Below are 41188 nucleotides of genomic sequence, written 5' to 3' on the forward strand. Positions count from 1 at the left end.
AGCGGACGATCCGACGCCCGGGTGCCGCCGTCCGCGGTCAGGACCAGCTGGCCGGGCCGGGCAAATTGCTTGCGGCCCTGACGGACCTCGCGCGGCATGCCCTGCAGCGCCTCGAGGTCGCGTGCGACCAGGGTCACGGCCTCCTCTCCGCGCCCGACGACCGCTTCCACTGTATCTCCCAGCGCCAGCGGCAGCTCCAGGCGCGCCTCGCTGAACGGATACATCCATTGCGGCTGGCGCGGTTCGGAATTCTCCAGAGAGGATTCGATGCGCACCAGGGGGCTGTTGGCGTGAACATGGAGGCGCGTGGTGTGGCGATAGAAGCCGGGCAGTGGCGGGCTGCCGTCGCGCGGCAGGAAGTCGCCTTCCAGGCGCACGACCAGATGCAGCGGCCCTTGCTGCTCGATTTCCAGGTTCTCGACCCGGGCCCGGTAGTCACGGGCGGGGATGCTCGCGCGTTCCTCGCTGACATCACGGCTCCAGCCGTGGGTATTCCAGGACTTGCCGGTGAAATGCCGGAAACGGTCGACAGCCTGACCGGTGAGCACCAGTCCGCCGTCGGGGGCGGTGTCCAGCAGTGCCCTGCCACGATAGCGGATCCGTCCCGGAGAAACGCCCTGGCCGGGTTCCAGGTCCAGTTGCAGCAGCCCGTTGTCGATCGTCAGCCCCTTGGCGGTGCGGCTGACCCGGATGCCGGGCCGCAGGGGGGTACCGTCGCCGGCATTGTCGAGGAACAGCCGCTTGCGTTCGTGGGCCGCGATGTCGAGTTGACAGTCCAGCAGCAGCCAGCGCACCGAATCGTCGCGGGCCGCGTGGCGGCTCAGGACATGAAATTCGCAGGGAACCGCCCGGCCCTGTTCATCCGTAACCCGCAGACGGTCGGTCCTGTCCAGCACGCCGGGCGGGAAGGGCACGCCGCTGGTGAAGGGCCAGCGCTCCCGGTCGACTCCGGCGGTCTCGCGGACCTCCAGCGGCAGGCGGAAGTGCCGGCCGTCCCAGTCGTAGTCGGCGCGGTCGCGACGCAATGCGGCCTGCGTCGCCGTGACCGCCAGCAGCAGACAGACGAGCAAGGGGATACGGGCGCGCAGGGTCACGGAACTGCCCCCCGGATCAGCCTGGCCTGGATCAGCCGGTCGGCCCCCCTGCGTTGCTCGAACACCAGCAGCGCAGTCTTGCCGCGCCCCGCCAGGACGGGGTGTGATGGCAAGGCCTCGCCCTGGTGCAGGACCGGCCAGTCGCCGTCCACGAGCAGGCGACGGCCTTCCCGGTCGATAAAGTTGCCGATGATGCGCCGGGCATGAATCGATCCGGCGCGGCTGTCTCCGACTGCTGCGACCAGAAAACCTGCACCGAACGCAGTGGCGGCCACCGGTCCTTCCATGCCCAGCGCGGCCCGGAACAGGCTGAAGACCCGGCTCGGATCCCAGCCGGCGCCGAATTTGCGCGGCTCCGTGTTCGGATTCGGCAGGAAGGCGAGCCGATCAGCGGGAAGGATTGCACCGGACACATGGCTGTTGCCGCGGTTGATGATGCTGCGCCCGGTCAGGAGCACGCGGTCCCCGTTCCGCGCCAGGCCGCCTTCGTTCCTTGCCAGGCCGTTCGACGGCGCGGCGCTGACAGCCGTTGCCACCAGCCGGTCCCCGCGCAGTTCCAGCCGTGCCACGCGGCGGGTGATGCCGCCGCGATTCCCGGGCGCCCAGTTGGCCTCGTCGTGCCAGGTCAGGAACCAGGCGCCACCCTCCGGGTCGGTCTCGATCACCTCCGCGCGTCCCCCCGTGAGCACGAGGGCATCCTGCTGGCCCGCGCGCAGCGGCTGGCGCCCCGTGCCCCAGCCCGGTGTGTAGCCATGCCAGTCGGCGGCATCGGGTGCCTGATTGAGGACGGGGCCCAGAAACCGCACCTTGCCGGCAGGAGGCACCAGCGCCGCATGCAGCCGATAGAAACCGTGGTCATCGGTTTGCTGCCAGACCACCAGGAAACCGCGCCTTCCCGCCGTTGCCGCCACCGGGAGCGCGGCATTCGCAGAGCCGGTCGCCAGGACCAATCCGCACCCGGGATGCGGCTCGCCGCCGGCATCCAGCCGCGCGGCATAGACATCCCAGTCGTGCCCATTGCGGAAGTCCTGCCAGACCACCAGTCCCTGACGGCCGTTGCTCGCCAGCCGGGGGTGTTCCTGACTGCCGGCGGCATCGCACAGGGTCGTCACCGGCCGGCGCGGATTCGCGCTCGCATCCAGAACCTGGAGTTCGAGGCCGGCACCCGGGCCGCCCGCGTGATCCTGCCCCCTTTGCCAGACCACGACATAACCCTCATGCAGGGCAACGACGTCCGGGCTGTAATGCAACCCCCGGGGGGCGCCCAGGGTGACGGGTGCGGAGACGGACACCAGGGGAGGCGCCGCGCCGATGCCGGCCGGGAGCAACCCCAGCAGCAGGGACAGCAGCCGGACCTTCTGCATACTCATCGGGAGGGTGCTCTCGCTCGCTCAAGACGGTAGATTCGCGTGGGCAGCAGCCCGACACCGGCATGGTACTGGGTCATGCCGCGCCAGGGATAGAGAAGGCCGTAAAGGCCGCCGCGGCGGTCGTTGCCGAGGAGGTGGCAGTTCATGAACACGGTCAGCTTTCCATGTGGCCGGAGCTGGCCGTCGATGCCGGGCTCGAACAGTGCCGGACCGCGGCTGCGATTGGGGTGTACGCTGGCATGGTCCCAGCGCCCGTTTCGCATCAGAGTGGCGGTGAATGCCGCCATGTCGAACGGGATCCTGCGGATGTCGTATTCGTCGCCACCGGACAGGTAGAGCGCCGGGGCCTGCATGTCCATGGCCAGGCCGGAGGGCGTGTTGATGTAGGCCTGCAGGGGCGTGGTATCGCCGAGTTCGAGCGGCTTGCGCCGGCCGACCACCCTGCCGGCGACGTGGGTGGCGCGGCCGTCCTGCACACGAATCACGACGTCCGGGCTCCGGGACATGAAATAGACCCGGCCTGCTGCATCGGTGCCGCCATGCACAATATGCAGGGTTGGTGGTTTGCCCGGACGGTGCGCGGTGCTCTCCGGCCAGTCGGCGACCCGGGTGATGCGCGAGCCGTCGGGCGAAACCCGGTAGGCTGCGTGATAGCTGCCCACCCAAAGATACCCGCTGCCATCCACGGCAATGCCCACTGCCGAGGGCAGCAGGAAGTCCCGGGGCCGGGCGCTTTCGCCCAGGCGCAGCCGGGTGTTGCCCCCGCCGACCCAGCTCTCGGTGAACCAGCCCCGGTCGGTGCGATAAAGCCGTCGAATGCGGTTGTTGCCGTCGTCGAAGACGAATACCTGGTCGTCACCGCAGGTCATGTCGAAGGCGCCCAGGTAGCCACCGTGCCCCAGCCGGAATTCGGCCGATTCGCCTGGTCCTTCGTGATAGCCGGGGCGACCGCTGCCGGCGACGTGCCGGCGCAGGCCATCGGGCTGGATGATGTCGATCCAGTGCTCGCCGGCGATGAAACGGTTGCCTTGCCCATCCTCGCATACCACCAGCCCGCCACCACCGGAAGCCGCAGCCGGACCGGTTTCGGGGCCGCCTCCGAGGGGCTGGGTGAAAGGGGCGAGCACCCAGCGCTCGTCCGGCGGCTCGGGGGTCGCCGTGGCCAGCGGCAGCCAGAGCAGCGCACACAGCAGGAAGGCAGCGCGATCAGTGCTGTGCATGGGCCGCGGCGGGATCGACCCGCAGGGCGAGGATCCGTACCGGGTGCCGCCAGTTGCCGGTCACGAGCAGCACGGCATCCAGGCCGGGATCGTAGGTCATCATGAAATTCATCTCCTGCGGCGGCAGCTCGGCCCCGCGAAGCCGAATGTAGCGGTCGGCGTCCGGGTCATAGAGGAAGGTCAGGCTGCGCCTCGGCTTCTCGACCAGCTTGCGGCGGCCGTTGGGCTTCAGCACCGTGGCGTTGTCGTCGATGACCAGCACGTACAGACCGGCGCGGCTGGCGAAGGCGGCCGGGATGTGCTGGTCGTGGGGCGCGGCATCGCCGCCCGGGGTGCGGCGTTCCCAGCGGCCGTCGGTGGCCGGCGCCGACCCGGGGTGATAGATCCAGACCTCGTTGGTGAGCCGGGAGTGCCCGAACAGGGCGAACTGCCGACGGCGGTCGTCATGGACCAGGGTGGAATGGCCGATGGGCGGTGGCTTGTCGCCGACCTTGCGCCAGCCGCCGTGCTCCGGGTCGGGTTCCCACAGGCCGAAGCGGCCCAGCACCGCAATGGAGCGCGCACTGTCCCAGGCCGAAACCGCATTGAAGAGGCGCGGCGTATTCGCGGTCGGCGGATCGAACTGCCAGCGCAGAGTGCGCAGGTCGAAACGCCACACGGGATTGCTGCGGTAAGGGTGCTTCTTGCCCTTCGGATTGTGGCCCGGATCGGCAGCCACGATCAGCTGGTCGTGGACGGGGTCATAGACCAGCCCGTCGTAGGTGTGCATGGCCCAGGGCCGGGGCGCGCCGGGCTCGCCGGCCACCGGCACACCGTCGGCAGTGACGCGGTAACTGGCCGGCCTGGAAGGTGGGCCGTCCAGCCGGTGCCAGCGGCCGTCGGCGAGATCGCAGGCCCAGACGCTGTTGTCCCAGTGCCGGCCGTGGGTATCGGAACCGAATACCAGCAGGCGCCGGCGGCGGCTGTCGTAGGCCAGCCCCGCGTGCTGCGGGCGCTTGAAGCCGTTGGCCTCGGTCGGCAGCGGGGTCCAGCGATTGGCCGGCAACGGCTCTGCCGCACCGCTCGGCGCGGGAGTCACGGACATCAGCAGGAACAACAGCAGTGGACGCAACATCCCTCCGATCCCTTGTCTCGGCGCGCTCCATGCGAACGGCCGCAGTCTAGCACAGGGCGGTGATGCGCAAGCGGCTTGTGATGGTGCAAGCCTGCCGCTTATGCTGGCGGTCCCGCGTCGCGCATGCAGTGGAAGTTCCGCCCCATGTCAGAGCCCGAGTCCCGCCTCGTCGTCATCGCCGGCTCAGGCCGTTCCGGTACGACCTTCCTGGCCAAGCTCTTCGACAGCTCGCCGGAGGTACTCTACCGGCACGAGCCCGACTCCGTGCTGCGGCGGCCCGAGATTCCCTTCCATCCCGACGCGGGGGATGTCGAGGCCCATGCCGATGCCATGCGCGACTATCTCGGGGCGCTGATGGCCGCCAACCAGGCCCGCTGCGCGGCAACCACGCCGACCTTCCCGAAGTCGTTTCGCTCGCCGGCCGGAAACTGGCTGCATCGGGCCCTGGTCTATGGCAGCAAGCTGCCGCCATGGGGAAAGGATCCGGCGTTGCGCGTCCCGGATTGCCTGCGGATGCCGCCGCCGGTGACCGTCATCAAGACCGTCGATTCGCTGTGCCGGCTGCGGCTGATGGCGCGTGCCCGTCCCGATGCCCGTTTCCTGCACATTGTTCGGCATCCCTGCGCGGTGGCCGCTTCGGTGGCGGAAGGCCATCGCCTGGGACTGATGAAGGGGGGTGCCTTTCTGGATGCCGTGTTCGCCATGCCCGAGGCGGCGGGCTACCCCTTCGACAAGGCGGACATCGCAGCGCGTTCACCGGCGGAGCAGGTGGCCTTCAAGTGGATGGTGCAGAACGACAAGACCCATGCGGAGATGGCCGGTGGTGACAGCTACCGACTGGTGTCCTACGAGCGGTTGTGCGTGACTCTGCGCGCCGAGCTGACCGCCCTGTTCGCGCATGCCGGCGTGGCCGGGAACCCGCAGACGGATCGATTTCTCGATCGGCTGGAACAGACGCGCAGCGCAGGCAGGCGCTACTTCAGCGTGGTGCGCAACCCGCGCTCCGGGCTGTTCAAGTGGCGCCAGCGGTTGCCGGCGGGAACGGTCGCGGCCATAGAGGCCATGGTGCAGCACTCGGCGGTCGGGCGCCTGTGTCTGGCGGCCGCGGCAGAGGCCGAGCGGGCGGTTGACGCGTCCGCGGGCTGCTCGTGAGAATGGCCGCCATGAAGATGCGGTGGGTGGTGGCGATTCTGGCACTGCTGATGCTCTCGGTGCCGGTGCCTTCGGTGGTCCAGGCCGGCTACCCGGAAGCCATTGAGCGCGCTCGCCCCGCGGTCGTGGGTGTGGGTACACTGCAGCCCACCCGTCGGCCGCCGGCGCTGTTCCGGGGCACGGGCTTCGTGGTCGGCGACGGACGCACGGTGCTCACCAATGTGCACGTGCTGCCCGAAAGCCTCAATGAACGGAAGCGTGAGACTCTGGTGGTCTTCTCCGGCCGCGGAGCGGATTCGCGTATGCACGCCGCTCGGGTGCTGGCGCGCGATCCGGACCACGACGTGGCGGTGCTGGCCATCGAGGGCGGGCCGTTGCCGGTTCTGCCGCTGGGTGACTCGGAGCGGGTGCGGGAGGGCGACCTGTTTCTGATCACGGGCTTCCCCATCGGCACCGTGCTGGGCCTGTTCCCGGTGACCCACCGGGCCATGGTGTCGGCGATCTCGCCGATCGCGATTCCGGCCGGAAGCGCCCGCCAGCTCAACGGCCGCCGCCTCAAGCAGCTGCGCGACCCCTTTCCGGTATTCCAGCTCGACGCCGTGGCCTATCCCGGCAACAGCGGTTCCCCCTTGTACGATCCGGAAACCGGCCGGGTGGTGGGTATTCTCAACATGGTCTTCGTCAAGGAATCCAAGGAAAACATCCTCAGCCGGCCCAGCGGCATCGCCTATGCCATCCCCATACGGCATGCGCGCAGGTTGCTGGAGGGACTGCGCTGATGTCAGGAATTTTTACATACCTTGTCCGTCGGCAGTGCGTGCCCTTGAACGCAGGTGGTGCAACATGCGGATAAAACTGATAGTTTTGTCAACAGGCACGGCTTGTGCATCCCGAATGGGGAAAAGGACTCAGCGAAGCGCGGCGACCGGAAGGTCGTTCGCGGCGTTGTAAAATTCACGAACACCGCAGAGATCGGGAAACGACATGACGGACAAGAAGACACCGGAGCACCCGACCCAGGACCAGGCCGCGAGCACCGAGCGTGGTGCCGGCGGGACGACCCGTCGCCGCCTGATCAAGACAGCGGTCGTTGCGGCCCCTGTCATGCTGACCGTCGCCAGCCGGCCGGCACTGGCGGGATCCAAGTGCACCCTGTCCGGCATGATGTCCGGCAACATGTCCGGCCCGGAGGAAATCTGCGAAGGGTGCACGCCCGGCTACTGGCGCCAGCAGCAGCATTTCGGAAGCTGGACCAGCCCCTACAGCCCGACCGATCCCAAGACCCTGTGGACGGACGTGTTCCCGGCCTTCCCGGGCATGCCCGCTGACCTCACCCTGATCGATGCCCTCTGCCTGAAAGGCGGCAACTACAATGCCCTGGCGCGCCATGCCACGGCCGCCTTGCTCAACGGGGCCTACAACCGCGCCAACCCCGGTGGCCTGAACTTCGGTTATACGGACCAGGATATCATCGATCTCTATACCGCCGACTACCTCACCGATGTCGAGGGCCTCAAGAACGCCTTCGCCCAGCTCAACGAGCGTTTCTGCCCGCTGGGTAACGATCCGGGCGATGGCGGCGGTACCGGCCCCGGCTGCACCAAGACCACGGGGAAACCGACATATTAGAAACAACCGCGTTCGCCGGGCATCAATCATTCCGCCCGGCGGCGGCGTGCCTGATGCCGACCTGGTACATGCTTCGGGGGCAAGCTGGTGACATCGCGGCCACATTCCGCACTCGATCGTTTCGACCGCTGGACCGCACGCGATCTGCCCCTGCATATCTACCGTCATGACGAGGAATGGGTCTGCTTCCAGGCCCGTTCCGGTGACACCCATCTGTTCGATCTGCTGCCCGGGACCCTGCTGGAGCTGCTGCGCGAGGGCGCTTTCAGCAGCGGTGAACTGGCCCGCGAACTCAGGGCGCGCTTCGATTTCGAGGAAGGTTTCGATCTCGCCGAATACATCGACGAGGTGCTGTGGAAGTTCGAGCAGCATGCACTGATCCGGCCGGTCACATGAAGGTTCGCGACCTGTCCCCGGACGGATTGCGTGATCGGCTGGCCCATGGCGCCCTGGTGCTGCCCATCGGCCCCTTCCGGATCGCCGTCACCACCAGGCTGCCCGATGTCGCGGAGGCTATCGGACGCCTGTATGCCGATTATCCGCTGCTGCCTTCCGGTGAATTCGTGGACTTCCCGGTGGCCGTTGCTGCACCTGGCGGCGTGCGTCGCTGGCTGCGGCCGCAGGTTCAGTTTCTGTTCGATGGTCTCGCACCCTTTCGCCCCCTGCCACGCGCCCAGGCCTATCCGGCGCTGGAGTGGGGGTTGAACTGGTGCCTGGCCCAGCACACGGCCCGCTACCTGGTGCTGCATGCGGCGGTCATCGAGCGCGACGGCCAGGCGGTGATCCTCCCCGGACCGCCGGGGTCGGGCAAGAGCACCCTGTGTGCCGGCCTGGTCGAGCGCGGCTGGCGACTGCTGTCGGACGAGCTCACCCTGCTGCGGATGGACGATGGCCGTATCGATCCGGTGCCGCGCCCGGTGAGTCTCAAGAACGAATCCATCGAGGTCGTCCGGCGCTTCTCGCCGGAGGCGGTCATCGGCCCCGCCTGCGCCGATACCCTCAAGGGCACCGTGGCCCATCTGAAGCCGCGGCGCGAGGCCATCGATCGCATGGCCGAACCGGCGGAGGCCGCGCATGTGGTCGTGCCGGTGTACGCGGCGGGGCAGCCGGCGCGCTTCAGGCCCCGGTCGCGGGCGCACACCCTGCTGCACCTGATCGACAACGCCTTCAACTTCAATCTCCACGGGGTCGCCGGATTCGAGCGTGCCTGTGCGCTGATCGATGCGGTCAGCTGCCAGGAGTTCCACTACGGCCGTCTCGAAGACGCCCTGGTGGCCTTCGATCGCCTGTGCCAGGGCGAGGCGGAGGCGAGGGCGTCATGAGGGTGCAGCGCCCCTTGCTGCTGGAGGCGTTGCTGTCGCCGGAGAAGGCGGCCGCGCTGGAGCCCGCCGGCTGGGACCTGCTCGTTCGCCAGGCGCGGCGCGCAGGCCTGCTGGCACGACTGGCGAGCGTGCTGGAGGCGGCCGGCATCCCGGTGCCGCCCGAGCCTGCGGCTCATCTGCAGTGGGGCGAGGCGGCTGCGAGGCACCACGCCCAGGTCATCCGCTGGGAAGTGGATCGCATCCTGCTCGCACTCGCCGAGCTGGACATCCCGGTGCTGCTGCTCAAGGGCACGGCCTATCTCATGGCCGAGCTGCCTGTGGCCGAGGGCCGGGTGTTCTCCGACGTGGACATCCTGGTGCCCAGGGCGTCACTGGCCGCGGTCGAGCGCGCGCTGTTCTTCGCCGGCTATGTAAGCAACCACTCAGACCCCTACGATCAGCGTTATTACCGGACCTGGATGCACGAGTTGCCGCCGCTGGCGCATGCCAAACGGCGCACCCTGCTGGACGTTCATCACAACATCGTCCCGGACACGGCTCGGACACCGGTTGCCGTCGCTCCGCTGTGGCAGGAATCACTGCCGCTGGCATTGCCGGATGACACGGCGCATGGTGTGGATGTGCGCGTGCTCCAGCCGGCGGACATGGTGCTGCACAGCGCAGTACACCTGTTCAACGAGGGCGAGTTCGGGCATGGCCTGCGGGATCTGCTGGACATGGATGGCCTGCTGAGGCATTTCAGCGCGGAAGACAGTGACTTTTACGTCCGGCTCGGGGAGCGGGCGCGCGTGCTCGGCCTGGAACGACCGCTGTACTATGCCATGCGCTATCGGGAACGGCTGCTGGGCCGCGCGCCGCCGGCGTCCTTGCGTCTGGCGCTGGACAAGTCGGCACCCTTTGCCCTCGGGGTGCTCGACAGCCTGTTCGACAGGGCCCTGCTGCCCGAGCACGAGAGCTGCAGCGATGCCCGCAGTCCGCTGGCGCGCTGGCTGCTCTACGTGCGGGGGCACTATCTGCGCATGCCGCTGCACCTGCTCATCCCCCACCTGGCGCGCAAGGCGGTGCGCGGGGAGACCTGAGGGCCTGCCGGGGTCCTGGCCTCAGCCATAGGCCTCGCCGCGCGCCAGCTTCTTCTCCCATTCCAGCGAGGTACGCACGATCAGGTCCAGGTCATCGTATTTCGGCGCCCAGCCAAGCAGTGCGCGGGCCTTGTCGGCCCGGGCGATGAGAATGGGGGGATCACCGGGACGACGCGGTGCCTCCTCGACGGCAAGGGGGTGGCCGGCGACTCGTTCGACGGCCTCGATCACCTCGCGCACGCTGTAGCCATGGCCATAGCCGCAGTTGAGCGTCACCGACTCGCCGCCGCCGCGCAGGTGATCCAGTGCCTTGAGATGCGCCTCGGCAAGATCCTCGACATGGATATAGTCGCGCACGCCGGTACCATCCGGCGTGGGATAGTCGGTGCCGAACACGTACAGCTTCTCGCGCCGACCGGTGGCCACCTCACAGGCGACCTTGATCAGCAGGGTGGCGCGCGGCGTGGACTGGCCGATGCTGCCGTCGGGGCTGCAACCGGCGACATTGAAATAGCGCAAGGCCACATGGCGCAGCGGCGTGGCCCGGCTGAGGTCGCGCAGCATCCATTCGCTCATCAGCTTTGAGGCACCGTAGGCATTGATGGGCGCGGTCGGGCTCTGCTCGTCGCAGTAGTCGCCCTCGGGGATGCCGTAGACGGCGGCGGTGGAGGAAAAGATGAAATGCTTCACGCCCGCGTCCTGGCAGCAGGCCAGCAAGTTGCGGGTATGGCAGGTGTTGTTGCCGTAATACTTGAGCGGATTCTCCACTGACTCCGGGACCACGGTATGGGCCGCGAAATGCAGCACCGACTCGATCCCGTGCTCGGCCAGCAGTCGGGATACCAGTTCCGGGTCGCCTGTGTCGCCGATCACCAGTTCGGCGCCGGAAACCGCCTCCCTGAAACCCGTGGACAGGTTGTCCAGAACCACCACGCGCTCGCCGCGTGTCACCAGCTGCCGGACCACGTGGCTGCCGATGTAGCCGGCGCCGCCAGTGACCAGTATGCCCCCTGAAGACATGCCTCGATCCTCGTTGTGTCATGCAGTCGCGCTGCATCATAGCATGGGGGAGGATGTCCATGGCTTGCCTGCCTTGGTGCAACAGGCTGGCTTGGCTACAATGCCAGCGGGCCGGCAACCCGGGACCGGTCGCGGGGAGAGGTCATGCGTATCGGATGGATGTTGTTGATGCTGCTGCTGGCAGCGGCCAGCCAGGCGGGCGATCCGCCGCTGGCCCACCAGGGTCGGGTGCAGCCGCTGTCGGCCTGGATCGAGGCCTACGAGCGCTGTCTGGCGCGGCAGGAATATGTGCCGCCGCGTGGCGAGTACGAGAGCCGGGCCGAGTACGAGGCCCGGCTGGCCCGCCTGCACACGGGCTGCGCTGCCGAGGAAGTACTCGACGGGGTCGAGGTCGAGTTCCCCGTATTCCTGGAATACGATCCCGACGAGGAACGCTTCAGTTTTCAGTTTCCCGATGCCGACAGCTTCCGGGTCGACTATCGACCGCTGGTGCGTGATGACTTTCCGCAGCGGCTCGGCAAGCTGCTGGAGGACGAGTGGCACGTGGATGCGCCCACCCCGCGGGCGGTGGTGTACAAGGAATGCCGGCCGCGCAAGCTGCGCATCAACACCGCCTGGTTCGAGCGCGCCGTACCCTATCGCGCGGGACCCTGGCGCGGTTGTTCCACGGCCTACGAGCGTGGCGAGGAATACGGCTGGGAACGCGATCGCAGCGAGTTTCGGGTGGTCGACCTGACGCTTTACGCCTATACGCCCATTCCGCGGGCCCGCGTCCTGCGCGACCAGGAATCGCAGCTTTACTACCGCATACGTGGCCGGCTGACAGTCGACGATCGCGTGCTGCATGCGGAGCAGGCGGCCATCGTCAATCGCGCGCGCGGCGAGGTCCTGCTGCAGATTGGTGACTGATCGCCCCAGCCCGGGTCGCGATCCCTGGCTGCTGGCGGCCTGGCTGGCGCCCTTGCCCCTGTGGGGCATGGGCGTGTTTTGGCTGAATCCCGCTATCGATCCGCTGTGGCCGCTGCACCGGCCGCGGGAGCTGCTGTTCCTGGTGGTGTTCTATCCGGTGGTGGAGGAATGGCTGTTCCGTGGCCTGCTGCAGGGCTGGCTGCTGGAACGTCCGACACTCGCGCGTGCCTGGCATGGCTGGACGGGGGGCAACCTGATCACCGCGCTGATCTTTACCGCGCTTCACTTTCTCACGCATCCGCCGTTGGCGGCCGCGGCCGTGCTGGCACCCGCACTGGTATTCGGTTTCTTTCGTGACCGGTACGGGACGCTGCGCTGGCCGATGCTGCTGCACGGCTGGTACAACCTGGGTTATTTCTGGATCTTCGCCTCGGGCTGAAACGGCTCAGGCCTCGCTCGGTACCCCGCTGTGGATGCCATGGCGCCACCAGATGCGGCAGGCGCCTTCATCGGAGACCATGCAGGGGCCGATCGGGCTGCGCGGATTGCAGCCCTTGCCGTAGAGGCGACACTGGTCGGGGTAGATGCGGCCCAGCACCACCCGCGCGCAGTCGCAGCCCGGCGGCATTTCCCCGGTCCGGCGTCGTTCGGGTTTTTCCGCGAGCGCAAACTGCCGCCGCGCATCGTGGGCGGCGAAGGCCTCGCGCAGGACAAAGCCGGAGTCGGATATCACGCCGATGCCGCGCCAGTTGGCGTCGGTCACCCCGAGGGTTTGCGTCAGCAGGGCTCGGGCGGTGGGATTGCCCCCGGGACGGACCACCTCCGGATAGCAGTTGTCGAGAAAGCACTGTTGTTCGAGCCGCTGCCGCAGCACCGAGTGAATGGCGGCGAGCAGCGATTCCGGCCCGAATCCCGCGACCGCGGTGGGCAGGCCATGGCGCTCGGGCACGAACTGCCATTCCTCCGGCCCCATCACGGTGCTGACGTGCCCGGGCGCGATCAGGGCATCGAAGCCCGGTGTCTCGCTGTCGAGCAGCATGGCGACGGCGGGCCAGGTCAACCGGCCCGACAGCAGCAGGAACAGGTTCCCGGGCAGGCCTTCCGCGAGCAGGGCCGCCACCGGGGCCATGGTGGTCTCGAAGCCGGCGGCGAAGAAGATCACCGGGCGTTCGGGACGGGCAAGGGCGAGCCGTGCGGCCTCGGCCGGCGAGGCGATCGGGCGCACATCGGCGCCGGCGGCACGCGCCTGTTCCAGCGAACGGGGTTCGCCGCGCGGCACGTTCACCGGGACCCGCAGCATGTCGCCGAAGGCGACCAGGATGGCGTCGGTTTCCAGCGCCAGGCGGATGGCCCGGTAGACGTCCTCTTCCGGACAGACGCAGACCGGGCAGCCCGGCCCGGGGATCAGCTCGATGGCGGGGGGCAGGGCATCGCGCAGGCCGGCGAGGCTGATGGACCGCTCGTGACCGCCGCAGACGTTCATGATCCGCACCGGCCCCTGGTCGGGCAGGGCACGGATGCGCTGCAGCCAGTCGCGGGCCTCCTGGTCGTTCATGGCCCCGAAGGCCGTGCGTGCAATTGCGCGCCATCCGGCTGCATGCGCGGCTGCAGGCTGGCGCCCCGGGCACGGGCGTCGGCCAGTTCGGCCAGGCGCGCGTCCAGCCACGCCAGCCAGGCATCCAGCCCCTGGCCGTCGCGGGCCGAGAGCCGCAGCACCGGGGCCGCGTTGGCAAGGTTGCGCAGATGGGCCTCGGCGCGGGCGGGATCGAAGTCGTCGAGTATCGGCAGCAGGTCGGCCTTGCTGACCAGCATCAGGTCGGTGCCGCGAAACATCACCGGGTACTTGGCCGGCTTGTCGTCACCCTCGGTGGCCGAGAGCAGGGTGACGTTGAGGTGATGGCCCAGGTCGAAGCTGGCTGGACACACCAGGTTGCCGACGTTCTCGATGAACAGCAGGTCGATGTCCGCCAGCTCGAGTTCGTGCAGGGCCTGGTGCACCATGTGGGCGTCCAGGTGGCAGGCGGAGCCGGTGGCGATCTGCACCGCCGGCACGCCCTGGGCGCGAATGCGTTCGGCGTCGTTCTCGGTTTCCAGATCGCCCTCGATCACTGCCACTCGCAGACGGCCTCGCAGCGCGCGGATGGTCGCTTCCAGCAGCGCCGTCTTGCCGGAACCGGGCGCCGACATCAGGTTCACCGCGAGCACCCCATGGCGGTCGAAGTGCTCGCGATTGTGGGTCGCCTGATGGTCATTCTGCGCCAGCAGCCCGGACAGCACGTCCAGCGCCGAACCGGCCTCGGGCACGCGGGACAGGGGGGCGTCGGTCTCGACCAGGTGCCGGTTGCCGGGGGTCAGGTTGCAGCCGCAGGTATCACACATGACGAGTGCCTCTCAGTGCAGGGTATCGGGGGGATCGGGACAATCCAGGGCAACGCGTTCCAGCAGCAGTTCGTCACCGCTCAGCAGGCGGGTGCGCCAGTCGCCGCAGGATGCGCACACCAGCCGGTTGGGACCTGCCTCGGTCACCTGTCCGCAGCGATCACACTGGACCTGGATGGCGGGTTCGTGCAGCACCAGCTCCGCGGCCTCGGCCAGGGTACCCGCGCTGGCGACGGCAAAGGCCTGCGCCAGCAGCTGTGGCTCGACACCGGACAGCGGGCCGATCGCCACCTCGATGCGCAGCACGGCGCGTGCCGAGCGTTCCCGCGCCAGGGTTTCCACCTGGGCCACCAGGGCCTGGCATACCGACAGCTCATGCATCCGGCGCGTCCACGCGTTCCAGCATCTCGTCGTACAGGGTCCAGGCGCTGTGCGCCTCGGGTTCCGCGATTTTCTGAATGGCATAGCCCACATGCACCATCACGTAGTCGCCGGCGGCCAGCGGTTCGCCCTGCATCAGGAACAGGCTCACGTCGCGCTCCACGCCTTTCGCGCGGCAGCGTGCCTGAAAGCCGTCGATTTCAATGATCTGCATGGGAATACCGAGACACATCGTGGGCCTCTCGCGGTTGCCCGCCCTACAGTATAGGCCAAGGTCGGGTGTGACCGACGGGCGCCATCGGCGTTGGCTTGATACAGGTCAAGGCGGGTGCTTGACCCTTGCCTGCGACGGTCCATACTGAAATCATCCTGCAACGCTCATGGGGGAGAGTGGGCCGCATGTCAGGAGATCATGGTCGCGGGACCGGCAACAGTCTGTTCCTTGCCGGCAAGGAGTGGGGTGCAGGTCATCCGCCTGGGTGCGGCTCCGGAGCGGGTCGGCGAGGTTCTGCGCACCACTCGCGGGTGTTGTCTGTATTACCCGAGCGGTACATGTCCGTCACTGCGTGGATGAAGAAGGGGCGCAGATGACACTATGTCGACTCCCGGAGGCCGGCGCATGATGACATTGCTTCGCATGCTCTTTGTTGCCCTCGCACTGCTGGTGCCGGGGATGGCCCTGGCGCATGTGTCCGCGGCCGCGCCGTCCGGCCATCTGCTCGCCGGCCTGCTGCATCCCTGGACGGGTGTCGATCACCTGTTGGGGCTGATGACATTGGGTGCGCTGATCCGTTTCGCGGGTGGGGCCGCCGGCCGCTCGCTGCTGGCCATGGCGATGGCCGGCCTCGCCACCGGCATGCTGGCCGGCATCGGCGGGCTGCTGCTCCCGGCCAACGAGACGCTGCTGGCACTGTCGCTGCTGGCCAGCGGGCTCATTCTGCTCCTGGTCGCCGACCGGCCCCGGCGTGGGCTGGGGCTGCTGCTGATGGCCTGTTCGGCCCTGCATGGCTATGTGCATGCCGTCGAGTCCAGCGGCAGCGGCTTCCTGGCGGGGTTCGTGATCAGCAGTGTGACGCTGATCGGTCTCGGCCTGGTGGTTGCCGAGATCAGCATGACGCCGCGGCGTATGCCCGCACGTGTGCTTGGTGCCGGCACCGTGCTGGTTGCGCTGGGCGGCCTGCTGCATCTCTGATCCTGTCCTATGGTCGAACCCGCCGGCTTTCTGACGCGCGAGGGGCTGGAGCGCCTGATCGAGGTCCTGGCACGGCACCATCGGGTGTATGGGCCGCAGGTACGGGATGGCGCCATCGTCCTCGCTCCCCTGGCCCGAGACAGCCGGCTTCCCGTGGGCGTTGCTCTTGATGCGGGACCGGGCCGCGCCGAGCTTCGCCACACCGACAGCCCACGCCAGTTCGACTGGGTGGTTGGGCCGCAGGCGGTCAAGCCGCTGCTGTTCGCACCCATCCAGCCCTTGTGGGGATGGACGCGTGGGGAGGACGGCAGGCTGGCGTTCCGTCCGGTGACACCGGAAGCGGAATCGCTTGCCGTCATCGGGGTGCGGGCCTGCGATCTTGCCGCCCTGCGACTTACCGATGCGCACTTCGTCGAGGGGCCGGCCATCGATCCGCATTACTGTGCCGCACGGGAGGCGTTGTTTCTGGTGGCCGTCAACTGTGCCCGTCCAGCCGCGACCTGCTTCTGCGCCGCGACCGGAGACGGCCCGAGTGCCAATGCCGGGTTCGACCTGCTGCTCGATGAACTGGATGCCGGATTCCTGGTGACCATCGGCAGTGATCGTGGCGCCGAGCTGTTGGCCGACATCGATCTCTCCCCGGTGAGCGAGCAGCAGAGGAAGGAAGCCCGGTTACAGCGTCGACAGGCGGTCGCGGCGCAGACCCGCCGCCTACCAGACGCACCGCTCTCGGGGCTGGCCCGCCAGCGAACCTCGGCGCATTGGGAACGGGTGGCGGAGCGCTGCCTGGCCTGCGGCAACTGCACCGCCGTCTGTCCGACCTGCTTCTGCCACCGCCAGCGGGCCGAGAGCGATCTGGCGGGGCAGGGCGGAAAGACGGATCGGGTGTGGGATTCCTGCTTCAGCCCCGGTCACAGCCTGCTGGGCGGTCGCCCCTTGCGCGGCGATACCGCGGCCCGCTACCGGCAGTGGCTCACCCACAAGTTCTGCGACTGGGAAACCCAGTACGGGCGCAGCGGCTGTGTCGGCTGCGGGCGCTGCATCGCCTGGTGCCCGGTGGGCATCGACGTGACCGAGGAACTCGCCAGCCTGCTGGAGCAACCGTCATGAGCGCGCAGATGCTGGACAGCCGGCTGCCGTGGGTGGTCGAGGTCGTGCACCGGGTGCAGGAGTCGCCCACCATTTTCTCGCTCGCCCTGCGCTTCACCGATGGGGCAGCGCAGGCAGCCTACGGCTTCGATCCGGGCCAGTTCAACATGCTCGCATTGCCCGGCATCGGCGAGGTGCCCATTTCCATCGTCTCGGATCCTGCACACGAGGGCGAGATCCATCATGCCATCCGGGCCGTGGGGAGGGTCACCCATGCCCTGGCAGCACTGCGGCCGGGCGATCGGCTGGGACTGCGCGGGCCCTACGGCCGCGGCTGGCCGCTGGCCGAGGCGGAGGGTCGCGACCTGGTGATCGTCACCGGTGGGCTGGGCTGCGCACCGGTGGTGGCGGTGATCCACTACGTGATGCGCCGACGGGACCGCTTCGGACGGCTGTCGCTGGTGCAGGGCGTGAAACATGCCGATGATCTCATCTGGCGGGCGCAGTACGAGGCCTGGATGAAGATGCCGGACGTGGAAGTGCAGATCGCCGCGGATGCCGCCGGCCCTGACTGGCCCTGGCATGTGGGGCGGGTCACCGAGCTCATCGACCGCCTCAACTTCTGTCAGCGCCATAGCCTGGCCATGATGTGCGGCCCGGAGCCCATGATGCTGGCCGCGGCCGACAGCCTGCGTGAGCGCGGGATCGAAGAATCAGCCATATGGCTGAGCATGGAACGCAACATGCAGTGTGGCGTCGGACTGTGCGGCCATTGCCAGATAGGCCCGCATTTCGTCTGCCGCGACGGCCCGGTGTTCCGGCTCGACGAACTGGCCGGCCTGATCGGCGTGCGGGGACTCTGACATGAAGCTGCGCCTCGCCGTGCACAAGTTCAGTTCCTGCGACGGCTGCCAGCTGGCACTGCTGAACCTCGGCGAGCTGCTGCTGGAGCTTGCCGCGCAGCTCGAAATCGTCCACTTCGCCGAGGCCGGCATCGCCGACGAGACTGCGCCCGCCGATCTTGCCCTGGTCGAGGGTAGTCTGTCCACGCCGGAAGATATCGCGCGCATCCGCGCCATTCGTGACTGCAGCGGCTGGCTGGTGAGCATCGGGGCCTGCGCCACTGCCGGCGGCCTGCAGGCGCTGCGCAACGATGCCGGTGACGGGATGGAGTGGCCCGGCATGGTCTATGCCCATCCCGAATGGCTGTCGGACCTCGGCGGCGCGCGACCGATCGCCGACGAGGTACGGGTCGACTGGAGCCTGTGGGGCTGCCCGGTGGACCGGCTCCAGGTGCTGGCGCTGATCCGGGCGCGGCTGGCCGGCACCCGGCCGGTCGTCAACGACGAGAAGGTCTGCGCCAGCTGCAAGCGGCGCGGCCTCGCCTGCGTCATGGTCGCGAACGGTACGCCCTGCCTGGGGCCGGTCACCCGCGACGGGTGCGGCGCGCTCTGCCCGGGCACGGCACGCGGCTGCTATGGCTGCTACGGCCCGGCCGAGGACATCAATCGCCCGGCGCTCGATGCCCGTTTGCAGACTCTGGGCGACAGTGGCGAGCGTGTCCTGCGCCGCTACCGGCTGATGAACGCCGCGGCGCCGGGCTTCCGTTCCGATGAAGGGGAGGGTGGGTCATGAGTCGCCGGGACATCGAGGTCTCGCTGCCCGTGCTGACCCGGGTGGAAGGCGAGGGTGCCCTGGAGCTGGAGGTCGAGGGCGGGCGCATCCGCAGCCTGGCGCTGCGCATCTTCGAGCCGCCGCGCTATTTCGAGAAGTTCCTCGAGGGCCGCGATGCGCAGGAGGTGATCGACATCGTTGCCCGCATCTGCGGCATCTGCCCCGTGGCCTACCAGCTTACCGCGGCCGAGGCCCTGGAAGGCCTGGCTGAAGTCGTGCCACCCGACTGGGCGCGCGCCATGCGCCATGTCATGTATTGCGGCGAATGGCTGCAGAGCCATGCCCTGCATATCCACCTGCTGGCTCTGCCGGACCTGTTCGAGGTCGACTCGGTCGTGCAGCTGGCGGCGCTGCATCCGGAGCCGGTGCGCCGTGGCCTGCGGCTGCAGACCCTGGGCAATGACCTGATCGCCCTGTTCGGCGGCCGATCCGTGCATCCGGTCGGCATCCGCCCGGGCGGCCTGTTTCACGCCCCGGAGCCGGCCGCTGTCCGCGACATTCGCGAGCGGCTGGACGAGGCGCTCGAGGATGCGATGGCCCTGCTGGTCTGGCTGCGGGCGCAGCCGTTGCCCGGCAGCGCGCAGTCCTTCCCGTCTGTCGCGGTGGGCGGTGGCGAGGGCCATCCCTTCTTCGGCACGGAAATCCACGTCAGCGATGGCAGCCGCATCGCAGTGGCAGAGTTCGGGTCGATGTTCGAGGAGGTCCAGGTGCCGCACAGCACCGCCTTCCATGCCCTGTATCGCGGTCGGCCCTACCTGGTGGGGCCGCTGGCCCGCCTCAACCTGTTCGCCGATCGGCTGCCGGATTTTCTGATCCATGAACTGGCTCGACTCGACATCCGCTTCCCGAGCGGAAACCCCTTCCACAGCCTGCTGGCGCGGGCGGTGGAAATCATCCAGGTGATCCACATGGCGCGCGAACTGTTGAGCCATTACGCGCAGCCGCAGCGAAGCGCGGCGGACTGGTCACCCCGAGCAGGGGTCGCGGTGGCCGGTACCGAGGCGCCGCGGGGCCTGCTCTGGCATCGTTATGAACTGGACGCGTCGGGCGCGGTGCGCAGCGCACGCATCGTGCCGCCGACCAGCCAGAACCAGGCGCGGATCGAGGCCGATCTGCGCGCCTCGCTGGAGGCCCTTGGTCTCGATCGCAGCGATACCGAACTCAGAATGTTCGGGGAAAGGATCATCCGCAACTACGATCCTTGCATTTCCTGCGCCACCCACTTTCTGCGGTTCAGGGTGAAACGGGATCAGGCCGGCTGCGACGATTTGCCGAAGACCTGCTGAGTCAGGCGGTCGAAGTCGATGTACTGGTCGGTGTTGACGGGGATCGCGGAGCGGCGCTCGGTCTCGTCGAGCGGGTCGTTGCTGCGCTTCTGGTGTTCGTAGACCCGCACGGTGGCCTCGGAGGGGTCGCCGCCCGCGGCCAGCCGGCGGGCGATGCGCTCGCGCACCACCGGGTCCGGTGCCTCGACGTCGACGATCAGTGCCGGCACGCCCGCGACCCGGGCGAGGCGGAAGAAGCCCTCGCGCTGTTCGCGGTGCAGGAAGGTGGCGTCCACGATCACCGGGAAGCCGGCATCGACGATGCCGAAGGCCAGTGCCTGCAGCCGCTGGTAGGTCTGCTGCGTGACCTGCGGGCTGTAGGCCTCGGTCATGCCCGCGCCGGCCGTGCTGGCTTCGGGCGGCAGTCCGAGCAGGCGCTTGCGCTCGATGTCCGAGCGGATATGGATGGCGCCGCCGGCCTCGGCGAGGCGTTCCGCCAGCCAGCTCTTGCCGCTGCCCGACAGGCCATGAAGGATGACGATGGGCGTGCGCGCCGGCGCCTCGGTATAGGCCTGGGCGAGCCTGAGATAGCGCCGCAGCTCGGAAGCGGCAACCGCCTCGCCGGACTGCTGCAGGCGAATGGCGCTGACCTTGGCCCGCACCATGGCGCGATAGACCAGATAGTGACGCAGCAGCGACAGCCCCATGTAGTCGGCGCTGTGGAACAGGTGCTGGTTGAGAAAGCGCCAGGACAGCGCGTGCAGGCCGCGATAGGCGAGGTCCATGCAGACAAAGGCGACCTCGCTCATGGTGTCGATCCAGCGCAGGTCCTGCGAAAATTCGAGGCAGTCGAACAGCACCGGCCGGCCGTCGAGCAGGGCCATGTTGGCCAGATGCAGGTCGCCGTGGCATTCCCGCACCCAGCCCTCGCGGCGCCGCTGTTCGAATTCCTCGCGATGCTGTTCCAGGGTCTGGCGGCTCCAGGCCTCGAGCCGCGTCACCCGTTCGCGGCACTCCGCGTCGGGCAGGCGGTCGCGGAGCTGGCGGAAGTTCTCGAGCACCCGGGCCTCTATCCCCTCGGCGGTGCCGAACGGGCTGTCCGTTGGCGCTGCGGGCAGGGTGGCATGGAATTCGGCGACGCGCCTGCCCAGGGTGTCGATGAGTCCTGGCGTCAGTTCGCCCTGTTCGGCGAGATGGTCGAGGCGTGCCTGATCCGGGAACTGGCGCATCTTGACCGCATGTTCCAGCACGGGGCCGTCCCCCTGGATGCGGGGTGACTCGGGATTGCCGTTCACGGTCACGACATCGAGGTAAAGTTCCGGCGCCAGCCGCCGGTTGAGACGCAGTTCCTCCTTGCAGAAAAAGGCACGGCGCTCGGCGGTGCTGAAATCCAGGAAGCCGAGATCGACCGGCTTCTTCAGCTTGTAGGCATAGGGGCCGGTGAGCAGAATGCTGGAGATGTGGGTTTCGACGACCCGGATCTCCTGCACCGGATGCGGATAGCAGTGCGGCTGACGCAGCGCCGCAACCAATCGCTCGTGGCGTTCGAGATCATCCATTCCAGAGGGTCGCGTCCCCGGCGCGGACAGGGCGAGCGAAGACGGCGAACAGGGAATCTGTAGGCATGCGCCCATGCTAGCGGGCGGCCCTGCGAAGGTATTGATCGGGGTCAAGAAAGATGCCGATTGGGAAAATCCGGGCGCACCCCTTCGGTGTGTGCCCGCCCCGAAGCTGCCTCGAGGGCAGGGATGGGCTATGGTCGGGATGACATGAAGGCCTCCTCGATTCTCGGCGAATGCAGACTGGTCGCACTGGGTTCCGCCCACGGCAGTGACGGGGTCGGCTGGGCAGTCGCGCGTGCCCTGTACGGCGGCCAGCCACCGGAGGCCTGCCTGCTGAATACACCGGCCGAGCTGGCCCGCTGGCTGGAGGACGCGGAAGGGCTGGTGATCCTGGATGCGCTGTTCGACGAATCCGCAACGCCCGGAACGGTGCGGGAGGTATCGGCGCCCGAACTGGCGCAGGGCTTTGCCCTGGGCAGTCATGGCCCCGGGCTGGCAGAGATGCTGGGCCTGCGACGGGTGCTGAGTCCTGCAGGCGCGCCCTGGCGGGTTTACGGGGTCCGGGTGCCGTCGGCCCCCAGTGTGGATCAGCAGGTCATCGCAAGGGCAGAACGCATGCTGCGCGATCTGCTCGGGCAAGGGGCGTGACCCCATCGGCCGGGGTCACGGCGGGTCGCCCCAACCTGAGGTGTCTCTTTCGGTGCAGATTTGGGAGGCTCATGGAGATGAAGGTAAGCTTCGAACAAGTGGAGGATGCCTTTCTGGCTGTCGGCGGCGAGATGGACCGCGATCCCGATGTGCTTGCGTGGGTCGATCGCGAGACGGGTACGGTGCACTGCAGCTTCGGGCCGTGGGGCGATCCCGACCTGGATGAACAGCCGCCGGCCGATCTATATGACAACGAGCAGCGCTACGCCATCCTGCCCAGCCAGCGGGAACTGGGGCTGGGGAGTCGCCTGGCACTGGAGTTCGCCGACGAACAGCTGTCGGAGGAGGACGCCGACAGGGTTCACGACTATTTTCGCCGGCCCGGGGCCTACCGGCGCTTTGGCGAGTTGCTCCATGTCCGGGGTCTGACAGAGCAGTGGCATGCGTTCAGCAACGAGGCCACTCGGCGTGCCCTGCGCGACTGGTGCGAGGAAGTCGGCATCGAGCTCGACGACGAGTACCCGGTCCCGCACCAGGGGTGACTGCGACATCCGCTGTCATCAGTTCCGGCGCGTCGCGATTCCGAAGCGGGAGGGAAACACCGGCCACGCAGGGGCACCGAACGCACCGAGCCATCGGGTCCCGGCCGTGGATCGCTCTTCCGCGACCTCGGCGCCTTTGCGGCCTCTGCGGTCCCGACGCTGCCGCTTGATATGCGCGCCGGGTTTCGAGCGGTCAGGTTTCCCCGAGGGAGTCAGCAGATCCGCGGCAGCGGGTCGTCCTCCAGTTCCTCCAGCATGCGCCGGCCGCCCAGTGACGTGCGCAGCTCCACTCCGGGCCGGTCCTCGACCAGTTCGCCGACGATCGCCGCCTCGGCGCCTTGCGGCAGCGCCTGCCACAGGGACAGCACCCGCTCCGCGTCCTCGGACGCAACGGCAGCGACCACGCGGCCCTCGCAGGCCAGATACAGGGGGTCGTAGCCGAGCATCTCGCACACCGAGCGCACCGGATCCCGGACCGGGATGGCAGTCTCCTCCAGCCGTACCCGCAGGCCGGTTGCGCGGCTGATCTCGTGGCAGACGGTGGCCAGTCCGCCGCGGGTGGGATCGCGCATGAAGCGCAGCCCGGTTTCGGCACGGATGGCGCGGGTCAGCGGCAGCACGCTGGTGGCGTCGGAGGCGAGGTCGCCGCGCAGCCCGAAGGCCTCGCGGGCGAGCATGACGGCGATGCCGTGGTCGCCGACCGGCCCGCTGACCAGCAGGCGATCGCCGGCGCGGACGCTGCGAATGTCCAGCGCCGGGCCGGGGAGGGCGGTGCCGACCCCGGTAGTGGCGAGGTACAGGCCGCCACCCTCGCCGCGCCGCAGCACCTTGGTGTCGCCGGCAACCATCTGCACACCGCTCTCGGCCGCGGCGCGGCCGGCACTGGTGAGTAGGCGTTCCAGCACGGCGGTTTCCAGCCCTTCCTCGATGAACAGGTTGAGCGTGAGCCAGCGCGGCAGGGCGCCGGCCACCGCCAGGTCGTTGACCGTGCCGTGGATGGCCAGCGCGCCGATGTCGCCGCCCGGAAACTCCAGCGGTTGCACGGTGAAGCCGTCGGTGGTGATCAGCAGTGGCCCCTCGGCATCCGGCAGCCGGACGGCGTCGCTGTCGGTGTCGAGCCGGGGACTCCCGAGGCAGCGCACCACCAGGTCCTCGATCAGCTCGCGCATGAAGCGGCCGCCGTTGCCATGGGCGAGCGAGATATGGGTTGCCTGCATGGGGTTCTCCGTGATTTTCGCCAGTATGCCCGATCCGCCAGCCGTTCTCAGTCGGGCATCAGCTCTGCCAGTTGCCCGAAGCTGATGCCGGCGTCGTTGCAGGGGAGCTGTGCCGGCAGATGCGCCGTCCAGTCGCGTGCGCGGAGAGATCGCAGCGTGAGATCGACCAGGCGGCGGTTCTGGAACACGCCGCCGGTCAGGCCCACCGCCTCGACCGGCCGTTCGCCGGCGATCAACTCGACCGCATCAGCGATGGCCTGGGCCAGCGCGGCGTGGAAGGCGCCGGCACGCTCGGCCGGCGAGCGCCCGTCATCGAGCAGCAGCTCGAGCAGCGGCGACCAGTCCAGCTCGAACAGCCGGTCGGCGGCGCGGTGCAGCGGCAGGCGGGGGAAGTCGTCGCAGTCCTGCGCCAGCGCCTCCAGGCGCATGGGTCCCTGACCCTCGTGGCTGGCCACCTGGGTCAGGCCCAGCAGGCTGGCGGCGGCGTCGAACAGGCGTCCGGCGGCACCGCTCTGCGGACAGTTGAGGCCCTGTTGCCAGGCGGATCGCAGCAGGCCGGCGCCTTCCGGCTGCCAGTGTGGCTCGCGGCCCGTCTCCCAGCACAGGGCGGCGGCGCTGCGCCAGGGCTCGCGGCCGGCCCGCTCGCCGCCCGGCAGCCGGAAGGGGCGCAGCCGGAAGACCCGTTCCCAGTGACCGGGGCGCCCGTACAGGGCCTCGCCGCCCCAGAGGGTGCCGTCCTGTCCGTAGCCGGTGCCGTCCCAGGTGAACACCAGCCAGCGGCCGGCGATGTCCGGGTACTCTGCGGCCAGCGCGCTGGCATGGGCGGCGTGGTGGAACACGGCCTGCGTGGGCAGGCCGCAGTCGCGCGCCCAGCGGGTGCTGGCGTAGCCGGGGTGGGCGTCGTGGACGACGCGCGTGGCCTCGACCCCGTACAGGCGCTGCAGATCCGCGATCAGCGCCTCGAACAGCCGCTGACTGCCGGCGCTGCCCAGATCGGCGATATGGGGGGAGACAATGGCGCGCCGGCCCCAGCCCAGCGCGAGGGTCGCCTTCATGTGTGCGCCCACCGCAAGCGTCGGCGTGGCGAGGGGGCGGGGCAACCGCAGTTCCACCGGTGCCGCGCCGCGTCCGAGTCGCAGTGGACGCGGCCGGCCGCCTAGGGTGCGCCAGACACTGTCATCCGCCGGTCGCGCGATGGGGCGGTCATGGTGGAGGAAGGCATCGGCCACGCCCGCCAGGTCGCGTCGGGCGGCGTCCGGGTCGGTGATCACCGGTTCGCCGGAGAGATTGCCGGAGGTGGCCACTAGCGGTGCGCCGAAGCCGGCCGACAGCAGGGCATGCAGGGGGCTGTAGGGGAGCAGCACCCCGATCTCCGCGAGGCCGGGCGCAATGTCCTCGGGGAGCGGGGCATCGGCGCGCCGCCGGGCCAGCAGGATGGGCCGCTGGGGATCGAACAGCAGCCGGCGTTCGGCGTCATCCAGCACCACGCAGCGCTCGAGCCAGCCTCCGGCGTCGTCCTCCGGCAGCGGAAACAGCACCGCCAGCGGTTTGTCCGGGCGCGGCTTGCGGCTCCGCAGCCGGCCGATGGTGGCGGCGTCGCGGGCATCGCACAGCAGGTGGTAGCCGCCGATGCCCTTGACCGCAACGATGCCACCTTCGCGCAGGATATGCAGTGCCGCTGCCAGCGCGGCCTCGTTGTCGTCGGTCCGGGACTCGGGCGTTTCGAAGCGGAGCCGCGGACCGCAGACCGGGCAGGCCACGGGCTCGGCATGGAAGCGGCGGCTGCCGGGATCGGCATACTCCCGCGCGCAGTCGGCGCACAGCGCGAAGCTGCGCATGCTGGTGTTGGCGCGGTCCCAGGGCAGGGCATCGATCAGGGTGTAGCGCGGGCCGCACTGGGTACAGCTGTTGAAGGGGTAGCGGTAGCGGCGGTCGGCGGGATCGCGCAGCTCGCGCAGGCAGTCGTCGCAGGCGAAGAAGTCGGGAGGCACGTGGATCTCCGGTTCCGCGCTGCCGGCACTGGGGCGGATCTCGAAGTCCTCGAGGTGATGCAGCCGGCCGCTGCGACGCTCGCGAATCTCCGGCCGGGCCAGCGGCGGTGCGCGCTCGGACAGACGCTGCGCGAACAGCGCCAGCCGGTCGGCGGGTCCCTCCAGATGCAGCTCGACGTCGCCCAGCCGGTTGCAGACCCAGCCGGCCAGGCCCAGCTCCCGTGCCACCCGGTACAGGAAGGGACGGAAGCCGACACCCTGCACCCGGCCGCCGATGATCCAGTCTTCCGCTCCGGGTGTCATGCCCTGGCTCCCGTGGCGCGCGCTGCGCTGCAACTTCCGGTTGAACTTCCCATCACAAGTAACTGACTTAATGAGTCTTCGGATGATGACAGTGGTGCCGCGCCCCGGCAAGGCGGGGCCATCTGCTAGCATGGCCGCTTTCCGGCCCGATGCCCGTCCATGACCCCGCACGACGACACCCTCGACCAGCGCGCACTCGACACCCTGCAGCGAGTGTTCGGTTACGGCAGCTTCCGTCCCGGCCAGGCGGAGATCGTGCGGGCGCTGGCTGCCGGTCGCTCCGCCTTCGTGCTCATGCCCACCGGGGGCGGCAAGTCACTGTGCTACCAGCTTCCCGCGCTGTTGCGTCCCGGGACCGGCATCGTGGTGTCACCCCTGATCGCGCTGATGAAGGACCAGGTCGATGCCCTGCGCGCCAACGGTGTGGCGGCCGCCTGCTACAACTCGACGCTGGGTGAGGCCGAGGCGCGCGAGGTGCTGGCTCGGCTGCATGGTGGGGAACTGGATCTGCTCTATGTGGCACCGGAACGACTGATGACCGAAGGTTTCCTGCAGCGGCTGGATTCGCTCGACATCGCGCTGTTCGCCATCGACGAGGCCCACTGCGTATCCCAGTGGGGGCACGACTTCCGTCCCGAGTACGTGCAGCTGGGCGCGCTGCGCGAGCGCTTCCCGGAGGTGCCGCTGATCGCGCTGACCGCCACCGCCGATCCCCAGACCCGGCAGGACATCCTCGAGCGGCTGCGGCTCGGCGATGCCGAGACCTTTCACGGGGGTTTCGACCGCCCCAACATCCGCTACACGGTGCTGGAGAAACGCAAGCCCTTCGATCAGCTCACGCGCTTTCTCGAGGGCCGCCAGGGCCAGTCCGGCATCGTCTATGCCTTGAGCCGGCGCCGGGTCGAGGAGGTGGCCGAGCGCCTGGCTGCGCGCGGGCTGTCCGCCGAGGCCTATCATGCCGGCCTGCCGGCGGAACGCCGCGAACGGGTGCAGGAGGCCTTCCTGCGCGACGAGCTGCAGCTGGTGGTGGCTACGGTGGCCTTCGGCATGGGCATCGACAAGCCCGACGTGCGCTTCGTGGTGCACTATGACCTGCCGCGCAACATCGAGGGCTACTACCAGGAAACGGGCCGTGCCGGGCGCGACGGGCTGCCGGCCGAGGCCTTGCTGCTGTACGGCATGCAGGACGTGATGACGGCACGGCGGCTGATCGAGTCGGGCGAGAACCCCGAACAGCAGCGCATCGAGCTGCACAAGCTCAATGCCATGATCGGCATGGCCGAGTCGCTGAGCTGCCGGCGCCGGGTACTGCTCGGCTATTTCGGCCAGCCGCTGATGGAGGACTGCGGCAACTGCGATGTCTGCCTCGATCCGCCGGAACGCTTCGATGCCACCGAACCGGCGCGCAAGGCGCTGTCCTGCGTCTACCGCGTCGGCCAGCGCTTCGGCATGAAGCACGTCATCGACGTGCTGCGCGGACTGGACAACGAACGCATCCGCCGGCTCGGACACCATGAGCTGTCCACCTGGGGTATCGGTCGCGACCTGTCCGAGGAGGCCTGGACCAGCCTGCTCCGCCAGCTCATACACCACGGTTATCTGGTGCAGGACATCGCCAACTATTCGGTGCTGCGCCTGACCGATGCCGCCCGCCCGCTGCTGCGCGGCGAGGTGACGCTCGAACTTGCGAAGCCGCGGGTCAGGGCGGCAAAGCCGCGCAAGGCGGCACGGGGTCAGGTGCCCGAGGGCGTCGACGACGGCCTGTTCCAGGCCCTGCGCCAGCTGAGAAAGGAGCTGGCCGATGCCCAGGGCGTGCCGCCCTATGTGGTGTTCGGCGACGCCACCCTGATGCAGATGGCGGCGGTGCAGCCGGTGGACCCGCAGGCTCTGCTGGCGGTGAACGGTGTCGGCGAGACCAAGCTGGCACGCTACGGCGCGGCCTTCCTGAACCTGATCCGGAGCCACAAGGGGATGCCGCCCGCCCGGGGCACGGTCGAGGCGGATGCGGGTCAGACGGGAGATCGATGATCGCGCCGGTCCGACAGGCTGCTATGTTTCCGATGCCGGCAACGGCTTGAGCTGCTCGCCGCAGCGCGGGCAGCGATAGCGCACGCCGCGCTGGACCCGGTTGTGGCGCGTGGCGGACAGTGCGTGCTCGACGCCCTCGCAGCCACAGCGATAACCGAAACGCCGTTGCCGGCGGGCACGGATGCCATCCACCCGATAGCCGCCGCGCGCCTTCGGCTCCACACCGAAGAAATGCATCCAGGCGGCCCATTCCGGACCGTGCGGCCGTGCGCCCGGATGCAGGTGGAAGGTCAGGTGATGCGCCACCTCGTGCGCGACCGTTTCGCGCAGGTGCTGTTCCGGGTCCAGCGCAAAGACCTCCGGGTTGAAGCGAATGACACATCGGGGGCGCCCATGGTGCCACTCGCAGCGGTACTGGCCGGCGCCAAGACCGTGCAGATCGAAGCGCACCTCTGGTGTGGGCACGGAGCGGCCGTGTCGGTTGGCCGCGAGGGCCAGCAACCGTTGTACCCGTCTGGTGATTTCGGCGTGCCGGGCGGATCGAGACGCCCCCTCAGCATTCATTCGTCCAGTATAGCGTGCATGGCCTGCACCGTCGTCGGCAGCTTCGTTCACGACCGCCCCATAAGCGGAATCGGGCGTTTGCAGCAGTGACAAACGGGACGCCGGGCATATACTCTGAGGCGTTGCTGCAGACAGTTCGACGTGGAAGACTGCCAATGAATCATGCCGAGTGGAAGGAACGCGAGCGGAAGACCTGGTCCTCGGTCGCCGAGGGTTGGCGACGTCGTGATGAGCTGCTGAGAAAAGGGGCGGCGCCAGTGACCGAACGCATGCTGGAACTGGCCGCCATCGCGCCCGGGCACCGGGTGTTGGACATCGCGTCCGGCACGGGCGAACCGGCGATTTCCGCCGCCCGGCGAGTTGGCGAGACAGGTCGGGTGATCGGTACCGACCTGGTGGAGGCGATGCTCGTCTTTGCGCGCGAGAAGGCCGCGCAGGCCGGTCTGGACAACATTGAATTCCACTGTGCCGACGGTGAGGCGCTGGAAGTCGCCCCCGCCAGTTTTGACGCTGCCACCATTCGCTGGGGGCTGATGTTCATGCCGGATCCCGAAGCCTGCCTGAAGGGAGTGCATCGCGCGCTCAAGCCCGGTGGCCGGCTGGTGGTCGCCTGTTGGGCGGCACCGGAACGCAATCCCTTCGTCGACGTGGCCTTGCAGACCCTGGCCCGATACCGGGAGGTGCCCAGGCCGCCGGAGGGCGCGCCGGGTATTTTCGCTTTTGCCGATCCGCAACGGCTGCATGCCGTACTGGCCGCTGCGGGGTTCGCTGATGTCAGTATCGAACAGATGGAAATCGATGTCATTGAAGCAGAGGATGGCGCGGCGTACTGGGCTGTACTCGAGGACCTGGCCGGCCCGGTGAAGATGCTCGTCGACGAGTTGGACCAGGATACACGTGCCGCGTTCGTCCGTGACCTGATCGAAACCGTGGATGCCCTGCAGAGCGAAGAGGTATTGCGGATGCGGGGAACGACCTGGGTAGCTGCCTGCCTGCGGCCCTGATGTTCGGGAGACAGTGCCTTCCCGGGGTGAGCAGCCGATTCCCGTCGCCCGCGCGGGTCAAGGTGACCGGGACAGGACAGAGTGACGTGGAAGGCCTGGCCTGCGCTGGTACGGCTCGGGAAAATGGTGGGCGGTACTGGGATTGAACCAGTGACCCCTGCCGTGTGAAGGCAGTGCTCTCCCGCTGAGCTAACCGCCCGCTGGATCGGGGCAAGCGATTCTAGGCGAAGGGGCGGGACGGGTCAACGGCGGACCCGGCTGGCAGGGGAGGTGCTAGAATGCGCGCCTGTCCCGTCCAACCCGGCTTCGAGGAAGGCCCGTCCATGACCGTCCGCACCCGATTCGCGCCCAGTCCCACCGGCTATCTGCACATCGGCGGCGCCCGCACGGCGCTGTTTTCCTGGCTCTATGCCCGCAAGCATGGCGGGGATTTCATCCTCCGCATCGAGGATACCGATCTGGAGCGTTCGACGCCGGAGTCGGTGAATGCCATCCTCGAGGGCATGACCTGGCTGGGGCTGGAATACGACGAGGGCCCCTTCTACCAGACCCACCGTTTCAACCGTTACAAGGTCATCATCGACCAGCTGCTGGAAAGCGGCCACGCCTACAAGTGCTACTGCAGCAAGGAGCGGCTGGAGAAGCTGCGCGAGGAACAGATGGCGCGCAAGGAGAAGCCACGCTACGACGGTCATTGCCGTCCCGGCGCGGAACCGCCGTCGCCGGACGCGCCCTACGTCATCCGCTTCCGCAACCCGGAGGAGGGCGAGGTGGTGGTCGAGGACCTGATCCGGGGTCGGGTGGTGTTCCGCAACCAGGAACTGGACGACCTCATCATCCAGCGCAGCGACGGCTCGCCCACCTACAACCTCACCGTGGTCGTGGATGACGCGGACATGGACATCACCCATGTCATTCGGGGCGATGACCATCTCAACAACACACCTCGGCAGATCAACATCCTGCGCGCGCTGGGCGCCGAACCGCCGGTGTACGCCCATGTGCCCATGATCCTCGGGGCCGACGGCAAGCGGCTGTCCAAGCGGCACGGGGCGGTCAGCGTGATGCAGTACCGGGACGAGGGCTATCTGCCCGAGGCTCTGCTCAACTATCTGGTCCGTCTCGGCTGGTCGCACGGCGACCAGGAAGTGTTTTCGGTGGACGAGATGATCGAACTGTTCGACCTGCCGGACGTGAACAAGGCGGCCTCGACCTTCAACCCCGACAAGCTGCTGTGGCTGAACCAGCACTACATCAAGCACAGTGATCCGAAGCATGTGGCCCGGCACCTGAGCCACCACCTGGGCCGCCTTGGCGTGGACCCGGCACCCGAACCGCCACTGGAGGAGGTGGTAAAGGCCCAGCGCGAGCGCGCGAAGACGCTGGTGGAGATGGCCGAGAACAGTCGTTTCTTCTACTGCGACATCGACGGCTACGACGAAAAGGCCGCGCGCAAGAATCTCAACGCGGGCAGCCGGCCGGCCCTGGCGGAGTTGCGCGAGCGCCTCGCCGGACTCGCCGACTGGACCCCGGAGGCCATTCACGAGGTGGTCCAGGGTGTGGCCGAGGTGCTGGAGCTCAAACTGGGCAAGGTGGCGCAGCCCTTGCGCGTGGCCCTGGCCGGGGGGCCGGTGTCGCCACCGATCGACGTTACCGCCTGGCTGGTGGGGCGAGAGCGCACCCTGGCGCGCATCGACGCCGCGCTGGCCTACATCGATGCCCAGGCGACTTGAGAAGGGCCGCCTCCGTTCCCATATGCAAAGGGCCCGCCATGGGCCCTTTTGCTTTTCCGTCGGCCACGGGACGGAACGCTGATCTGCGTCAATGCAGTGATGTCCGCCCGGATCGACACTGAACCTGTCAAACAGCAAGGAGACGAGCATGTCGAAGATCTGGGTACTGACCGCTGATGCCAGCCGGGCACGGCTGTTCGAGGCAAAGACGCCCAAGGCGCCGCTGATTGAACTCGGCGACTTCGTCGAGCCGGAGGCACGGGCAAAGGGTACCGCCCTGCTCAGCGATCGTCCCGGGTCGGACGGCGGTGGCGGAGGTTACGGTCGGCACGTGCTCGATGACGATACACCTGTGCAGGAAGCTGCGGCGAAGGAATTCGCGCGTCTGCTTGCCGAGCGGCTGGACAAGGCCCGTGTCGACGGCCGTTTCGATCGGCTCGCCATTGCCGCTGCACCGAAGTTTCTGGGCATGCTGCGCGAAGCCATGCCCGACCCCCTGCGCGACAAGGTGGAAGAGGAGATTGACAAGGATCTGGTGGACCTGGATGCCGGCGAGCTGAGGGAAAAGATTTCCATCCTGCTCTGAGAGTCGGGGCTCAACCCTTGATGCAGATCAGCGGCCGCAGGCGGGCCACGCGGCGGGCCAGGCCCGCGGCCTCGGCGGCCTTGACCACGGCGGACACGTCCTTGTAGGCGCCAGGCGCCTCTTCCGCAATGCCGCGCCAGGACACGCTGCGAATCAGTGTGCCCTGGCGCTCCAGCTCCTCGGCCAGCTGCTCGCCACGCCAGCGGCGGGTGGCCTGGCGCCGGCTCATGGCCCGGCCGGCCCCATGGCAGGCAGAGGAAAAGCCGCGCGCCTCGTTGCCGGCCATGCCGGCGAGGATGTAGGACGCGGTGCCCATGGAGCCGCCAATGAGCACCGGCTGGCCGGTGGTATCGAAGGGCGATGCCAGCGCGGGATGGCCGGGGGGAAAGGCCCGGGTCGCGCCCTTGCGGTGCACGTACAGTTCGCGCATTTCGCCGTCGACCTCGTGGCGTTCGGCCTTGCAGGTGTTGTGCGAGACGTCGTAGAGCACATCCAGAGGCACTTCAGGAAACAGGCTGCGAAAGGCCCGCCGGGTGAGCTCGGTCAGGATCTGGCGATTGGCCAGGGCGCAGTTGATGCCGGCGCGCATCGCGCCCAGGTAGCGCTGCCCCAGTTCCGACTCGATGGGCGCGCAGGCCAGTTCCCGGTCCGGGAGGTGAATGCCATGGGCCGGCGCGGCCAGCGCCATCTCGCGCAGGAACTCGGTGCCGATCTGGTGACCGAGGCCGCGGGAGCCGCAGTGGATGCTGATGACCAGGTCGCCCTGGCGCAGGCCGAAGACATTGGCGGTCGGCGGGTCGAAAATCTCCGAGATCTCCTGCACCTCCAGGTAATGGTTGCCCGAACCCAGGGTGCCCATCTCGTCGCGCTGGCGGCGCTTGGCCAGTTCGGAGACGGCATCGGGATCGGCGCCGGCCATGCGCCCGTTTTCCTCGGTGCGTTCCAGATCCGCGGGATCCCCGTAGCCCTGCTGCACTGCCCAGCGCGCACCGCCGCGCAGCATGCGATCCATTTCATCGGCTGAGAGGCGCAGCCGGCCGGTGGATCCCACACCGGCGGGAATGCTGGTGAACAGGACGTCCGCCAGCCGGCGGCGGTGGGGCTCGAGTTCGCTGGCGGGCATGCCGGTGGTGAGGGTACGCACGCCACAGGAGATGTCGAAACCGACACCGCCGGCGGAAACCACGCCGCCCTGTGCCGGATCGAAGGCGGCGACCCCGCCGATGGGGAAGCCGTAGCCCCAGTGGGCATCGGGCATGGCATAGCTGGCCTCGACGATGCCCGGCAGGCAGGCGACATTGACCACCTGCTGGTAGACCTTCTCGTCCATGGCCTGCACCAGCTCGCGGTCGGCGTAGATGATGCCGGGCACGCGCATGTCGCCGCGCTGTGGTATGCGCCAGCAGGTATCGTCGATGCGTTCCAGGCTGCCGGGTTCCATGGTTGCGAGCCTCCTCAGACGTCCACCACGCACTGGGCGATCCAGGTCCCGTCGTCTTCCTGCGTGACCTTCAGTTCGGTGAAGGTCGCGCCCTTGATTTCCACCGCCGGGTGATGGCGCGCCGGGTCCACCGGCTCGCCGCCGGCGCGGCCGTTCAGCCGGTTGTCCTGGATATCGACCTCGAACGCGGAGAACAGCCGCTGGCTCGTGGCCATGTCGTAGATCAGGGCGTTGATCCAGTCGAGAAAAAGATAGTCCAGATCGGGCGCCTCGCAGCGGATGTCCACCCACTCGCACACCTGCACGGCATCCGGGTCGGTGACCACGGCGGTCAGTGCCCGGGCTGCCGCGGCGAAGGCTTCGGCCGGCGTGCGCCCGCGGCCGCGGATGCCGATGTCGGCGCCATGTTCGAAGTGCGCCCAGTCGGTCATGCCGGGTCAGTCGCGCTCGCCCGCAGGGCCGTGGGTGAGCGGCACGAACATCACCGGCAGCAGGGCGTGTTCCGTCAGCTGGCCATCCTCGCCCTTGTCGATGCGGGTCAGGACCTGGCCGAGGCCATCGCCCAGCGGCGCGATCAGCCGGCCTCCGGGCCGCAGCTGCTCGATCAGCGCCTCGGGTACGGCGGGCGCGGCGGCGGTGACCATGATGCGGTCGAAGGGCGCCGCCTCCGGCCAGCCGATGTGACCGTCTGCCACCCGCGTCCGGACATTGTCGAGCCCCAGCGCCGCCAGGCGCTTTGCCGCCTCGCGCGCCAGCGCCTCGATCACTTCCACCGAATAGACCTCGCCGGCCAGTCGGCCAAGGACGGCGGTCTGGTAGCCGGAGCCGGTGCCCACCTCCAGCACGCGATGCTCGGGACGGGGGTCGAGCAGCTGGGTCATGATGGCGACGATGTAGGGCTGGGATATGGTCTGGCCATTGCCGATGGGCAACGGCTGGTCGGCATAGGCGAGTGTCTTCAGCCCATCGGGGACGAAACGCTCGCGGGGCGTCCGGCGCAGCGCCTCGCGCACGGCGTCGGACAGGCCATCGAGACCGATGAGATCGCGGGTCTGCTTGATCTCCCGCTCGATGGTGTTCAGCATGGCATCCAACCCGCATCTTGCACCAGGGCGGAAGCGGGCGGCAGGCGAACTTGCTGTACTGGAAGGTGACGAGTCCGATTTCGTGGTCATAATTTATTCCACAATTTGTGCCCGCCCGCTTCCGCCCTGGTGCAAGATGCGGGCTGGATCATTCACGGCGGAGGCGGCCAGCGGCCGGATGATGGAAACAGTGAACAATATGCGGGCGGGATACGGTCAAATCAACGACGGCGGTGAACGATGAACAGTCACCCGGAAGCCCTGCCTGCCGAGGCGCTTGCGGCCTGCTGTGATCCGGCCAGCCTGGGCGTGCGGTCTACACGCGATCTGGAGCCGCTGGCCGTGTTCCCGGGGCAGTCGCGCGCCACTGGGGCCATCCGGCTGGCGCTGGAAGTGCGTGGTCCTGGCTACAACCTGTTCGTCATCGGCCAGCCCGGCTATGGCCGGCATACCGCAGTCATGCGCCTGCTGGAACAGGCCGCCGATCCTGCAGCCGATGCCGGCGACTGGCTCTACCTGCCGGATTTCGACGACCCCGACCGGCCCTGGGCCGTGCGGCTGGCGGGCGGGACCGGGCACGCGTTTCGGGGCGAGATCGCCGAGCTGCTGGAGACGCTGGAGCGCGAATTGAGTGCGGTGCTTGCCGGCGCCGACTTCCAGCAGCAGGTCGACGTGGCCCTGCGCCGTTTCGACCGGCAGCAACGTGAGGCCCTGTCCCGGTTCTCGCACGAGTGCGAGGCCGAAGGCCTGCGCCTGCTGCGCGAAGGCGACGACTACAGCATCGTCGCGGTACGGGATGGCCGCATCCTCGACACGGACGCCTTTGCCAGCCTGCCCGCGGAGGAGCGCGAGGCCATCGAGACGCGTATCGACGACTGGCTGCACCGGCTGCGTGCCTTCATGCGCACCGAGGTGCAGCAATGGCGCCAGCAGCGCGATCGGGCGATTGCGGAGGCACGCTCGCATGCCGCCCGCGCCCTGGTTGACCAGCTGATCGCACCGCTGCGCGCAAGGTACGAGGGCCGGCTGGCCGACTGGTTGGGGCGACTGGGTGAGGCGCTGGTGGCGGCGGTCGATGCCCAGCCCCTGTTCGCCGACGACGGCTCTCTGGCCGGCTACCGGCCGGAGGCGCAGGCCTTCCTGCCCAACGTGCTGGTGGCGCGACCGCAGCCCGGTACGCCGGTGGTGTACGAGGAGAGCCCCGCACCGGGGACCCTGCTCGGTCGCATCGACTACGGTAGCGAGCACGGGACCCTGGTGACCGATTTCTCCCGCATTCGCGCTGGTGCCCTGCACCGGGCCAATGGTGGCTGCCTGATCCTGGATGCGCGGCGTCTGGTCACCGAACCCACGGCCTGGGAGGGCCTCAAGCGCGCGCTCACTGCGGGCCAGATCCGCTTCGAACCGCCGTCCACGGGTCAGACCGCGACCCAGACCCTGGAACCGGAACCCATTCCGCTGGACGTGAAGGTGATCCTGATCGGCGACCGGGAACTGCACCGGCTGCTGCTGGAGGCCGATCCCGACCTCCGCGGGTTGTTCCGTGTGGTGGCGGACTTCGAGGAGACCCTGCCGCGCCAGCCCGACGCGCCCGGGCAGTACGCGCGGCTGATCGCGGGCATGGTGCGGCACCGTGGCGTGCGCCATGTCGCCGCCTCCGGTATCGCCGCGCTGATCGACGAGATGGCAAGGCTGGGCGCGGACGACCGCGGGCTGTCGCTGCACATGCTGAGTCTGGAGGAGCTGCTGGTCGAGGCCGATCGCCGGGCCGCGGCACGCGAGGCAGACCTGATCGAGGTCGAGGATGTCACAGCGGCACGCGCCGCCCGCGAGGCCCGCGGTGCCCGACTCGCCGAGCATCACTATCGCGACATCCAGGACGGCATCCTGCGGCTGGCGACGGAGGGCGCGGAAGTCGGTCAGGTCAACGCCCTGCCGGTGATCGAGTTCGACGGCATCGACTATGGCGTGCCGTCGCGGGTGAGTGCCACGGTACGGGTGGGCGAGGGAGACGTGCTGGACATCGAGCGCGAGGTCGAGCTGGGCGGCACCACCCATTCCAAGGGGGTGTTCATTCTGGCCAGCTACCTCGGCGGCCGTTTCGGCGTCGACCAGCCGCTGTCGCTGGAGGCGGCCATCACCTTCGAACAGTCCTATGGCCCGATCGAGGGTGACAGCGCCTCGCTGGCCGAACTGTGTGCGTTGCTGTCGGCCCTGAGCGGACTGGCGCTGGACCAGGGGCTGGGCGTCACCGGCTCGGTCGACCAGCACGGTCGGGTGCAGGCCGTGGGCGCGGTGAACGAGAAGATCGAGGGCTTCTTCGAGGTCTGTCGCCGCCGCGGCCTGAGCGGATGCCAGGGAGTGATCATTCCCGCCAGCAATCGCCAGACCCTGATGCTACGTGCATCCGTGCGCGAGGCGGTGGCGGCCGGCCGGTTCCGGGTGCTGTCGGTGACGCACGTGGACGCGGCAATGCAGGCGCTGACGGGGATCGAGGCGGGTGCCGCGGATGCCGACGGACGCTTTCCGCCCGACAGCGTGAACGGGCGCGTGCAGGCGCGGCTGGAGGCCTTTGCGCGGGCCCGCCACAGCCACGGCGACGAGGGCCGGGAAGGGGACTCCGGGCCGCGCGCGGGCGGTTGACAGATTCCGGGGCCTGGCGTAAAGTGCGCGCTTCTTTCGAGGGGCTATAGCTCAGCTGGGAGAGCGCTTGCATGGCATGCAAGAGGTCGGCGGTTCGATCCCGCCTAGCTCCACCAGATCACGAAAGGCGCTGACTGCCAATGCACCGCTTCGGGCGCTACGCAGTGATCCTGGGCATCCTGCTCACGGCCATGGGCCTGCTGACCGGATTCTCGGCACTGTTCCTGGACGCCGACAGCCTGGCCGTCAATCTGCTGATGCTGGTACCGCTGGGGTTTGCGGCACTGCTCACCGGGGTCGTGATCACGCAACTCAGCCGCTCCGACAACTAGGTTCCCGTCCCCTTCGTCTAGAGGCCTAGGACACCGCCCTTTCACGGCGGCGACAGGGGTTCGACTCCCCTAGGGGACGCCAATCGCGACGGGGTCCGCCAATCCGCGGGCCCCGTGGCTTCCAGCCCGCCTGACGACCCATTGACTGTCTCTTGATCACCCGGGTCGGCGATCCGTTGGAAAAAACGACCTGGCCGGCTGATTCTTGCATTCCCTCGCCGATTCTCGATCGTTCGCGGTCGCCCCTGTCCTCGTTGCTGTGCGGCCCGGCAGGCATGTTGTAGAATTCCGCCCTCGTTTCCGGGTCAGCCCGCATAGCCCGCATATTGCACCAGGGGCTGCGGATGATGGCGGATTTGCAGCCGGGCTCGGGGAGGGCTGGAACGAAAGCCGTAGCCGTCGCTACGGCTTGAGTGAAGCACCCCCGAGGCCGAGCGAAAATCCGCCAGGGCCGCAGCAGGACGCGGGCGGGCACAAATCGTACTCCGGGCCATGGGCAAAAAATCCGGTTCATTACGTACCAGGACAACAAGTTGGCTCCCGCCCGCTTCCGCCCTGGTGCAATATGCGGGATAGTGCACCCGGGCGGAAGCAGGCGGCGGGCGACACGGCCACTGGACGGTAACGGCATGTGGCCGGCAGTCCGGCTGCCCGCGGAGAAGACCATGCATTGTGTGATCTACAAGGGTCCGCGAAAGGCGGATACCTACCTGTATGTCGAGCGCGAGAACGACTTCGCGCGAGTTCCCGTCAGCCTGCTGGATCTGCTCGGACCCTTGCAGAAAGTGATGGATCTGGAGCTGTCAGCCGATCGCAGGCTCGCCCAGGCCGATGTCGACGAGGTCATGGCTGCGCTGCGCGAGCGGGGCTATTACCTGCAGCTGCCGCCCGGTGAAGAGTGCCCCGCCAACTGATCGTTCAGGACGCCAGTACCGCGCCGACTTCGGCGAAGGCGTTGGCGACCTCGCTGGTCTCGATGTCGATGCCAAGCTGGCGGCTGATCTGGGTGGTGGAGAACAGGCCACGGACCTTCTGGCGACCCTCCGGGTCGTGGTCGACCACCAGCGCATGCTGGCGGCCCATGCGTTTCAGGGTCTTGACGATGTCACCCACATTGGCCCGGGACACGTCCTCCATGTCCAGCACGTCCAGACGTGACTGGGGCGTCATGATGTCGCGAACGAAGATATCCTCGTAGCGACCGCCCACCTCCTGCAGGTATTTCATTGGCCGTTCGCCCTGCAGGTCGTTGAGGGTCACGATGCCGAGGATGGCATTGTTGTGGTCGATCACGAACAGCAGTCGCACGCCGCTGGCAATCATCTGCCGCTCGGCCTCCACCAGCGTCGCGCAGGGTCCCATGGAGATGGCGGCGACCTGCAGGAAGTCGGTCATCACGTCGCGGGCAGGATTGTTCAGGCCCACGTGTTCGGGCAGACGCTGAGGTGGGCGATGGAAGCTGGCCCCGGGTTCCAGGGCCTGGTGAGCGAGGGTGTGGTACTGACGCAGCATGGTTACCTCCCGGTGTTGTTCGGAGCCCGCCCGCATGACAGGGCGGGCTTGAGGTGTTTCTTCTATTGATAGACCATCGTTCGAAACAAGGACGCGCGACCGCTCGCAGGTCATAAGCTGGATCAATGAGGTGCCATGAGTCCCCTGTTCGACACGCATTGCCACATCGATGCCAAGGAATTCGATGCCGACCGGGCACAGGTGATCGCCGAGGCGCGTGCTGTTGGCGTAACGCGCATGCTCGTTCCCGGTGTGCTCGCCGACGGCTGGGATGCGCTGCAGTCCCTGTGCGCCTCGGAACCGGGGCTCTACCCGGCCTATGGCCTGCATCCGGTGTACTGTGACCGGCACCGGCTGGCTGACCTCGACCGGCTGGCCCGCCAGCTCGAGTCCGGGGCTCCGGTGGCCGTGGGCGAGATCGGGCTGGATTTCCAGATTCCCGCTGCCGACCGCGACGCCCAGATGCGATTGTTCGAGGCCCAGCTCGCCATGGCTCGCGATGCCGGCCTGCCGGTGGTGCTGCATGTGCGCAAGGCCCACGATGCAGTGCTCGACTGCCTGCGCCGAATCCGGGTACCGGGCGGTTTCGCACATGCCTTCAACGGCAGCGTGCAGCAGGCGGCGATCTACGAATCGCTCGGCTTCAGGCTGGGGTTCGGCGGCATGCTGACCTATGTGCGCTCCACCCGGCTGCGCAGGCTGGCGCGCGAGCTGCCGCTGGATCTGCTGGTGCTGGAAACCGATGCACCGGATCTCACCGTGGCCTCGCATCATGGCGAGCGCAACAGCCCGGCCTATCTGCCGGAATGCCTGGCCGCGCTGGCCGAGGTGAAGGACGAGGATCCGGCCGAGGTGGCCCGGATCACCACCGCCAACGCCTGTGCCGTGCTCGGGCTGGACTGTCCCGGGGACTGAATCAGGGTAGAATCGGGCCAGCGCCCCGAGAGACCCGAGCATGGATTTTCCACCCGGACTGCTTCCCGATGGCCTGGTCCGGGCCGCCAATCTGGTGGCCCTGGGCTGGCTGCTGCACGCCCTGCGCCGGGTGCCCTGGTCACGGCTGCTGAACGACAGTGGTTTCAGTCACGTGCTGTTCGGCGCCTGCGTGGCGCTGTTGGTACTGTGGAACCTGCGCGCCGGTATCCAGCCCGCGCTCAACTACCATCTGCTGGGCGCAACCACCCTGACCCTGATGGTCGGCTGGCCGCTGGCCAGTCTGGGCATGGCGGTCGTGGTGCTTGGCTCGGCGGTCAATCACGGTGAGGGCCTGGCGACCTTCGGCATCAATCTGCTGACCATGGGGCTGCTGCCCATCCTGCTCACCCAGAGCCTGTTGCAGTTTGCCCAGCGCCGGCTGCCGCACAACTTCTTTGTCTACGTCTACATCAACGCCTTTCTGGCCGGCGGCCTGGCCATGGTAACGGCAGGCGTGGCCGGGTCGCTGGTGCTGTGGGCCGCCGGCGTGCATGAGCCGGGCTGGCTGGCGGAGCGTTACCTGATCTATTTTCCCATGCTGTTCTTCTCCGAGGCACTGGCCAACGGCATGGTCACCACCATGCTGGTCGCGTTGCGCCCCGGCTGGGTGTGCAGTTTCGATGATGCCTTGTATATCGACGGAAAATGACAATTAAAAACAATCTTCAAGAGTTCATATTCAATGTCGATTATGAAGATTTCGAAGCACGGGTGATCGAAGCCTCGCGCACGCAGCCCGTACTCGTTGATCTGTGGGCCGAGTGGTGTGCACCCTGCCGGGTGATCGCGCCGACACTGGAACGGGTCATCGCCGAGCGCCTGCCCGCCCTGCGGCTGGCCAAGGTCGAGGTGGACGAGGGCGAAAACATGAAGCTCGCCGGCCATTACCGGGTGCGCGGCTTTCCGACCCTGCTGCTGTTCGCCGGTGGTGAGGAGCGGGCGCGCTTCAGCGGCAACCGGCCGCGGCACTTCATCCACGAGTGGCTCGACAGGCACCTGGGCTAGTTGTGTAAACCCACCAGGTTGTTCACAGCTGGCAGCCGGCTGATGGGCGGGTGGTAGTCCAGGCTAGCATGAGGGCGATGCCAGTTGTACTGGTGGAGCCAGCGGGGGAGATGGCTCGCCCGCTGTTC

Annotated in this window: 42 protein-coding genes, 3 tRNA genes and 1 pseudogene (1 of these 46 running past the window's edge); 27 read left to right on the forward strand and 19 right to left on the reverse strand. The window is 68.2% G+C overall.

All coding sequences use genetic code 11. The features are described 5' to 3' along the window. The 4 genes in view from MVF76_RS12720 to MVF76_RS12735 are tightly spaced (each overlapping or abutting the next) and all read right to left on the reverse strand, a layout consistent with a single transcriptional unit that may run on beyond the window. Positions 1-1094, reverse strand: the start of a protein-coding gene (locus tag MVF76_RS12720; protein WP_297529717.1) for a hypothetical protein. It extends 2146 nt beyond the left edge of the window; only the first 1094 of its 3240 coding nucleotides appear in the window; its start codon is at positions 1092-1094; the stop codon falls past the left edge of the window. Beyond that, positions 1091-2464: a hypothetical protein gene (locus tag MVF76_RS12725; protein ID WP_297529719.1), complete on the reverse strand. Its 1374-nt coding sequence runs from the start codon at positions 2462-2464 to the stop codon at positions 1091-1093. Before MVF76_RS12725 ends, MVF76_RS12720 begins: the two co-directional genes overlap by 4 nt. Next, the gene (locus MVF76_RS12730; protein WP_297529721.1) at positions 2461-3684 is read right to left on the reverse strand and encodes a hypothetical protein; all 1224 of its coding nucleotides are present in this window, start codon (positions 3682-3684) and stop codon (positions 2461-2463) included. Before MVF76_RS12730 ends, MVF76_RS12725 begins: the two co-directional genes overlap by 4 nt. Then, entirely contained in the window at positions 3671-4798 is a 1128-nt protein-coding gene (locus MVF76_RS12735; protein WP_297529723.1) for a hypothetical protein, read from the reverse strand. The genes MVF76_RS12730 and MVF76_RS12735 overlap by 14 nt, the downstream gene beginning before the upstream one ends. Before the next feature lie 144 nt (positions 4799-4942). On the opposite strand from MVF76_RS12735, the gene MVF76_RS12740 reads away from it, so the two are divergent. The 6 genes from MVF76_RS12740 (at position 4943) to MVF76_RS12765 (ending at position 9980) form a co-directional block, all read left to right on the forward strand. Beyond that, a complete protein-coding gene (locus MVF76_RS12740; protein WP_297529725.1) occupies positions 4943-5950 on the forward strand; it encodes a sulfotransferase in 1008 nt (335 codons plus the stop codon). Positions 5951-5961: 11 nt separating this feature from the next. Beyond that, positions 5962-6729 carry a S1C family serine protease gene (locus tag MVF76_RS12745; RefSeq protein WP_297529727.1) on the forward strand — a complete coding sequence of 256 codons (768 nt, stop codon included), beginning with the start codon at positions 5962-5964 and terminating at the stop codon, positions 6727-6729. Positions 6730-6934: 205 nt separating this feature from the next. Continuing rightward, positions 6935-7579, forward strand: coding sequence for a hypothetical protein (locus MVF76_RS12750; protein WP_297529729.1), 645 nt, complete (start codon positions 6935-6937; stop codon positions 7577-7579). 87 nt (positions 7580-7666) lie between these two features. After that, positions 7667-7975 (forward strand): HPr-rel-A system PqqD family peptide chaperone, encoded by a 309-nt coding sequence (locus MVF76_RS12755; protein ID WP_297529731.1) that lies wholly within the window; start codon positions 7667-7669, stop codon positions 7973-7975. Beyond that, on the forward strand, positions 7972-8901 hold the full coding sequence (locus MVF76_RS12760) for an HprK-related kinase A (RefSeq protein WP_297529733.1): 930 nt from the start codon (positions 7972-7974) through the stop codon (positions 8899-8901). Before MVF76_RS12755 ends, MVF76_RS12760 begins: the two co-directional genes overlap by 4 nt. Next, complete coding sequence (locus MVF76_RS12765) at positions 8898-9980, forward strand: nucleotidyltransferase domain-containing protein (protein ID WP_297529735.1); 1083 nt, start codon at positions 8898-8900, stop codon at positions 9978-9980. The genes MVF76_RS12760 and MVF76_RS12765 overlap by 4 nt, the downstream gene beginning before the upstream one ends. A gap of 21 nt (positions 9981-10001) precedes the next feature. On the opposite strand, the gene galE is transcribed toward MVF76_RS12765, so the two are convergent. Beyond that, positions 10002-11000, reverse strand: coding sequence for a UDP-glucose 4-epimerase GalE (gene galE, locus MVF76_RS12770; protein ID WP_297529736.1), 999 nt, complete (start codon positions 10998-11000; stop codon positions 10002-10004). A 144-nt stretch (positions 11001-11144) separates the two neighbouring features. On the opposite strand from galE, the gene MVF76_RS12775 reads away from it, so the two are divergent. Both MVF76_RS12775 and mrtJ read left to right on the forward strand, forming a co-directional pair. Further along, positions 11145-11909 carry a hypothetical protein gene (locus tag MVF76_RS12775; RefSeq protein ID WP_297529738.1) on the forward strand — a complete coding sequence of 255 codons (765 nt, stop codon included), beginning with the start codon at positions 11145-11147 and terminating at the stop codon, positions 11907-11909. Continuing rightward, a complete protein-coding gene (gene mrtJ / locus MVF76_RS12780) occupies positions 11902-12348 on the forward strand; it encodes a JDVT-CTERM system glutamic-type intramembrane protease MrtJ (RefSeq protein ID WP_297529740.1) in 447 nt (148 codons plus the stop codon). The genes MVF76_RS12775 and mrtJ overlap by 8 nt, the downstream gene beginning before the upstream one ends. Positions 12349-12354: 6 nt before the next feature. Here the strand turns inward: mrtJ and hypD are convergent, their stop codons facing one another. The 4 genes from hypD to MVF76_RS12800 are packed head-to-tail and all read right to left on the reverse strand — an operon-like array spanning position 12355 to position 14901. Further along, positions 12355-13464, reverse strand: coding sequence for a hydrogenase formation protein HypD (hypD, locus tag MVF76_RS12785; protein ID WP_297529742.1), 1110 nt, complete (start codon positions 13462-13464; stop codon positions 12355-12357). Further along, positions 13461-14288, reverse strand: coding sequence for a hydrogenase nickel incorporation protein HypB (gene hypB / locus MVF76_RS12790; protein WP_297529744.1), 828 nt, complete (start codon positions 14286-14288; stop codon positions 13461-13463). Before hypB ends, hypD begins: the two co-directional genes overlap by 4 nt. Before the next feature lie 12 nt (positions 14289-14300). Next, positions 14301-14669, reverse strand: a complete 369-nt coding sequence (locus MVF76_RS12795; RefSeq protein WP_297529746.1) for a hydrogenase maturation nickel metallochaperone HypA/HybF — start codon at positions 14667-14669, stop codon at positions 14301-14303. Beyond that, positions 14662-14901: a HypC/HybG/HupF family hydrogenase formation chaperone gene (locus MVF76_RS12800; RefSeq protein WP_297529748.1), complete on the reverse strand. Its 240-nt coding sequence runs from the start codon at positions 14899-14901 to the stop codon at positions 14662-14664. Before MVF76_RS12800 ends, MVF76_RS12795 begins: the two co-directional genes overlap by 8 nt. Positions 14902-15288: 387 nt before the next feature. Between MVF76_RS12800 and MVF76_RS12805 the strand changes: the two genes are divergently transcribed. From MVF76_RS12805 to MVF76_RS12825, 5 genes are read left to right on the forward strand one after another with little or no spacing between them, the layout of a single operon-like run. Further along, a complete protein-coding gene (locus tag MVF76_RS12805) occupies positions 15289-15861 on the forward strand; it encodes a HupE/UreJ family protein (RefSeq protein ID WP_297529750.1) in 573 nt (190 codons plus the stop codon). 9 nt (positions 15862-15870) lie between these two features. Further along, positions 15871-16971 (forward strand): 4Fe-4S dicluster domain-containing protein, encoded by a 1101-nt coding sequence (locus tag MVF76_RS12810; protein ID WP_297529752.1) that lies wholly within the window; start codon positions 15871-15873, stop codon positions 16969-16971. After that, on the forward strand, positions 16968-17813 hold the full coding sequence (locus MVF76_RS12815) for an FAD/NAD(P)-binding protein (protein WP_297529754.1): 846 nt from the start codon (positions 16968-16970) through the stop codon (positions 17811-17813). Before MVF76_RS12810 ends, MVF76_RS12815 begins: the two co-directional genes overlap by 4 nt. A 1-nt stretch (position 17814) precedes the next feature. Then, positions 17815-18585 (forward strand): sulfhydrogenase subunit delta, encoded by a 771-nt coding sequence (locus tag MVF76_RS12820; protein WP_297529756.1) that lies wholly within the window; start codon positions 17815-17817, stop codon positions 18583-18585. Beyond that, positions 18582-19910, forward strand: a complete 1329-nt coding sequence (locus MVF76_RS12825; RefSeq protein WP_297529758.1) for a Ni/Fe hydrogenase subunit alpha — start codon at positions 18582-18584, stop codon at positions 19908-19910. Before MVF76_RS12820 ends, MVF76_RS12825 begins: the two co-directional genes overlap by 4 nt. Here the strand turns inward: MVF76_RS12825 and MVF76_RS12830 are convergent. Next, positions 19874-21448 (reverse strand): bifunctional aminoglycoside phosphotransferase/ATP-binding protein, encoded by a 1575-nt coding sequence (locus MVF76_RS12830; protein WP_297529760.1) that lies wholly within the window; start codon positions 21446-21448, stop codon positions 19874-19876. The two genes, MVF76_RS12825 and MVF76_RS12830, sit on opposite strands and share 37 nt — an antisense overlap. Before the next feature lie 210 nt (positions 21449-21658). On the opposite strand from MVF76_RS12830, the gene MVF76_RS12835 reads away from it, so the two are divergent. Together MVF76_RS12835 and MVF76_RS12840 are read left to right on the forward strand one after the other, a co-directional pair. Then, on the forward strand, positions 21659-22099 hold the full coding sequence (locus MVF76_RS12835) for a hypothetical protein (protein WP_297529762.1): 441 nt from the start codon (positions 21659-21661) through the stop codon (positions 22097-22099). A gap of 77 nt (positions 22100-22176) precedes the next feature. Then, on the forward strand, positions 22177-22641 hold the full coding sequence (locus MVF76_RS12840; protein ID WP_297529764.1) for a hypothetical protein: 465 nt from the start codon (positions 22177-22179) through the stop codon (positions 22639-22641). Between the two features lie 212 nt (positions 22642-22853). Here the strand turns inward: MVF76_RS12840 and hypE are convergent, their stop codons facing one another. Continuing rightward, positions 22854-23858 carry a hydrogenase expression/formation protein HypE gene (hypE, locus tag MVF76_RS12845; protein ID WP_297529766.1) on the reverse strand — a complete coding sequence of 335 codons (1005 nt, stop codon included), beginning with the start codon at positions 23856-23858 and terminating at the stop codon, positions 22854-22856. A 47-nt stretch (positions 23859-23905) separates the two neighbouring features. Beyond that, positions 23906-26152 carry a carbamoyltransferase HypF gene (gene hypF / locus MVF76_RS12850; protein ID WP_297529768.1) on the reverse strand — a complete coding sequence of 749 codons (2247 nt, stop codon included), beginning with the start codon at positions 26150-26152 and terminating at the stop codon, positions 23906-23908. Positions 26153-26311: 159 nt separating this feature from the next. On the opposite strand from hypF, the gene recQ reads away from it, so the two are divergent. Then, entirely contained in the window at positions 26312-28180 is a 1869-nt protein-coding gene (recQ, locus tag MVF76_RS12855; protein ID WP_297529770.1) for a DNA helicase RecQ, read from the forward strand. Between the two features lie 21 nt (positions 28181-28201). On the opposite strand, the gene MVF76_RS12860 is transcribed toward recQ, so the two are convergent. Next, a complete protein-coding gene (locus MVF76_RS12860; RefSeq protein ID WP_411293559.1) occupies positions 28202-28744 on the reverse strand; it encodes a SprT family zinc-dependent metalloprotease in 543 nt (180 codons plus the stop codon). Between the two features lie 155 nt (positions 28745-28899). On the opposite strand from MVF76_RS12860, the gene MVF76_RS12865 reads away from it, so the two are divergent. Continuing rightward, positions 28900-29748, forward strand: coding sequence for a class I SAM-dependent methyltransferase (locus MVF76_RS12865; RefSeq protein ID WP_297529774.1), 849 nt, complete (start codon positions 28900-28902; stop codon positions 29746-29748). Positions 29749-29872: 124 nt separating this feature from the next. Here the strand turns inward: MVF76_RS12865 and MVF76_RS12870 are convergent. Beyond that, a tRNA-Val gene (locus MVF76_RS12870) sits at positions 29873-29947 on the reverse strand. Between the two features lie 124 nt (positions 29948-30071). Between MVF76_RS12870 and gltX the strand changes: the two genes are divergently transcribed. After that, entirely contained in the window at positions 30072-31481 is a 1410-nt protein-coding gene (gene gltX / locus MVF76_RS12875; protein WP_297529776.1) for a glutamate--tRNA ligase, read from the forward strand. Positions 31482-31629: 148 nt separating this feature from the next. Next, the gene (locus tag MVF76_RS12880; RefSeq protein WP_297529778.1) at positions 31630-32067 is read left to right on the forward strand and encodes a host attachment protein; all 438 of its coding nucleotides are present in this window, start codon (positions 31630-31632) and stop codon (positions 32065-32067) included. Between the two features lie 10 nt (positions 32068-32077). Here MVF76_RS12880 and MVF76_RS12885 read toward each other — a convergent pair whose 3' ends face one another. Genes MVF76_RS12885 through MVF76_RS12895 form a run of 3 tightly spaced genes read right to left on the reverse strand, consistent with a single transcriptional unit; the run spans position 32078 to position 34593 of the window. Continuing rightward, complete coding sequence (locus MVF76_RS12885; RefSeq protein WP_297529780.1) at positions 32078-33508, reverse strand: RtcB family protein; 1431 nt, start codon at positions 33506-33508, stop codon at positions 32078-32080. A gap of 14 nt (positions 33509-33522) precedes the next feature. After that, positions 33523-33939, reverse strand: a complete 417-nt coding sequence (locus MVF76_RS12890; RefSeq protein WP_297529782.1) for an archease — start codon at positions 33937-33939, stop codon at positions 33523-33525. A gap of 6 nt (positions 33940-33945) precedes the next feature. Further along, positions 33946-34593, reverse strand: coding sequence for a protein-L-isoaspartate(D-aspartate) O-methyltransferase (locus tag MVF76_RS12895; protein WP_297529784.1), 648 nt, complete (start codon positions 34591-34593; stop codon positions 33946-33948). Between the two features lie 240 nt (positions 34594-34833). On the opposite strand from MVF76_RS12895, the gene MVF76_RS12900 reads away from it, so the two are divergent. The 5 genes from MVF76_RS12900 (at position 34834) to MVF76_RS12920 (ending at position 38482) form a co-directional block, all read left to right on the forward strand. After that, complete coding sequence (locus tag MVF76_RS12900) at positions 34834-37236, forward strand: Lon protease family protein (protein ID WP_297529786.1); 2403 nt, start codon at positions 34834-34836, stop codon at positions 37234-37236. Between the two features lie 40 nt (positions 37237-37276). Beyond that, positions 37277-37352, forward strand: a tRNA-Ala gene (locus tag MVF76_RS12905). A 24-nt stretch (positions 37353-37376) separates the two neighbouring features. Further along, entirely contained in the window at positions 37377-37568 is a 192-nt protein-coding gene (locus tag MVF76_RS12910; protein WP_297529788.1) for a hypothetical protein, read from the forward strand. Between the two features lie 6 nt (positions 37569-37574). Then, positions 37575-37650 (forward strand) — tRNA-Glu (locus MVF76_RS12915). 547 nt (positions 37651-38197) lie between these two features. Further along, positions 38198-38482, forward strand: coding sequence for a YcgL domain-containing protein (locus MVF76_RS12920; RefSeq protein WP_297529790.1), 285 nt, complete (start codon positions 38198-38200; stop codon positions 38480-38482). Between the two features lie 4 nt (positions 38483-38486). On the opposite strand, the gene MVF76_RS12925 is transcribed toward MVF76_RS12920, so the two are convergent. Continuing rightward, complete coding sequence (locus MVF76_RS12925) at positions 38487-39080, reverse strand: CBS domain-containing protein (protein WP_297529792.1); 594 nt, start codon at positions 39078-39080, stop codon at positions 38487-38489. Between the two features lie 135 nt (positions 39081-39215). Between MVF76_RS12925 and MVF76_RS12930 the strand changes: the two genes are divergently transcribed. From MVF76_RS12930 to MVF76_RS12940, 3 genes are read left to right on the forward strand one after another with little or no spacing between them, the layout of a single operon-like run. Next, the gene (locus tag MVF76_RS12930) at positions 39216-39995 is read left to right on the forward strand and encodes a TatD family hydrolase (protein WP_297529794.1); all 780 of its coding nucleotides are present in this window, start codon (positions 39216-39218) and stop codon (positions 39993-39995) included. 40 nt (positions 39996-40035) lie between these two features. Beyond that, a complete protein-coding gene (locus MVF76_RS12935; RefSeq protein ID WP_297529796.1) occupies positions 40036-40704 on the forward strand; it encodes an energy-coupling factor ABC transporter permease in 669 nt (222 codons plus the stop codon). Next, entirely contained in the window at positions 40701-41060 is a 360-nt protein-coding gene (locus tag MVF76_RS12940; RefSeq protein WP_297529798.1) for a thioredoxin family protein, read from the forward strand. Before MVF76_RS12935 ends, MVF76_RS12940 begins: the two co-directional genes overlap by 4 nt. Here the strand turns inward: MVF76_RS12940 and MVF76_RS12945 are convergent. Further along, positions 41057-41188 (reverse strand): annotated as a pseudogene (locus MVF76_RS12945) (IS481 family transposase); the annotation flags it as partial. The gene MVF76_RS12940 and the pseudogene MVF76_RS12945 overlap by 4 nt on opposite strands.

The organism is Thiohalobacter sp., from assembly GCF_027000115.1.
Lineage (GTDB): Bacteria > Pseudomonadota > Gammaproteobacteria > Thiohalobacterales > Thiohalobacteraceae > JALTON01.

Bases quoted from the DNA above. Each gene is read 5' to 3' on its own strand.
- MVF76_RS12725 (WP_297529719.1), bottom strand. From the start codon at position 2,464: ATGAGTATGCAGAAGGTCCGGCTGCTGTCCCTGCTGCTGGGGTTGCTC.
- MVF76_RS12730 (WP_297529721.1), bottom strand. From the start codon at position 3,684: ATGCACAGCACTGATCGCGCTGCCTTCCTGCTGTGTGCGCTGCTCTGG.
- MVF76_RS12735 (WP_297529723.1), bottom strand. From the start codon at position 4,798: ATGTTGCGTCCACTGCTGTTGTTCCTGCTGATGTCCGTGACTCCCGCG.
- MVF76_RS12740 (WP_297529725.1), top strand. From the start codon at position 4,943: ATGTCAGAGCCCGAGTCCCGCCTCGTCGTCATCGCCGGCTCAGGCCGT.
- MVF76_RS12745 (WP_297529727.1), top strand. From the start codon at position 5,962: ATGAAGATGCGGTGGGTGGTGGCGATTCTGGCACTGCTGATGCTCTCG.
- MVF76_RS12750 (WP_297529729.1), top strand. From the start codon at position 6,935: ATGACGGACAAGAAGACACCGGAGCACCCGACCCAGGACCAGGCCGCG.
- MVF76_RS12760 (WP_297529733.1), top strand. From the start codon at position 7,972: ATGAAGGTTCGCGACCTGTCCCCGGACGGATTGCGTGATCGGCTGGCC.
- MVF76_RS12765 (WP_297529735.1), top strand. From the start codon at position 8,898: ATGAGGGTGCAGCGCCCCTTGCTGCTGGAGGCGTTGCTGTCGCCGGAG.
- galE (WP_297529736.1), bottom strand. From the start codon at position 11,000: ATGTCTTCAGGGGGCATACTGGTCACTGGCGGCGCCGGCTACATCGGC.
- MVF76_RS12775 (WP_297529738.1), top strand. From the start codon at position 11,145: ATGCGTATCGGATGGATGTTGTTGATGCTGCTGCTGGCAGCGGCCAGC.
- hypD (WP_297529742.1), bottom strand. From the start codon at position 13,464: ATGAACGACCAGGAGGCCCGCGACTGGCTGCAGCGCATCCGTGCCCTG.
- hypB (WP_297529744.1), bottom strand. From the start codon at position 14,288: ATGTGTGATACCTGCGGCTGCAACCTGACCCCCGGCAACCGGCACCTG.
- MVF76_RS12795 (WP_297529746.1), bottom strand. From the start codon at position 14,669: ATGCATGAGCTGTCGGTATGCCAGGCCCTGGTGGCCCAGGTGGAAACC.
- MVF76_RS12800 (WP_297529748.1), bottom strand. From the start codon at position 14,901: ATGTGTCTCGGTATTCCCATGCAGATCATTGAAATCGACGGCTTTCAG.
- MVF76_RS12805 (WP_297529750.1), top strand. From the start codon at position 15,289: ATGATGACATTGCTTCGCATGCTCTTTGTTGCCCTCGCACTGCTGGTG.
- MVF76_RS12810 (WP_297529752.1), top strand. From the start codon at position 15,871: ATGGTCGAACCCGCCGGCTTTCTGACGCGCGAGGGGCTGGAGCGCCTG.
- MVF76_RS12815 (WP_297529754.1), top strand. From the start codon at position 16,968: ATGAGCGCGCAGATGCTGGACAGCCGGCTGCCGTGGGTGGTCGAGGTC.
- MVF76_RS12820 (WP_297529756.1), top strand. From the start codon at position 17,815: ATGAAGCTGCGCCTCGCCGTGCACAAGTTCAGTTCCTGCGACGGCTGC.
- MVF76_RS12825 (WP_297529758.1), top strand. From the start codon at position 18,582: ATGAGTCGCCGGGACATCGAGGTCTCGCTGCCCGTGCTGACCCGGGTG.
- MVF76_RS12830 (WP_297529760.1), bottom strand. From the start codon at position 21,448: ATGGATGATCTCGAACGCCACGAGCGATTGGTTGCGGCGCTGCGTCAG.
- MVF76_RS12835 (WP_297529762.1), top strand. From the start codon at position 21,659: ATGAAGGCCTCCTCGATTCTCGGCGAATGCAGACTGGTCGCACTGGGT.
- MVF76_RS12840 (WP_297529764.1), top strand. From the start codon at position 22,177: ATGAAGGTAAGCTTCGAACAAGTGGAGGATGCCTTTCTGGCTGTCGGC.
- hypE (WP_297529766.1), bottom strand. From the start codon at position 23,858: ATGCAGGCAACCCATATCTCGCTCGCCCATGGCAACGGCGGCCGCTTC.
- hypF (WP_297529768.1), bottom strand. From the start codon at position 26,152: ATGACACCCGGAGCGGAAGACTGGATCATCGGCGGCCGGGTGCAGGGT.
- recQ (WP_297529770.1), top strand. From the start codon at position 26,312: ATGACCCCGCACGACGACACCCTCGACCAGCGCGCACTCGACACCCTG.
- MVF76_RS12860 (WP_411293559.1), bottom strand. From the start codon at position 28,744: ATGAATGCTGAGGGGGCGTCTCGATCCGCCCGGCACGCCGAAATCACC.
- MVF76_RS12865 (WP_297529774.1), top strand. From the start codon at position 28,900: ATGAATCATGCCGAGTGGAAGGAACGCGAGCGGAAGACCTGGTCCTCG.
- gltX (WP_297529776.1), top strand. From the start codon at position 30,072: ATGACCGTCCGCACCCGATTCGCGCCCAGTCCCACCGGCTATCTGCAC.
- MVF76_RS12880 (WP_297529778.1), top strand. From the start codon at position 31,630: ATGTCGAAGATCTGGGTACTGACCGCTGATGCCAGCCGGGCACGGCTG.
- MVF76_RS12885 (WP_297529780.1), bottom strand. From the start codon at position 33,508: ATGGAACCCGGCAGCCTGGAACGCATCGACGATACCTGCTGGCGCATA.
- MVF76_RS12890 (WP_297529782.1), bottom strand. From the start codon at position 33,939: ATGACCGACTGGGCGCACTTCGAACATGGCGCCGACATCGGCATCCGC.
- MVF76_RS12895 (WP_297529784.1), bottom strand. From the start codon at position 34,593: ATGCTGAACACCATCGAGCGGGAGATCAAGCAGACCCGCGATCTCATC.
- MVF76_RS12900 (WP_297529786.1), top strand. From the start codon at position 34,834: ATGAACAGTCACCCGGAAGCCCTGCCTGCCGAGGCGCTTGCGGCCTGC.
- MVF76_RS12910 (WP_297529788.1), top strand. From the start codon at position 37,377: ATGCACCGCTTCGGGCGCTACGCAGTGATCCTGGGCATCCTGCTCACG.
- MVF76_RS12920 (WP_297529790.1), top strand. From the start codon at position 38,198: ATGTGGCCGGCAGTCCGGCTGCCCGCGGAGAAGACCATGCATTGTGTG.
- MVF76_RS12925 (WP_297529792.1), bottom strand. From the start codon at position 39,080: ATGCTGCGTCAGTACCACACCCTCGCTCACCAGGCCCTGGAACCCGGG.
- MVF76_RS12930 (WP_297529794.1), top strand. From the start codon at position 39,216: ATGAGTCCCCTGTTCGACACGCATTGCCACATCGATGCCAAGGAATTC.
- MVF76_RS12935 (WP_297529796.1), top strand. From the start codon at position 40,036: ATGGATTTTCCACCCGGACTGCTTCCCGATGGCCTGGTCCGGGCCGCC.
- MVF76_RS12940 (WP_297529798.1), top strand. From the start codon at position 40,701: ATGACAATTAAAAACAATCTTCAAGAGTTCATATTCAATGTCGATTAT.